Source organism: Paenibacillus chibensis (assembly GCF_004001045.1).
Classification (GTDB): Bacteria; Bacillota; Bacilli; order Paenibacillales; family Paenibacillaceae; genus Paenibacillus_AQ; species Paenibacillus_AQ chibensis.
Genome location: NZ_BIMK01000010.1, coordinates 1 through 57,671, shown reverse-complemented (window position 1 = coordinate 57,671; position 57,671 = coordinate 1). Strand labels below are relative to the sequence as shown.

Below are 57,671 nucleotides of genomic sequence, written 5' to 3'. Positions count from 1 at the left end.
TTCAAAAGGGTCTAAAAAGTGTATACTTGCGAAAATGATTTTCCCCTTTTACGTGCGAAAGCGATCTAAGGAGGGTAGGCGGCGAATGCTTTTGAATGAACAATATCTGATTCTTTACAACCGTTTTGCGGATGGCCGGGAGAGCGGTAAAGCAGTCGAAGTGACGTTGGAGGAATTGTCGGCAGCGCTCTTCTGCACCGTCCGGAATGCCAAGCTAATCCTGAAAAAGCTTGTGGAGGAGCAACTGGTCGAGTGGTTACCGGGAAGAGGGAGAGGAAATTACTCGCAAATGTTGTTCAAGGCAGATAAGGAGGACTTTCTGCTCCATCAGTCTGTAGGGCTTGCCCGAAACGGCGATTATAAGCAGGCTTTTGACATGCTGAGCAATTATGGCAGCGGCACGCTTGCCAAGGAAAGGTTCCTTGACTGGCTGAACGGGCACTTCGGCTATAAAAAAGAAGAAGGCAGCGAAGGCATGCCGAGCGATACCTTGATTTTCCCCGTTCTCCATCCCCCGAGGACGCTCGATCCCGCGGAAGCGAATTATGCGTTTGACTCGCATCTGCAGCGGCAGATTTTCGACCGGCTGTTATCCTTCGACGAACAGCTTGAACGGATCGTGCCGGGCATCGCCCATCATTGGAATTCGGATAAAGACGCGACGGAATGGACGTTTTACCTGCGAAAAGGCATCCGGTTTCATAACGGCCAGGAGCTGACGAGCCGGGATGTGGTGTACAGCTTTGAGCGGCTCCGCAGCGGTACCCTGAACGAATGGCTTCTGCGTGAAGTGGCGAGCCTAGAAGCAATTGGACCGCGGGTGGTACGGATAAGGCTCCGCAGACCGAACCGGATTTTCGACCGGTATATGTGCTCCGTCGGCGCCTCCATTCTTCCTTTTGAGCTGGCGGGTCTCGAAGAAAGTGAGTTCTGGAAGTTTCCGATCGGTACGGGGCCGTTCCGGATCGTGTCATTTTCGGAGCACCGGATAGAACTTGCGGCTCACAGCAGCTACCATGAAGGCAGACCTTATCTGGACGGCGTGGATATTGTGATCATGCCGGAGGATTGCGATCCGGAGAGCGTTGGATATCCCGGCGTTTTACATACCTGGGACCATATTAGGGACAAAGAACAGCTTGGAGGCGGGGAGGTTCAGGAAGCCTCAGGGAAACTGCGGCAGGCATGCACCATGCTGTTATGGAATTTGAACGTGCCGGGTGCCCAGCAGTCCGAAGCCTTCCGCAGAGCCGTGCGCATGATAATCCATCCCGGCGAGATGATTGAGGAGCTGGGAGGTGCTCGTATTCTGCCGGCGATTGGTTTCCGGCCCGATGTAAGCAGCAAGCGTGTTATTAATCCCCTTCGTCCGGAACGAGTCCGGACGGCCTTGAAGGAAGCGGCTTATGACGGCCAGGTGATTCGTATGGCAATTTACGATAAATACAGAGAAGACGCCGAGTGGATCGGCAATCGCCTCGCGGAATGGGGAATCCGGACAGAATTGCTGGATCAAAGTGCCTGGAAAGATGCTGATTTGACCTTCTCCAGCATTGTGCTGGCAGAGGATGAAGTATGCGAAATCGAGACCTATGAGCATAAGAGCAGCGTTCTAAAGAAATACCTGGACAAGGAACGGATGAGCTGGATCAAGGACCGAATCGATGAAGCGTTAAGCGCCGACCTCATCGAAACAAGACGGGTGAAATTGCGCGAAATTGAACAGTATCTCCGGGATGAAGCCTCCGTTATTTTCCTTTATCACCGCCTGTTAAATACGTTCTTGCATCCGTTTGTCCGGGGGATTAGCCTGAATGCTCTGGGCTGGATTGATTTTAAGGATGTTTGGCTCGAAAAACATGACTGAAGGAATAAAATCATCGCATGATAGAGAAACCGCCGCCGTGGCGGTTTTTTTGTGCGCAACGATTTGGAGCTGAAATCATATACATTACATCGGCATGCTTCCCTTCAATGAATCCTTTAGGGAAACGGAAACATGATAGACCAGACTGGAAAGGGGAAGCGTCGTGAAGATTTTCGTACTGGGAGCGGATCACGGAACCGGGGAACGGGAAACGTTGGAATCCATCGCGGTTGAAATGAAGGAGATCGAGACCATTCCGGTTCCCGCCGGACATATTCGAACGATCAATGAAATCATTGCGGTTACGGAAGATGTGTTTTGCATGACCATCCGCGCAGGAAGCATAATTTTACCTGGATTTATGGCGAGCTTGGATGGCTTAATAGGGGAAATAGAATCCGCTGGATTAGCCTGGATGCATCTTCGAACCGCTGAAGACAGCGGCAGCTTGCAAGCCAAGTTCCGTCCTGGTGAGCCGGGACCTGTCCTCTGGAATATAGGCTTGATACGGGAAGGGAAATTGACGTTTCCGGAAACGGGGGAGCTGCCTTTTGACTGGTTGGTTGAATGGGAGCTTATGCATAAGCTGTCGTTAATCGCTCGGGGAAGAACGGTTGCTGTACCGCACTGGAGCCCTTCGAACCGGAAATCGAAGGACTGGAAGCGAAAAGCGGAGGAGTGGGCCAAGCTTGCTCCCCTAGTTTGCCCTGCAGGCAACGTTCCAGCTTCCCTTACGGAAAAGGCAATTCCTGAGCTGACCATCGTGCTGGCGGCGTATAACGCCGCGGATTATATCCCATGGGCCGTGAAAAGCATACAAAGACAAACCGCCAGCGAATGGCAGCTGATCCTGGTAGACGACGGTTCAACGGACGAATCGCCGCGGATGATGAACAAATGGGCGGAAGAAGATCCTCTCCGCATTCAGGTTGTCCGAATCGAGTCCAATCGGGGCAAGGCAGCTGCGCTCAATGCGGCGTTACCGCTTGCGCGCGCGCCATGGCTGCTGGAGCTGGATGCAGACGACTGGCTGGACCCGGTTTGCGTGGAGGAAATGGCGCATAAGCTGCAATCCGTGGAGAAAGACACCGTGCTTGTCTATGCAAACCATACGGTGTGGAGACAGGATCAAGCAGCTCATGTATCCCTTAGAGAGAAGCATATCTACCCGGAGGAGATCAATATGAAGCAAATGCTGGTCTCCGGTGTTCCGCTGGCTCCGCGCCTCTTCCGTACAGAAAGGCTGCGGAGTTTAGGCGGATGGCGGACGGATGACCCCGCAGCAGGACGTCTCTATGAAGACATGCTGATGATCATCAGGATTCTCCAAACCGGCAAGCCATTTTTCGCAGACGGCTGCTATTATCATCGGCGTGTCCGGGCAAATAGTATTACCCGGATGCATCAAGATCAATATACACAGTGGTGTCAATGGGTGGAGGAAGCCTATCTGCAATGAAGCTCGTCACCTGATTCGGAGATACTTAAATGACATGATGTATAATACTTCACAAACTAGACGAATGGGTGTATACTTTCACTGTAATCAATTACAACGAACATGAACTATCGCATAGAGAGGAAGAGGAAGTATGGGACGTTTGACAGGTAAAGTAGCTATTATTACTGGTGCGGCGAACGGTATGGGGGCCGCAGAAGCTAAACTTTTCGCGAGCGAAGGAGCGAAAGTGGTTGCAACCGACCTTAAGGAAGAGGCTCTGAACGAGGTCGTTTCCGAGATTCAAGCAGCAGGCGGCGACGCCATTGGCATCAAGCATAACGTTGCGTCCGAGGAAGAGTGGAAGCAAATTGTGGAAGATACCGTGAAGCGTTATGGCAAGATTGACATTCTGGTAAATAACGCGGGCGTATCCACGACGATGACCATTGCCAACCTGGAAATGGAGCAGTGGAACAAAGTGCTGGATATCAACCTCAACGGCTGCATGCTGGGCATGAAATACGCTATTCCTGAAATGCAAAAGAACGGCTCCGGTTCCGTCATCAATATTTCTTCGATCGGCGGCATTGTGGGCATGGCGGGATCGAGCGCCTATACCGCAGCCAAAGGAGCGCTTCGCGCCATTACCAAAGGTGCGGCGGTTGAGTTCGCGAAGGATTGCGTCCGTGTGAATACCGTGCATCCAGGCATTATTGAAACGCCAATGACGGCTCCAAGCTTCAAGGATGCAACGCCTTATTATAAAACGTTCACGCAGCTTCCTTACTTTGGCAAGCCTGAAGACGTGGCTTACGGCGTGGTTTTCCTGGCTTCGGACGAGTCCCGCTTCATGACGGGAGCCGAGCTGGTCATTGACGGCGGATGGACCGCTCTGTAAAAACAAGCTGCTAGAGTTCTACTGCGAAATATGCAGAATCAAAAACCTCCCTAACGGATGCGGATCCGTTCAGGGAGGTTTTTGCTAAAATTCGTCTTTTCGTGAAAGTAAGTTGATCATTTCATGGTTATTGCGTCGCTTTCTCATAGGGCCGGACACGGTAAGGCCCCATGATGGAGAGATTCATCAGCATTTCGGCCATCTCTTCTTCGGGATACGGCATTTGATTTTCGACCCACCAGATGATGAGCTCCAGGAATGCCGATTCCACGTACTTGATGACCACATCCCGTTTGGCAGAAAGGTTGGCGTCATCGGGCTCCGTCATGTTGATGCCTTCCGAGATAAAGTTATGCAGGACCGTCAGAAGCCCGGCGGTGAAGGCTGGAATCCGGTTGTTGACCAGCAGGGCCTGGTACTGCAGGAAGCGCTCGCCGACATGCTTGAACATCCGGATGAAGATCGGATGCGCTTGGCCGCCGAGATAATCAAAATGCAGCGTGTCCTCCTGCTGATTTTGGATGGATTCTCTTAATTCATCCAGCAAATCCGCAATGCATTGATGGATGAGATCCTGTTTATCATTGTAATGCAGATAAAAGGTCGCGCGCTTGACGGTTGCCCGGTCTGCAATGTCCTGCACGGTCACCTGATCATATCCGCGTTCTTCCAATAAGGCGAAAAGGGCGTTCTTGAGCAGCCGCTGTGTCCGTACGACCCTCGGGTCCATACGTTGTTGATGGGAAGTCATTCTTCCATACCTCCAGAATCCTGTTGATATAAAATGAACGAAAGCTCCGGGGAACTTTCGTTCATCTATACTACATGTCTATCCATCATATAACGGATGCTGGAAGGGTTCAATACGACAAAGGACTGAAGATAGCGGATTCCATGTCAAAAGAGTTAGAACTTGAAGATTTGAATGGTCTTTTGCAGCTGGAATACCGCTTGCCGCATTGCCTCTGTTTCTTCGACGACAGCCTCGATGGAACGCATCTGCTCGTTCATGGACGCGGATACCTGCTCCGTACCTGCGGAGGATTCCTCGGTAATCGCCGAAATATTTTGAATGGCGCCGGATATTTTCTGGGCGCTCTCCAGCATCAGATCGCTTTCATTGGAGAAGGAGATAATCTGCTCGGTTATGTACTGGACGCTTTCCACAATATGCGAGAAGATTTGCTCCGCTTCGCGGATCATCTCGTTTTGAAGACGTACGACTTCCTCGTTGACCTTGATATTTTCGATGGCTTGATGAATGCCGAGCTCGATGCTCTTCACGAGTCCGAACACTTCCTGCGTAGAAGACGTGGATTCTTCAGCCAGCTTGCGGACTTCCTGAGCGACGACGGCAAAGCCCCGTCCATGTTCGCCGGCTCTCGCCGCCTCGATGGATGCGTTCAAAGACAGCAGGTTCGTTTGCTCGGCCAGCTCGGAAATGGTTTTTGTGATCTTGTTGATGCCGTAAGCATTTTTGGAAAGCGCGTCGATGGTCTTTGCGACATTTTCCGTCGCCTCGACGTTTTTCCGCATGCCTTCCGCCTGCTTTTCAACCGATTGGCGTCCTTTTTCCACAAAGCTCAGCGTCAGCTCCGATTGCTTCTTCATTTCCTTGGTGGAGTGGGCGTAATTGCCTACCTTAAGTTCGATATCCTGAATCGATTCGGTCATGCCGGCGACATCCTCGGAAATTTCGTTCGCTCCGATCGCGAGCTCGTTTGATGCGGAGGCAACGGAAGCCATTACCGTCTTGAGCTCATGATTCTTGTCGGCAATGCCGCGGCTCGCCTCGATAACCTTGCGCGTAATGCCGGACGCATCGGTCAAAATTTTCTTGAGCTTGTCCACCATGCTGTTAAACGAACGGCTGACATCGCCCATGGAGCCGGATTCATCCACACGATTGGTGAAATCGCCTTTGGCAATGCCTGCAGTTACGTTGGCGATACTCTCGAAAGAGGATGTAAGCGTTCTCTCAACAAAGCGGGCGAGAGGAAATGTCAGAGCAGCAAGCACAACCACAAACACCACCCCGATGATGATCTTGCCGATGACAATGAAAATAACCAGGGCAGGCAAAGCGAATAAGGCGGCAACCAGATAGCACCCCGCGATCACTCTTTGGGACAGCGGAAGATTTTTCAACCACGACATAGGAAAATAGGCCTCCTTAGTATGTACTAATTCTACCATATTATAACATCGACCTAGATAAATGGTCTATAAAGGTTTACAAAATAAGCTAAAACATCTCAATCTTTTGACATGATTCGATATTCACCTTAAAAAAGCTGCCGCACAAAGCGCCAGCCAGAGAATTAATCGGGTCAAGCGAGCAAATAGCGTCTCCGCCCGATCTGAGATGTAATGCCGCCGTCACCCGCAAAAGCTTGCTGCATGACCTCAGGGTTTACTTCGGAGCTGCCTGCTTCAAATTGGGATAAGTATAGAAAATCGGGATAGATCACCTGGTCAGTCAAGTAAGCGGAAACCATGCTTCCGGGTATGCGGTGCCTGTTCAGCTTCGAAATGATCTCCCGCGAGGATACGATGCCGATGCCGTGTCCGTAATACAAGTCCTCTTCAAGCTTGACGGTATTCTCCCCCTGCCACTCGATCTGCTCGGGGTTCACGTCCGGATTTTTGAAATAGAGCACGTCTCCCGGAAACGACTGGGGAGCCCCCTGTTTTTCGATGAGGCGCAAATCGCTGTCATAATGCCAGTCGTACAGCAGCAAATCCGCGAACATGCGGTTGAAATCCGTTTCCTGTATCGAATCGAGCACACCCTTGTATAAAACGATGACGATGGCCGTCGCACATTCGAAGCCGTACAGCGACCCGTTGGCGAAAATATCTCTGATCCCTTCCGCGGGTGTTACATCGCGCCTCAACTCAAAGCCGCCCTTGCTGTTCAGATTCCAGTACTGCCCGTTACAGTGCGAACGCTCGAAGGTTTCGAACTGCACACCGCTTCGTCGCAGGGCTTTGGCCGCTTCGACGATGGCGGTTCTGAGCTTCAGCTCGAATTTCAAATGTCCGAGAGAGACGTAACGGTAAAGCGCTGGACTGTTTTTTTTGGACAAATAGATTTTTTGCCAGAGAGCCGGCCAGCTGCCGACTTCCAATACGGCCTCCTGATCACCGATCCGAATCATTGTTTGCTTCACGCTCCTTTCTGCAGCCTAAGTAGAGCATATGATGCGTACAAGCGCGGAAATGTCTATCTGTGGCATATTTTTGCTGAGATTCCGCTTGATTCGGGTGAATAGGTTGCGGTACTCCGGTTTCTACTATAATATTTTCTAAGGATAGACTGATAAAACAGACTGGAGCAACCTCTATGAAAAGATTCAAAAAGTTTTACGTCGAGCTGACCAGCCGATGCAATCTGGCCTGCACGTTCTGCCCTCCGACTCACCGGGCGACCAATTATATTACGATTGAACAATTTACTCATACCCTCGATGAAATCAAGCCGTTTACGGACTTTATTTATTTTCATGTCAAAGGCGAGCCTTTGCTGCATCCGCATATCGATCAACTGCTGGATATCGCGCATGAGAAGGGGTTCAAGGTCAATATCACATCCAACGGAACGCTGCTGCATAAAGCGGGACCGAAGCTGATGAACAAGCCTGCGCTCCGGCAGATGAACTTTTCGCTGCACAGCTTTGACGGGCACGAAGGCTCCCAGGACAAGGATCTGTATATTGCCAAGGTGCTGAATTTCGTCCGGGAAGCAGTGGCTCAGTCGGATTTGATCGTCTCGCTGCGTTTGTGGAATCTGGATATGGACAATGCAACGAACCTGGAACGCAGCCGCAACCGCGAAATACTCGGATACATCGAAGAGGAATTCCAATTGGATTATCGGATCGACGAGAAGGTCGAGCCCGGAAAAGGCATCAAAATCGCCGAGCGGATCTTCATCAATATGGATCATGAATTCGAATGGCCCGCGTTGAACGCCGAAGAAGATTTCGGGCCGGGATTCTGCCATGGACTCCGCAATCAGGCGGGCGTGCTGGTGGACGGGACCGTCATCCCTTGCTGCCTGGACGGTGAGGGCGTCATCAATTTGGGTAATATCCACAAGGACTCTTTTCAAAATATTATTGAAGGCGAGCGCGCGACGAACATCGTCGACGGTTTTTCCCGCCGCGAAGTGGTGGAGGAGCTGTGCCGGAAATGCGGTTACCGGAAACGGTTCAATCATAAAGCCAACGGGTTTGCCGCCAAGGCGGAGGAATCCGTAACGGTCTGACATCAGAAGGAGGCGACTTCGTATGAATCATTCTTTTATATTGAAGGCAGAGTGGGATGGCGGCCGCAATAGCGAGGGAAGGATCGAAGCAGGCCAGCTGAAGACGGCCATATCGATTCCGAAGGAGATGGGGGGGCCCGGCATCGGGACCAATCCCGATGAAATGCTGCTTGGCGCAGCGGCGACCTGCTACCTGATCACACTGGCAGCGATGATGGAGCGGGGCGGCCTGCCGGTCGAGAAGCTGTCGCTGGAATCGGAAGGCATCGTGGATGTTACGAACAACATTTTCACGTATGTAAGCATTACTCATAAACCGCACATCATCCTGAAACCGGACGCTTCGGAGCAGGACATCAATCATGCGCGCCGCTTGGCGGAGAAGGCTGAAGGCTCCTGCATGATCTCCCGCGCCATTGCCGGGAACGTGTCCTTGTCCACGCAGCCGATCATCGAGAAAAGCCTGGCATAAAGTTTCTGAGGGGAACAGAAGAAAGGATTGACGGATAGTGCAGGAACACGAGTTAAGCTATACGATGGTTTTTGGTTGGGAAGGGGATCAAGGGTTAGGCGAGAAGCTCATCCAGCAGATCATTCGGGGCGAGAAGACAGCAACCTGTGCTCCCAAGGAGGAATATTCAGAATCGGAGCTGCAAGCAACCTATGAGCCGGTCGGCCAAATTCTAAAGGTACAGGATAAGCAAGGCAATGCCAGATGCAAGGTGCGGCTGCTGGAAGTTATCGAAACGACGTTTGGGAATCCGGATCCCCGGCTGGTCCGGGGCGAAGGCAACAGGGATGATGTTGGGCAGTTCCAGGAAGATCACCGGCTCGCATGGAAGGATCTCGATTTAGAATTAAGGGAAGATACCGTTTCGATTGCCGAGCTCTTTGAGCTGGTCAAGGATTGAAGGAATGACGGTATGATCATGAATGCAGAAGGTAAGCTTAACATTAGGGGCGTCCACAGGGTTCGGGCTTTCGGACCAGGGGCGTCCTTTTGCTTTGGTTCCATCCCGTACCACGACAGCCGGCAAAAAGCGCCGGGGTGGATCTTTCTTCCGCTGCGGGAATATGCAAAGATAGCTATGGAGGGATGGATATATGTTCACCGATTTTAAAATTATAGACGGCCGGCCGCTCACGGTGCAGGTGAAAGAATATTTGAAGCAGTGGATAACGAAAGGAAAGGGAAGGGTGGACCAGAAGCTTCCGTCCACGCGTGAACTGAGCACGATGCTGGGAATCAGCCGCAACACGCTGGTAACCGTGTATTCGGAGCTCGAAGAGGAGGGGTTCATCTATACGATCCATTCCAAAGGCAGCTTCGTTTCCAAGGTCGGCATCGCGTCGGTGCCTTCATGGTCGCTGGATTGGGAGCAGAAGCTGAACCGGAAGACGCAGCAGGCCGTGGAATATGACCTGATGAAGCGCGACCTGCGCGGCGAAAAGGGCATGATCAATTTTGCCAGCATTGCGCCCGACGAAAAGCTGTTCGACCTTGCGAACGTGAAACGGGCCTTCCTGGACCGCATGTCGCTGGAGGGGGAGATCCTGCTCAACTACGGCTACGCCAAAGGGTATAAGCCTCTGATCGAATACTTGACGGGATATATGGAAACCAAAGGCGTCGATATGGAAGGCAAGGACATCCTGATCACCAACGGCTTTACCGAGGCGTACGACATGCTCGTATCCTCGCTTGCGGTTCCGCAAAAGCGCATCATCTGTGAAAATCCCACGCATCATACCGCCATTAAAATTTCCCGTCTGCACGGCTTCGACATCACCGGAATTCCGATGGATCAGGACGGGGTAAGGCTGGAGCTGTTTGAAAAGGCGCTGCAGGAGCAGGAGTTCGGACTCGCCTATCTCACGCCTTCATATCATAACCCGACGGGCATCGTGATGTCCGCCGAGAAGAGGGTAGAGGTTCTGCGTCTTCTTGCCCGATACCGGATTCCGCTGATCGAGGACGGCTTTAATGAGGAGCTCCGCTATTCAGGCTCGCATATGGCGCCGCTGGCGGCTTTTGGCGGGGAAGGGAACAGCATCATTTACCTCGGCAGCTTCTCCAAAATTTTATTTCCGGGCATTCGCATCGGCTGGATCGCAGCCGACCGCGCGCTGATCGACGCTTTGGTCAGCGTGAAGCGCGCGCGCAATATCCACACGTCCACGCTGGATCAGGCCGTGCTGTACCAGTATTTCCATAACGGAAACTTCGAAAAGTATCTGAAGCGGGCCAAATCGGAGTACAAACGCAAGCATGAGCTGGCTGTCCAGTATTGCGGCGAGTACATTCCGTATAAACGCCTGACCGGATCGGGCGGCCTGCACTTGTTCATCGAGCTGGAAGATCAGTGCAACGCCAGAGAGATTCTGGCCGAATGTTACGCTCAAGGCGTCGTGTTCACGGCGGGAGACGTATTTTATACGGATGGCGGCGGCGCAAATACGCTTCGGCTCGGATTTTCCCGGGTGAGCGATGAGGAGCTGCGGCATGGCATCGAAATCATCGGCAGAGCCGTTCAAAAAAGAGTGGAGGCGTAACGAATGAAAGTTGGCGTTATCATGGGCGGCGTTTCTTCGGAAAGGGAGGTCTCGCTGGCAACGGGCAAAGAAATGATGGAGAACCTGGATCCAGCCAAGTATGAAGTGATCGCAATCGACGTTGTGCGCAAACAGGATCTGCTGGAGCAGGCCCGAGGGATCGATATGGCTTTGCTTGCCCTTCATGGCAGCTTCGGCGAGGATGGCACGATACAAGGCACGCTTGAAACGATGGGAATTCCGTATACAGGCTGCACGCTCCTATCCAGCTCGCTCTGTATGGATAAGGATTTAAGCAAACGGCTCCTTCGATACGAGGGTCTTCATACCCCGGATTGGGTCTTGCTTCGCAGCATGGAGGAGCTTCGCGACGGGCGGACAGCTGCCTTCGGTTATCCCCTTGTCGTTAAGCCGAATGCCGGCGGTTCGAGCATCGGGGTGACGCTTGCCAGAAATGAAGATGAGCTGGTGCAAGCAGCACGCACAGCCTTTTCCTACGGGGAGGAAGTATTGGTTGAGGCTTACGTCACCGGTGAGGAAATTACCTGCAGCATACTAAACGGAGCGCATCTACCCATTGTATCTATCAAACCGGGTGCTGAATTTTTCGATTATACCTCGAAATATGAACCGGGAGCCTCCACGGAGCAGGTGGTGACGTTTGAAAAAGAAATCGGGGATCGCATCCGGCTTGCAGCGGAGAAAAGCTACCAAGCTATGAAATGCAGCGTATACGCCCGGATCGACATGATACTGAAGAACGGCATTCCGTACATTCTTGAAGTCAACACACTGCCGGGCATGACTAAAACCAGCCTGCTTCCGCGAAGCGCGCTGGCGGCGGGCATCTCATTCTCCGGCCTGCTGGATGCGATTATCGAAGGGTCGCTAGCCTTGCGAAAGCAGGCGCAGGATGCATCTGTCTAATGCTTTCCGCGGACATTTCGCGATTTGCGGGCTTTCGGGATCGCTCCCGCCGGCTGTTTGCGAATCCAGCGGATAAAAGCCCACATCCCGGGATCTTGCCGGACACCTTCGAGGGTGGTCAGTCCATTCTCGACGATCTGCCTGTTCGTATAAAGATGGTGGATCTGTGTATGACAGGGGATGCAAAACTCTGCCGTCGGCAGCATCGCTCCTCCTTCTTCCCGGGGCGTTAAATGATGGACGGTCGTCACCACGCCCTCCCTTCCACAGCATTCGCAATTTCCTTCGCTGCTGTTCACGCATATTCCCTCCTTTTCTATACAATAACCCAAACCATCTTCTGATATTATAAATGGATCCGGCTGGTCATGCTTCGAAATGTATACGTTCCAATAAACTTAATAAAGCGGACCTCTTCCGGGAAGAGGTCCGCTTGCTGGTATGGCGCATGGTTGACGGCTGAGCTCATTTCCTCGGATAACCCAGCGCCTGGGCCATCATTTCCGCTAAAATTTTGCCGCCTTGGGGCTTCAAATGAACGCCGTCCGGTTCAAAATACGATTTGCCTTTGCTGGCGGCGTGCCAGTCGAGCAGGGCCGTATTGGGATATGCGGATGCCGCCTTTGAAATGGAAGCATTCACGGTGCTTTCCCAGCCACGCGGCACCCTGGCATTGACCAGTACAATCCTGCGTACATCCTGTAAAGAATCGAGAAGGGACATGAGCTGCTTGCTGCTGAAAGGACCGTTGGTTCCGAGCTCGATGACGAGCTGGTCGCCAAGCTTTCCTTCCGCACGCAAACGTTCAATGAGCTTCGGAGCCTCAGCCATTTGCCTGCCGATCCTGCCGTCGATAACGGCACCTGGAATCAGCTTCTGCAAATAAGGCTCCGCATCCAGCATCACGGAATCGCCGATTGCCGTCACCGGAACGGTTTTTTTATCCGGTTTGGCTGCGGTGGACGGCTTATTCTGCTTCTCCTGCGAGCGATCCTGGCCGGTTTGGCTGGCGTTTGCGGCGGCATCCTGCGGCTTTGCTTTACCGGTATCTGTGGGAGCAGAATCAACCGAGCCCGAAGCTTTATGAGGGCTTGCGGACACTTCCCCGGCTCCCTGATCAGAATGCGGCGAAGGTGTACCGGCCGCTTGTGCTTCATCATCATGGGCAGGGGCCGCAGGTGTGCCGATAGATGATTCTTTATCGGCAGGCGGCTTCATTGTCGGCGGCGGATCAACCGCTTCTCCGTTCGGATCAGGAGGTGTTACCATCGCGGTAACCGGAGCTGCTTCCTGCGGCAGAACGGACGCGCTCACCGGCGTACGCATAGCGAATCCGGCGCATGAAACGATCACCAGAGCAAGCACGGATGCAAACGTGATCCAGCCTTTGAGCGGTACGAGCGACAGGTTTACATGCCCCTTGCGGAATTTATTCCACATTCTGCCGATCAGTCCTCCCCGAATCGGTTCTTCAATATATTTGTAAGACAAAGCGGCTAGAATGATGCTGGCCGTAGATTGCAGGATCGCACGCCATACCGATGGATCCGAATCCGCCGGGGCGGTAAGTACAATAACAGGATAATGCCATATGTAGATGCTGTAGGAACGGACGCCGAGCCACCGCAGCGGCTTGATGCCAAGCAGCCTGCCGACCAGGCTGGCGGGATGGGCTGCTGACGCAATCACCATCGCAGCGAGAACGGACAGCAGGATAAAGCCTCCGGGATACAGAAACCCATCGTATTCATTCGTATTCCACACCATGTAAAAGACGGAGCCCAGTCCGGCAATACCGGTGCCCTCGAGCATGAGGCGCGATGTTAAACTTTTGGCGGCGAAGAGCTTACGGCTGGGCCACACAATGCTGAGCGCGGCTCCGATCAGAAGTGAAAACGCGCGCGTATCGGTCCCGTAATACACCCGGCTCGGGTCATGGTCAGGATCATACATCAGCAGCATGAGCAGCGCGGATACGGCCGCAGCCGCCAGGATGAACAGAAAAATCGGACCGCGCTTTCGCAGAAGCTTCATGGCCAGAAGCAGCAGCAGGGGCCAGAGCAGATAGAACTGCTCTTCCACGGCGAGCGACCACATATGCCCCAGAGGGGAGACGGGACCGAACTTTTCAAAATAGGAGACCTGGTGAAAGATCAGGTACCAGTTGTTGACATATAAAAGGGATGAAACCACATCCCCGCGCAGGACATGCATCAGCGAGGGATTAAAAATCGTCACCCAGGCAACGACCGACACCATCATGACCATCATGGCAGGCATCAGTCTCCTGCAGCGCCTGATCCAGAAAGACTTCAGGTCAAGGGTCCGGGTTCGGCCCCATTCCGCGGTTAACAAATCTGTAATCAGATAACCGGATAGTACAAAAAAGATGCTGACGCCGAGCAGGCCGCCCGGTGCCCAGTTGACATTTAAATGATATAAGACGACAAAAAACACGGCTAATGTCCGCAGGCCGTCGAGTCCCGGCATATAGCGTTTCGTTGGATAATGCTGACTAGACATATGGACAAACCCTGCTTTCATAGCGGGAAGTATTTATCACTATGCCCTTTATGTAAGTGAACGGAATGATGCGTATGATGTTCATGTCTTGATGCCTCCATGCAGATGATTTAATCAATGAAGCAGTTCACAGAAACTAACTTTATCACAACAATTTCCGGTTAAAGTTACAAAATGATTGCTTTCAATTCACATTTTGTTCATGATGAGGGTAATGCCATTTATTTCTTTTTCCGGGAGGAGAATCACTTATTATGCAGATCAAAAGATTCACCGAATTTACGGCTACAGAGCTTACGGAGCTGTGGAATGAAGGCTTTAAGGGTTACGCATCGGACCTAACGATGAGCATGGATGCTTTTATAAGAAGAATTCCGGAAAATCACTTGTCAATGGAATCATCCATCGTCCTTTGCGACTTGGATAAGCCGATCGGCTTCGTCATGAACGGCTTCCGCATGGTGGATGGGCGTCTGACGGCATGGAACGGAGGCACGGGCATTATTCCCGAATACCGCGGAAAAGGACACGGGAAGCAGCTGATTGGTGCGGCGCTGGATGTGTACCGGGAAAAGGGGGCAGAGATAGCTCTTCTGGAAGCGCTGAGCGAAAATGAACCGGCGATCAAGCTGTATACCAAAATGGGATACGAGCTCATCGACAAGCTGAGATTCTATGAGCAGAAGGAAGGCCTTGCACCAGAGGCGTTTGCAATGGATGCTGCTCCTGGATATACGTTCACATTCGGTTTGCCTCAAGATATACAGCATTTGCAGCTCCCGGTCGGAAACATGCCTTGGCAGACACATTGGGAGAACATCGTGAATGGCCAATCTGTTGTGGCGACGGATGACAGAGGGGAAATTGCGGGCTATGCCCTGTTCAAAAGAGTATTCGATGCGCAGGGTGAACACAGCTCGACAGCCCTTTTCCAATGCCGCGCCGTTCACGCTCCGGAAGCGGACGCCCCCGGGCTGTTAAAAGCGCTGTTGTCACAAGTGTATGCTCCACTGGATAAAAAAGTAGTGCGCCGCACCGTAAATCTGCCATTGTCCGAGCACGCGCTCGTACGTATTTTGGAAGAAGCCGGGTTCACGCCCGCGGTCAATCAGGTACATATGAAATATGTGTTAAATGGCTTGTGATTTATATGGAAAAGATTATGAAAATAATATATACTATTGTTAAATTGAACGGTTGTACGTGCATACGTTGATCGGTTCCCTACCCAAAATGCAAAGTTTGCATGAACATAAGCCATGGATGTATTATTTGTCCATGGCTTTCTTATTCCCGCACGATAAACAGAAGAAAAAATCGATGAAAGAAGGTGTCCAAGCTGGAACTGTATTTTAAAGATAACTTCTTCAACGCCGGTTACACGGAAATCGTGGACGTACATCAGGAGCCTGCCGGAAGCCTGGATCTAAAAAGCGCATTCGGTTCGTCACTGGATGTGCACGATGCTGAAGGCAGGCTGGTCTGCAGCGGTAAATTCCGGTTTTTTTCGAATAAATGGGAGATTTCGAATGCGGATGGCGTATTGCTGGGAGTTCTGAGGCATCGGATCAGCTTTTTGTCCAAGAAGTTCGAGTACGAGACGGAGGATCGGGGAATCTATGAAATTTTCTCTCCCGCGTTCTCCAAGGAGTACACGATTACGGATCAGCTCGGGACTCCGGTAGCCCAATTCGCCAAAATCAGTGGCTGGTTTGAATCCAGCGCTTTTTGTCTCCGGAATGAATCGGAACGCTTGGACAGCTATGAATTGATCGCTGTCGTTATGGGCGTACATGAAACGAACAAACGGGAAGCGAGTGCCCACCATGCGGGCACGCCGTAACGGGGATGACGGGATTTCAGGGACTTCTGCTTGGAAAGGATTAGACTTATGGCGCTTGTTTTGAAGTCCGTCGCCTGTTATGATAGGTGCGTGTTGAAATCGGTTACAAAGGAACTACACCATATTAGGGGGAAGCTTCATGGCTAACACAAGTATTATTTTGCGCGTTGAACTTAATCATGAAAAGGCCACCTTCGGGGATGTGGCTGCCGCAATCAGCGATTCGGGCGGCGATATCACTTCCATCGACGTCATTCGGCCGGGTAAGGATTATTCCGTAAGGGACATCACGGTAGAAGTGGCGGATACGGAAGAAAGCAAGGTCGTCGAATCCTTGAAGCAAAAGGAAGGCATCAAGCTCATCAACGTTTCGGACCGGACCTTCCTCGTCCATCTGGGCGGCAAAATAAAAATTCAACCGACACTTCCAATCAAAAACCGGGATGACCTGTCCCGGGTATATACACCGGGCGTGGCCAAGGTGTGCACCGCCATCCATGAGAATCCGGAAAAGGCGTATTCGCTTACGATCAAGCGGAATACCGTTGCCGTCGTCAGTGACGGAACGGCCGTACTGGGACTGGGTGACATCGGGCCGTATGCGGCTGCGCCGGTCATGGAGGGCAAAGCGATGCTGTTCAAGCAGCTTGCAGATGTGGATGCTTTCCCGATCTGTCTGGATACCCATGATACGGAAGAGCTGATCCGGACGATCAAAGCCATGAGCCCGATATTTGGCGGCATCAATTTGGAAGATATCAGCTCCCCTCGCTGCTTCGAAATCGAGCAGCGGCTGACAGAGGAGCTGGACATACCGGTTTTCCATGATGACCAGCACGGTACCGCCGTCGTTGTCATTGCCGGACTGCTGAACGCACTGAAAGTCGTCAACAAACGGATTGAAAACATACGCGTCGTCGTTAACGGCGTTGGCGCAGCTGGCGTATCCATCTGTAAAATGCTGCTTAGCGCAGGCGTGACCAAGCTCGTTCCTGTAGATCGCGAAGGGGCCATCGTAAGAGGCGGAAGCTACTCGCATCCGATGTGGCAGTGGCTGGCAGATCAGCATCAGGTCGAAGCAAACGAAGGAGCGTTGAAGGAAGTCATTCGTGGTGCCGATGTGTTCATTGGGGTATCCCGCGGCAATTTGCTGAACGGCGAGGATATCCGGGGCATGGGGCCGGATCCGATCGTGTTCGCGATGGCCAACCCGCATCCGGAGGTTTCGCCTGAGGAGGCCCTGCCTCATGCACGGGTATATGCGACAGGCCGAAGCGACTATCCGAACCAGATTAACAACGTCCTTGTGTTTCCGGGCTTGTTCCGGGGGGCGCTCGATTGCCGGGCCCGCTGCATCAATGAGCCGATGAAGCTGGCTGCTGCCCGCGCCATCGCATCGGTCGTTACAGGCGGGGAATTGAACGAGCTGTACATTATCCCGAGCATTTTTAATGAACAGGTCGTCGTCGAGGTCCGCAAAGCGGTTGTACAAGCTGCGATCCTGACAGGCGTTGCCCGGAGAATCCCAAAGGATTTCCGTTAATCATACCACGCCGAAAATGAACTCAAAGAGAACCCCCTTTTCGATGACTACGAAAAGGGGGTTGTTGTTTTCTTATGGAAGCATTAGCATTTGGGGATCAACCCTAGGGACAAGTCCTTCATCCGCGGCGCGGGTGAGCAGGGAGATGATCGCAGCGTACCCGTCTTCGCCTAAATTGGCTGTAAAGCTGTTGACGTAAAGATTAATGTGGGCATCAGCCACTTTAGGATCCATTTCCTGTGCATGCTCCAGAACATAGCCGCGGGAAGCATCCGGATGCGCCCACGCATATTCGACGGATGCCTGCGTCCATTCCGTAATAGCCTTGAGATCAAGCGTCCGTTTGGCGATGATGGCACCGAGCGGAATTGGGAGCCCCGTGTCCTGCTCCCACCAGCTGCCCAGATCGGCCATCAGCGTTAATCCGTATTCCGGATAGGTAAATCTGGCTTCGTGGATGACAAGGCCGGCATCGATTTTTCCGTCACGGACGGCAGGCATGATCTGATCGAATGGCATCACCACAATCTCTCCGACGCCGCCTGGAACGTTCTGTGCTGCCCACAGCCGGAACAAGAGATACGCTGTTGACCGTTCGCTTGGAACGGCTACGCGGCGTCCGGACAGGGCGGATGGGTCCTGCGGAGCCTGGTCGCCTCCGGCTGCCAGCACCAGCGGGCCGCAGCCCCGGCCGAGGGCGCCGCCGCACGGCAGGAGCGCATAGCGGTCCAGAACCCAGGGGAGGGCCGCATACGAAATTTTCAGAACATCGTAGCCGCTGTCTTCCTCGGCGGCGAGATGATTCGTAATATCGATATCGGCATACGTGACATCAAGCTCCGGCGCATCCGGAATCAGTCCATGCGTCCAGGCATGGAATACGAACGTGTCATTGGGACAGGGGGAAAATGCAATTTTCATTCTGTAAACAACCTCCTTATCATTGCCGCGGCGGCCTCAAGCGCCGCGAATGCCTCTTTCATCCTCCAGGCTGAGCGGTCTCGCGGACCGACGGCGTTGGAAATGGTGCGTATTTCTAGAACGGGAATATCCCACAGGCCCGCGGCTGTTGCGACGCCGAAGCCTTCCATGCCTTCCGCCGCCGCATCGCTGCAGCGAGCAGTCAATGCGGCCGTGGTCTCCGCAGAACCGGTACCCGTCGTAACGGTCAGGATGGAGCCGGAATGTACGGGGATATCCGAGGATTTCATCTTTTCGACCAGGGCTTGTACAATTCTCTCATCAGGAACGATAACAGAGCTGCCGAAACCGAGCTCGTCCACGCTGAGAAACCCGTCCGGGGTTTCGGCCCCTAGATCCGCCACGATCATCCGGCTTGCGACGACGATCGACCCGATCTCCGCCTTGCCGGGGAAGCCGCCGCCGATACCGGCACTGATGACCAGCGCATAATCGCCGGCGGACAGAGCGGCTGCCGTCCGGGCTGCGGCCGATGCCGGGCCGAACCCGGCCAGGCACACATCAAATATATCCGAGTCGCCGATTCCGCGCAGAACGGCCTGCTGCTCCGCTTCCACAGCGGTCATGATGAGCACGCGTCCAGAGGGGGAGATACTCCGATGAGACGACGTTCCGCCTGTGTCCATGTCAGACTTCACAAGACATCTTCTCCTTTCAAAAGCTGTTATTCTCTCTACCTTTTTGCCAATCAGGAATTGGCCTCAATATATAACCTTAGCGTGATTGAGGGCTTCTGTAAAGCGGCCACCGCTTCACTACAGCCTATTGAACGGGTTGTTTGACATGGGAAGGAGGAAGGGTAAATAATAAAATGGGTTCACAGTGTTCATTCTAAACAGGGATTCCATCGTGCAGAAGGAGGAAGCGATATGCTGACAGAACAAAACATCAAGACGGCAATGCAATCGTATTTGGACTGCTTTAACCAGGATGATCTGGAAGGAATTCTAGCTCTTTACGCAGAGCATGCTGTTTTGGAGGATCCCGCAGGTACCGCACCGATTCGGGGCAAAGCAGCCATCAGGGAGTTTTACGGCCGGGTGGTTAACGGCAAAACCCGAATAAGCCGTGAGGAACCGATCCGGGGATCGCACGGCAATTCGGGGGCTATGGCCATACACATCGAGACGCAGACGCCGGACTCGATTCTTGTATTTCATGTCATTGAAGTCATGGAATTTGACGAAAGCGGTCTGATCACCAGCATGAAGGCGTACTGGGGCCGCAGCGACATGGATAAGAAGTAGAAGGCAAGCCTTACATTTTATAGGTGTTGGAGTGGTCGATCATGACCTTCACCTTTACATCGCCGAGATGTACATTCTGAAGCAGCGGGCCGCCGCTGCTTTTTTGCTTCCATATCTCATAGTGATGACGGTACAACCATTCTTCAAAATGGTACAGGTCAATCCCTTTTCTCTGCGCCTTGTCGAAATCCTCGTAAATGTCGCGCATCAGCTTTTGCTCTGCTTTCGCTTTCATCTGCTTCACGTCAAGTCCCTTTTTCCAGCTGGACTCGGTAATATTCGCGTGTATCGTTGCACGAGCGTTGAAAATGATTTTACCGTTTTCCAGGTGCATCGAATACGATGAACTCGGATTGTAAAGATTTAGCGATGCGGGGGTGCCTTTGGAGGCGTCCAAATTGAGCGGAAAGCGGTTTATATGCGAGAAAGTGAGCAGCCGGGCTCCGTTCATGTCCGCTTCCGGAAGCCAGCCTTCGCTGGCACCTCTGTGAATGGCAAATACGCCTTTAAGCTGCATCATGGGATTGTTCTTTTGATTCGTGGACCAGTGCCTAGACGAAAGGGAAATTTCCGGAAGCAGGACCGTTGAGGCCGGCTCTCGAACCGCATTCATCAGCTTCTGCAATCGGATGGGCTCAATCCCGGAACGCTGCTTGTACACCTCTCTGGGCTCAAACATTTCCAGCATAAGCGGCGATTGGTTAAAGGTCGTATCGGCGTTGAAAATATCCTCGATCTTATCTTTGGTTCCATAAACCCAGGGGGTGTAGCGCAGATCCCTTGAACGCAGAAGCTCTTCGGTAATGTCGGTTAAATTCGCAAGCGCGGACTCGGACAGAACGATGGATTTGACATGGGTCCACAACGTTTGGTGCTGGGCGGAAGGATACAAATCGTAAAAGGCGAGATTGACGGTTTTCCCCATGCCCTTTCCGACCCAGGAGGTTTTGTTGCTTTTGTTCCCGCCATTCTCTGTCGTGGAAACTGCGCTGAAATCCGTCAGTTTGCCATACATGGTATACAGGCCGTCTTTATAATCGATGCCAATGGCCGTCACGATGTTCATATCCTGAACCGACTTCTGGTCCCAGCAGCCCGTCAGCAGAAACATGCGAAGGATCAGAACGTAAACTGCCTTCATGCCGCTTAGCCTCCTTTACGGGTAGAGTCCTTGGTGCGCAGTACTTTCGGGCGGCGGAACATGTCTTTGACCGGCTTACGGAATAAGCCCTGCGATACATCCCGGGCGATATAAGGAGAAATGGGGGCCAGATAAGGAACCCCATAGCTTTCGAGAGTGGCCAGATGTACCACGAGTGTGAACACGGCAATGAAAAAACCGAACATGCCGAGAAACGAGGATAATAGGAGTACATACAGCCTGACAAGGGCCGTCGTTCCAGCCAGCACCTGATTGACCAGCGTAAAGGTGGCGATAATCGTTACCGCGACCATGACGATCATGGTGGGAGAGGTGATGCCTGCCCGAATGGCCGCATCGCCGACGATGAGGCCGCCCACGACCGTGATCGTTTGTCCAACCGATTGGGGAGCCTGATCCCGGCCTCGTGGAATACCTCGAACAGGAACAGCATCACGAACGCCTCGAGCGGGATTGACATCGGCAGGCCTGTGCGGGAATTCATGATGGTAGCCAGTAAAGGCGTAGGAACCTGTTCGATATTATAGCTGGTCAAGGCGATATAAAAGCCAGGCAAAAAAAGAGCGATCACCAGCCCGGCCAAACGCATGATCCTTTGGACCGATACGATATGGAAGGGCATATTGGTATCTTCCGGCGATTTAATCTGGGACGTCAGCGTAATGGGAGCAATAATAGCCATGGGGGAACCGTCGAAAAGAATTGCGAATCTTCCGCTGAGGATGCTGTCCGCTACATAATCGGGTCTGCCGATGTAATCGGTCAGGGGGAAAATGCTTTTAAGCTTACCCTGAACCAAATTCTCGATTTGCGACGTACCGATGATGGCATCGCCCTCATAATTGCGCAGGCGGCCACGAATCTCGGTAACGATATCCGGATTGATGATGTCTTGAATATACAGCAGGGAAACCTTGGTTTGGCCCCGTTCGGACAGCACAAAATTTTCCACGCAAAAGGATTGCGAACGGAGCCGCTTCCGGACCAGGGCCACATTGGTGGTGAGCGACTCGGTAAAGCCGTCATGCGGGCCTTTAACGGAAGATTCGGTCGAGGACTCCTCCGGAGTCCGATTGGGCTGCTTGCTGACGTCCATGGTGAAAAAGGCGCGGAGTTCCTGAAAGAAAACGACCAGCATGCCACCGAAAATCTTTGAATCAAGCTCTTTCAGCAGTTTATCGGCATTCAGGCGGTTGAGGGGGATATACTGGCAATCTTCAACATCCTGAACATTGGAGAAACCCGTTTTCCCATACATTTTTTCAAGACGGGGAAGCACGAATTGATTGATCTGTTCCGCGTCGGACATGCCTTCGCAGTACAGCAGTACAATCGTTTGCTTATGCTCCCCCGATCCCACGAAGAACGGATGCAGAACCACATCCTGGCAGTTCGCATAATATTGTTCTAAGACCGCTTTATCTATGGTTTCGTTGTTATGAGCAAAAGGTTCCGGATGGTTATCAATTGCCATGGTCTGGATGTACCTTCTTTCTGGATGAGATGTAGGCGAGAATAAACAGGATGCAGACCAGCAAGGTCAAAAAGACGAAGGAGGCGGGAAAATAGTAATTTTTCAGCAGGTGGAGAAAGAGCATGTCGTTCGGACCCAGCAGGTTGATGCTATAAAGGATAACGACAAGCGCGGCGAGGGTCCATATTCTCGCTTTTTTCTTTTTAATATTCCACACGTCCACTATAAAATACAGGGCCAGCGCAATTCGGATGAACGCTCCTGAGAGCCACTGATAGATGGAAAAAAAGTCGGTTTGGGATATGTAGCGGCCCAGGGTGGCAATTCTCCATTCCTCATAGGCCGGATACCTCTGTCTCTCCGCTTCGATTGGATCAAAGATCGTGATGGCTCCGATCAAGGGTCCGAGCGTCAGGCCGATCAGGACGAGAGCGAGGAGCATCAGCTGCCAGCCCTTCGCGGGCTTGTCCAGCTTAGGCTGCAGCAGGAGATAGACGACAATTTCGAAAGAGCCTGAGCATGAATACATCACACCCTTCATGATGCTGCCCCATCCATTTTCGAATACGGGCAGGAGCTGGCTGTAATCTTTATATTGAATGTTGGCGAACATGATGAAGAAACCGAGCAGAACCACGATAGGCAGCAAAATGCCTGAAGCGGCAGCGATCGTCTTAAATCCGTTGATGCTGGTATACAAGCATAAAGCCATTAATATGAACGAAGTGACGGCTATTGGCGTAGACGACAAGAAAGTGATTTTCGCCCAGTTCGTCGTGTCCGTCAGCGAAAAGAAGCAGATCGTAAACATATACATGCTCAGAAATATTTTGATGATTACGGCAAGGGCCGTCCCGTAGTGCTCTTGAACCCACATTTCAATGCTTTGATCTTTCATTTGTTTGGCAATAAAATAAATCATGCCGGTCAGAAGGAGCAGCGGAACGGCGGAGATGATTACGGACAACCACGAATCTCTGCGGGTCGATTGCAGGAGCACAGGGATAATAAATACGTGATTGATAATGCCGATCGACAGCAGGATGGTCATAACGCCTTGCGAAAGCGTTGGTTTTCTTGGATTCAAAGCAGTCACCTCGGAAATATTTAACATTGGATACGAACCATTATTAACCCGCGACACCGGAAGGATACTTGTACCTGGAATGCTCTGCGCGATTTTTTTGGGAAACTGCATTTCCAGACTCTGCAAGCTTGCATGAAATGACACATGGCGTTATGTCCGGTGATATATTAGAATAGATAGGTCTACATTTCATCACAGCGCAGTTCTTGGATGCGTATGGCATGAATCTCAATAATGAAGTTGAAAGCGAGAAGGAACCCTAATGTTGAATAACCGGATGACTTTTGAAAATTTATGTTTGCGGAATGAGTCGCTTGCAAGCCATTCATCATATCAAATCGGCGGGAAAGCGAACTTTTTTGCCATGCCCGAATCCATAGAGGAGCTGTTAACGCTGCTTCAGGGCTGCAGGGCGCATGGGCTTGACTTTTTTTTCTGCGGGATGGGGTCCAATTTACTGTTTCCAGACAATCCGAGGGAGGATACCCTGTATATTTCCTTGAAAAAATTCGTCTATTGGGACATACAACCGACTCATTGGTTTATATCATCTGGAACACCGATGTCGATGCTGGCTTTGAGCGGTCTCATGTTCGGTATTTCCGGCTACGAGTTCACGTATCTGCTTCCCGGAGGCCTGGGAGCGGGTATTTATATGAATGCAAAGTATAATCATCATCAGATCAGCGACATTATCCAAACGGTCTATTACGTGGATCTGGCGGACCCGTCTCTATCCATGCAGTCGATCGACGTTTCCGATTGCAAATACGGCTACAAGCAATCCATATTCCAGATGAACCCTTGGTTGGTGCTTGGCGCGGACATGAAGGCGGTACCGGATTTGGAGAGGATTCCCGAGGGCAATGAGCTGCTGACCCGTTGGAAAGAAAAAGAAGGCATGTCCACGCTCCAAGCCTTCTATTCATATATGGGAGAAGAAGCCTCGGCTTTGATGAAGCAAGGGGTGGCGATCCCGACCGATATGAGCGATATCGCGAACTACCGCAACGGCAAACGCCATTTCGAATATCCGTCCTGCGGCTCGGTGTTCAAAAATAATTACGATTACGGCGTGCCTGTCGGAGCGCTTGTGGATCGCTTGAACCTGAAAGGCAAGGAGCATGGGGGCGCAATGATTTCTCCGTATCACGGCAACATGATCATCAACCACAACCATGCGACGGCGGAAGATATCAAGTATCTGATGAATACGATTATCGAAGGCGTCAACACGGCATTCGGATTTGAGCCGGAGCCGGAAGTCGTTTTGGTGAAGTAAACGCCGGGACGGGCTGTCGGTATGAACAGGCTGTCCAATTTTAAGAAACCTTTTCCTTCTGGAAAAGGTTTCTTTTTGTTAAGGAGCGGTTAAATATCATCAAACTTGAAAACAAAGTATTGCAACAGAATAGATGGGGATATATAATAAAAAAGTAAGTAAATTTAATTTTGGAGGTAACTATATAAATGTCCGACGAATTTTTCTCCGCACTTAAAGGCAGACGTTCGATATATGCAATCAGCAAGAACGTGTCCGTATCCGACGACAAAATTCAAGAAATCGTGAATGAGGCTGTTAAACATACGCCTTCCGCTTTTAACTCGCAAAGCGCGCGCGTCGTGGTGCTTTTGGGCGAGCAGCATGACAAGTTCTGGAACCTGACTGAGGGCACACTGAAAGCCGTCGTTCCAGCCGAGAATTTCCAGTCGACCGCAGATAAAATGGCTGGCTTCCGCAGCGGCTACGGCACGGTATTGTTCTTCGAGGATAACGCCGTGATCGAAGGGCTTCAATCCCAGTTCGAGCTGTATAAGGACAACTTCCCGATCTGGTCCCAGCAATCTTCCGGCATGCTGCAGCTGGTCATTTGGACGGCACTGGAAGCGGAAGGATTGGGCGCAAGCCTGCAGCATTACAACCCGCTGATCGACCAAAAGGTAGCCAATGAATGGAATCTGCCTGCCAGCTGGAGACTGATGGCTCAAATGCCTTTCGGCAACGTGGAAGCGCCTGCCGGCGAGAAGCAGTTCCAGCCGCTTGAAGACCGCATCAAAGTATTCAAATAAGGTATTCAAATAAGCGCCTAAGCCGGAATTTCGGCTTACATATGCTAAAGGACGGTATCCCGGGGGCGGGATACCGTCCTTTTTAACGTTTGGATCGCGGATCAAGATGAGGTTTTACCCCGTTCGGCGTGCAAGCTACGAATCTGCTGTTCCATGATGGCGCTTGCTTTGCCGATAAAGGCGGTGATCAGCTCTAACTCTTCCCCGGAGTAAGTGGAAGCGAGCTCAATCATGGCAGTATGGAGAGGGCGATAAGTACCGCTTACTTCTTCTTTATGTTCATATTGGGGGACAATGATGACCCTCCGCCGGTCATGGGGATCATTCTGCCTGCGGACATATCCCACTTTCTCCAGGCGGTCGACCAGAGCCGTAATGCTGCCGGTTGCGAGACCGGTGATTTTGGAGAGCTCTCCTGCGGTAATCGGGCCCGTTTCCCGCAGGATATCCACGGATTTCAGATCATTATCGTACAAGCCTAGAGAGGCAGCCACATTTTGCTGGTATAAAACCGTCCGGGTTCCAAGTCCCCGCATGAGGGAGACAAGCTGTTCAAGTTTTTCATTCTCTGTGTCGGATGGATGGCTTGACAAAAGACGGACCTCCTTTTAAAATTTCAATATCTTGATAATCGAGATATTTGATGAACGAGGTATATACTCAAGTTCATTCTATCGAAATCATTAATAATTTGTAAAGGGGTTCACAGATGGAAGCAGCAAAAAGCAACATAAAGCTGGTTGTGGCGGGCTTATTGCTTGCCATTTTCATGTCTGCCATAGACAATACCATTGTCGCAACGGCCATGGGAACGATTGTGTCCAAGCTCGGAGGCATGGACAAGTTTGTCTGGGTAACATCGGCTTATATGGTAACCACTATGGCAGGCATGCCGATATTCGGCAAGCTGTCGGATATGTACGGAAGAAAGAGATTTTTTATTTTCGGATTGACGGTGTTTCTGATCGGCTCGGCACTCTGCGGATTCGCGCAGTCCATTGAGCAGCTCAGTATATACCGGGCAATTCAAGGCATCGGCGGCGGCGCGCTTATGCCGATCGCTTTTACCATTATCTTCGACATTTTTCCGCCGGAAAAAAGAGGGAAAATGACCGGCCTGCTCGGGGCGGTGTTCGGCGCGGCCAGCGTCGTAGGCCCGCTGCTAGGCGCTTATATTACGGATTATTTCGGATGGGAATGGGTATTTTACATCAACGTTCCGATCGGTATCGTTTCATTTGCACTCATCATGAAGAACTACAAGGAATCACCGGCCCATACCAAGCAAAAAATCGACTGGTGGGGAGCCTCTACCCTCGTGATCGCCGTCATCAGCCTGATGTTCGCGCTGGAGCTGGGCGGCAAACAGTATGACTGGAGCTCGGCACCGATCATCTCCCTGTTTGCCAGCTTCGCGGTCTTTTTCATCGTGTTCTTTTTCGTGGAGCTGAAAGCGAAGGAACCGATTTTGCCGTTCTTCCTGTTTAAGCGCCGCCTGTTTGCGTCATCCCAAATTTTAGCGTTTCTGTACGGCGGCACTTTTATTATTTTAACGGTCTATATTCCGATTTTCGTTCAAGCGGTTTACGGGGGCTCGGCAACGAATGCCGGCCTGATTCTGACGCCAATGATGCTGGGCTCCGTCGCTGGCAGCTCCATCGGGGGGATTTTCTCGTCGAAAACGAGCTACCGCAACCTGATGATTATCTCGGTCATCTCGTACTTTGCGGGGATGTTCCTGCTGAGTACGCTGACACCGGATTCCGCCCGCATTCTGCTGACGCTGTTCATGATCGTTGTCGGCTTCGGCATGGGCTTCTCGTTCTCGCTGCTGCCAACGGCTTCCCAGCATAACCTGGAGCCGCGTTTCCGGGGGACGGCCAATTCGACCAACCAGTTCCTTCGTTCCCTGGGCATGACCATGGGCATCACGATCTTCGGTACGATTCAAAACAACGTGTTTACCAGCAAGCTGACCGAGAGCTTTAAAGGCATGGGCGGCGGCGCGAATTCCCCGATGTCCAATCTGGGCGATTCCAGACAGATTTTCGAGCCGAGCGTTCGTTCGAAAATTCCGGAAGCGATTCTCGGCAAAATCGTCGACGCGATGTCCAGCTCGATTACGCATGTCTTCTTGATTGCGCTCATTCCAATCGTGATTGCCGTGATTTTCGTCTTCATGATGGGGAACGCACGGGTTACGATTCATAAAAAGGAAAACCATCCCGAAGCTTAATACTTGAAAGAGCGCCCGATTCACGGGCGCTTTTTTTGATTTATAAGTTTTTTGGGATCACTGCAAAGTATTTGGGATAAGCATTGCAGCAAAGGCGCCAATTTTTGGGGTTATTTTGTTGAAATCTTTCACAACTGGCAGAAAAATGACATATTCCATCCGTCATAGTAAAATGGGAAAAGGCAATCGAATTCGAGTGAAATAGGATCTGAAAATTCATGTCGAGAGAGGTAATGACCATGTCGGATGAGAAGTCCAATCGGGAAACGCAAAGTGATCAGGTACATACCGGGGAATTGCTGAATGCCCTCATGGCATTTAAAAAGGGTGATTTTTCTTATCGAATGCCCTTTGATCAGACCGGAATTGCCGGCAAAGTTGCGGATACATTCAATGAAATCATGGAAATGCAAGAGAATCTGGTGAATGAAATCAATTCTGTAGCCAAGGTGGTAGGTAAGGAAGGCAAGCTGACACGCCGGTTCTCACATAAAAATACAGGGGGTTCCTGGCAGCAGTCTGTCGAGTCCCTCAACGGGCTGATCACCGATCTCATCCAGCCTACAAGCGAAATGGTGAGGGTGATCAACGCCGTCGCCCAAGGCGATCTGTCGCAAACCGTCGAGCTGGAGTTCGAAGGTCGGCCGTTAACGGGAGAATATAAAAAATCGGCAACCAACATCAATAAGATGGTGAACCAGCTCAGCAATTTCGCTTCGGAGGTCACGCGGGTCGCCAGAGAGGTCGGCACGGAAGGTATCCTGGGCGGCCAGGCCGATGTGAAGGGCGTCTCGGGTACATGGAAGGATCTGACTGAAAGCGTCAACAACATGGCTGTGAATCTGACCAATCAGGTCCGCAGCATTGCCCAGGTGACGACCGCCGTGGCGAAAGGCGATTTAACGAAGCAAATTACCGTGAACGCCAGCGGTGAAATTCTGGAGCTCAAGAACACGATCAACACGATGGTCGATCAGCTGTCCACGTTTGCCTCGGAGGTGACGCGGATGGCGCGGGAGGTCGGCACGGAGGGCAAGCTTGGCGGCCAGGCCAATGTAAGAGGCGTCTCGGGAACGTGGAAAGACCTGACCGACAGCGTGAACGATATGGCTTCGAACTTGACTGATCAGGTTCGGAACATCGCTGTCGTGACGACTGCCGTCGCTAACGGTGATTTATCCAAAAAAATTACCGCGGATGTTCAAGGAGAATTGCTGGAGCTGAAAAACACCATTAATACGATGGTGGATCAGCTCAGCAACTTCGCATCCGAGGTGACGCGTGTTGCGCAGGAGGTATCGGCGGAAGGCAAGCTGGGCGGACAGGCCGATGTTAAAGGCGTATCCGGAACCTGGAAGTTCCTGACGGACAGCGTCAATACGATGGCGGGTACCCTGACCGATCAAGTGCGCAACATTGCGGAAGTGACGACCGCAGTAGCGAAAGGCGATTTGTCCAAGCATATTACGGTGGACGCCAAAGGTGAGATTCTGGAAATGAAGAACACCATCAATACGATGGTGGATCAGCTTAGCACGTTTGCTTCCGAAGTGACGCGCGTCGCGCGCGAAGTGGGTACGCTGGGCATGCTTGGCGGACAGGCTCAGGTCAAGGGGGTTGCCGGAACGTGGCGCGACTTGACGGAAAGCGTAAACTACATGGCCTCCAATTTGACGAACCAGGTTCGAAACATTGCTGTGGTCACGACGGCGGTGGCGAACGGAGATTTATCCAAGAAAATTACGGCAGACGTTCAGGGCGAAATCCTGGAGCTTAAGATTACGATCAATACGATGGTGGATCAGCTCAGTACGTTTGCTTCCGAAGTCACCCGTGTGGCGCATGAGGTCGGGACCGAAGGTAAGCTTGGCGGCCAGGCTCAAGTGAAGGGCGTCGGCGGAACCTGGAAAGATTTGACCGAGGGCGTTAACAACATGGCCCGTAACCTCACGGACCAGGTCCGGAACATCGCCGACGTCACGACGGCGGTGGCCAAGGGGGATTTGTCCAAAAAGATTACCGTTGACGTGAAGGGCGAGCTGCTCGAGCTGAAAAACACGATGAATACGATGGTCGACCAGCTCAGCATGTTTGCTTCCGAGGTCACGCGCGTCGCTCGCGAGGTAGGCACGGAAGGAAAGCTTGGAGCGCAGGCCGACGTGAAGGATGTGTCCGGTACCTGGAAGGATCTGACCGACACCGTCAACAACATGACCCGAAATCTGACGATTCAAATGCGCAATATCGCCGGAGTTACGACAGCGGTCGCCAACGGCGACCTGTCCAAGAAGATTACCGTAGAGGTCCGGGGCGAGCTCCTGGAGCTGAAAAATACCGTCAATACGATGGTGGATCAGCTGAATTCGTTTGCATCCGAAGTCATCCGCGTGGCCCGCGAGGTCGGTACGGACGGCAAGCTGGGCGGACAGGCCCAGGTGCTCGGAGTTGCGGGAATCTGGAAAGATTTGACCGACAACGTGAACGTCATGGCGAACAACCTGACGGATCAGGTCCGGGGCATCGCTAAGGTGGTTACGGCGGTCGCGAACGGGAACCTGAAACAAAACCTGACGGTCGAAGCCAAGGGGGAAATTGCCGAGCTGGCGGATACGATGAATAATATGATCGAAACGCTGGCGACGTTCGCCGAACAGGTTACGACCGTATCCAGGGAGGTTGGCGCGGAAGGGAAGCTGGGCGGACAGGCAAGCGTGCCGGGCGCAGCGGGAACATGGCGTGACCTGACGGATAACGTCAATTACATGGCGAGTACGCTGACCACCCAGGTTCGCGCGATTACCAACGTGGCAACCGCGGTTACGAATGGCGATTTGTCGCGTACGATCGACGTGGCTGCAGCGGGCGAGGTCGCCGCTTTGAAGGATAACGTCAACGAAATGATCCGTAATCTCAAAGAAACGACGCGCATCAATACAGAGCAGGATTGGCTCAAAACAAACCTCGCGAAATTCTCGCGCCTGCTTCAGGGTCAAAGAGACCTGTACGCGATCAGCCGCATGATCTTAAGCGAGCTGGCTCCGCTCGTTTCCATGCAGCACGGGGTCTTCTACATAAACGAGCCTGAGAATGGCGAGCCTGTGCTGACTTTGTTTGCAAGCTACGCCTATCAGAACCGCAAGCATCTCTCCAACCGGTTCCGGGCAGGCGAGGGACTTGTTGGCCAGTGCCTGATTGAAAAGCAGCGGATCCTGATCACGAATGTGCCTAACGACTATGTGGTCATCTCTTCCGGTCTTGGCGAAGCCTCGCCGCTGAATATCGTGCTGCTGCCCCTCGTGTTCGAGGAGCAGGTGCTCGGGGTTCTGGAGCTTGCATCCTTCCGGGCATTCAGCGATATCGATCTGGCCTTCCTTGACCAGCTGACCGAATCGATCGGGATCGTGGTTAATACGATGCAAGCCAACCGTCGTACGGAAGAGCTACTGAAGCAGTCCCAGTCCTTGACTGAAGAGCTGCAAAAGCAGCAGATGGAGCTGCAGCATACCAACGAGGAGCTGGAGGACAAGGCCAAGCTGCTGGTCATTCAAAAGGCGGAAGTCGAGAGCAAGAATAACGAAGTCGAAATCGCCAAGAAGTTCCTCGAGGAAAAAGCGGAGCAGCTCGCCTTGACGTCCCGGTACAAATCCGAATTTTTGGCCAATATGTCGCATGAGCTGCGGACGCCGCTGAATTCATTGCTTCTGCTGGCCGAGCAGCTTGCAGACAATCCGGATGCCAATCTGACGGATCACCAGGTCAAGTTCGCGAAAACGATCCAGGATTCCGGGATTGAGCTGCTAAATCTGATCAATGACATTCTGGATCTGTCCAAAATCGAATCCGGCACGGTTACACCCGATTACAGCGAAATTTCTGTGCAGGGCATGCTGGATAGCCTGGATCGTTCCTTCCGCCACATGGTAGACGAGAGCAGGCTGGAATTCCAGATCAAGACCGATTCCAATGTCCCGGAGGTCATCGTAACGGATCAGAAGCGTCTGCAGCAAATATTGAAAAACCTGCTTTCGAACGCCTTTAAATTTACCGAGGAAGGCCAGATCCAGCTGCAAGTGCGAACCGCCTCGGAGGGCTGGAACAGCGAGAACGACAAGCTCAACCAAGCGGCCTCCGTGCTCTGCTTCTCGGTTAGCGATACCGGCATCGGCATTCCGGAAGAAAAGCAGCAGATTATATTCGAAGCCTTCCAGCAGGCGGACGGCAGCACGAACCGCGAGTATGGGGGGACCGGTCTTGGTCTGGCCATATCGCGCGAAATCGCGGCCATGATGGGCGGAGAGTTAACCTTGTACAGCGTCGTCGGCAAAGGCAGCATCTTCAATTTGTACCTGCCGCTCGATTCTGAGGTGCCGGAGAAGGTGGAGCCGGTAAAATACGTTCCCGAGGTCATTGACGTCTCGCCGCCGGAACAGAAAATGTCATTCACACGCAAGAGCGAACATATCGACGATGACCGTGACCGGATTGAGCCGGGAGATAAGGTGTTTTTGATCGTCGAGGACGATATCAAGTTTAATGAAATTTTATTGGAAATTCTTCATAAGAAAAATATAAAAGCGATCATCACGACGAAGGGGTCAAATGCACTCGAGCTTGCCCGTAAATACAGCCCGCAGGCGATTACGCTTGATCTGCGTCTGGGCGATATGGACGGCTGGATGGTCATCGAACATCTGAAAAACGATATCAATACGCGGCATATCCCGGTTTGCGTCATCACGGTGGAGGAGGACGAAGTCGAGCTGATGCAAAAAGGGGTATATGACTACATCTGCAAGCCTGTAACGAATGATGAGCTCGAAAAAACGCTGGATAAGCTGAGTCTCTTCGCAGATCAGAAGGTTCACCGCCTGTTGATCGCTATGAATGACGATAACCGCCGGCAAGAAACGATCGAGTTGATTGGAAATAGCGACGTGGAAATTACCGCGGCCCTTTCCGCTGAAGACGTGCTTGCGAATCTGAAGCAGGGAGATGTTCACTGCGTACTGGTGGATAATGATTTGAAGGATATGGATGTGCTGTCTCTGATTCGTGAGATCATACGAGTTCCCAAGAACAAGCATGTTCCGATTGTGCTGAACCGCAGCGTCAAATGGAGCCTGGCGGAAGAGGATGAGCTCGAAGAGCTCATGAAAACGGCCGTGCTGAAGGAAGTGAAGTCTGCTGTTCAGATGCTGGATGAAACAAGCATTTTCCTGCACCGCAAAGCGGAGGATCTGCCTGAGCATTCCCGGGCGACCATGTTGAAGCTGTACCAATCCGACGACATGATCAAATATAAAAAGGTACTGGTCGTAGACGATGACATCCGCAACGTGTTTGCCCTGACGACGATACTGGAGCGGCATAACATGATGGTTATTCCGGCTGAGAACGGCCATGAAGCGATCCGGCTGCTGGAGGAAACGCCCGACATCGAAATCGTCCTGATGGATATTATGATGCCGGTGATGGACGGCTATGAGACGACCCGCGCAATCCGCGAGAAACCGGAATTCAAAGATTTGCCGATTATCGCTTTGACCGCTAAGGCGATGAAAGGCGACCGGGAGGAGTGCCTGGAGGCTGGAGCTTCGGATTATATTACGAAGCCGGTCAACAGCGCGCAGCTGTTATCCATGATACGCAGCTGGCTGGGAGCCGACACGGGTCAAGAGAGCGCTCCGGACGGACAAGAAGCGGAATAGCATGCAGTATTAAGGTGCGTTTTGCATGGCGAGAGCCGGCGGACGCACCTTTTTGTTTGGGAAAAACGGCTTGGCTGTTCGCGAGGCGGACCCGGATTTCATGTTTTGCCGGCCGGCGTAATGGTTAGACTCATATTAGGCAAAATATAATATCACATGTCCAGAAAGAAGGTTTAGCATGAACGAGAAGCTGAATTCGGTAAAAACATGGCTTGAAGAGCATAGGAACCACACGGTATTGATCCGTAAAGAGGAGCAGGACGATTGGGATGAGACACGGGTACAGCTGGAAGACGTGGAATACATCGAGAACGTCGAGACCATTGACGATTATGCGGAAGGGAGCTCGCTGATCCTGCACGGCCCCGGGAGCGTAATCAACGAACAGGGCGATATTCCGCTGCCGCAGAGCACCTTTCAGATTTATGTCGACGGTTTATCCGAGTGCCGGGTGGAGGAAGGGACGCTGTCCATGAAAACGGAGCGTGCAAATTATTTAATTTCTGTAATACCATAATTTTTTCATATTAAAACTTTGTCATATCGGCAAGAACGTGGTAAAGTAGAAAATGACCTTATGACTGATTTTGATTTATGGTCATGCATACGGACTATGATGTCAGATGGGAGGGGAAAATCATAGGAACGGTCGATCGGAAAAAACAGGTGCTGGAAGCCGCTTCGAGATCATTCGCATTGTTCGGTTATAAAGCAACGACCATGGAGCAGGTCGCTAAAATCGCCAACGTGGGTAAAGGCACCATATATACGTTTTTTGATACCAAGGAACAGCTGTTTGACGAAATACTGCATGAGGTCATTTCCGAAATGAAAAACATTATTCAGCGGGAAGTCGACCATAACAAGCCGTTTTTCGATAATTTGTTCCGCGTATTGGATTCTCTCCTGGAATTCCGCAGCGAGCATGAGCTGCTCATGAAGCTGTCGCAGGAGGTCCGGGACGTAGGCACGCCTCAATCTCAGGAAGCGATGAATCAGGTGGAAAGCGTCATTTTGGCCTACATCGAAAAAGAAATACGGCATGCCATGATGCAGAAAGAGCTGCGCGATTGCGACCCGGGTATCGTTTCTTTCCTGATGTTCAAAATGTACGTGGCCTTGACCTCGGAGTGGAACAAAAATCACGAGCCGCTGACCAAAGAACAAATCAAAGAACATATCCGTCTCTTCTTGGAGGATGGACTCGCAGTACACGCTTCATAAATACGGACTATAAACGAATCCCAAATCATCGGAACACCAGGCCGGCACAACCTGGCGAATCAGCTTCGGGCTTGCACGATATTCGGAGCTGCTTTCGTTTGCGTATGTATGACCAATTGAGAAAATCAGTCAGAGATATTTAAGAGAACACACAACTTGGAAATGGGGGACGATCACTTACATGAATGCTTTTTCCGTGTTTTTCAAAGATTTAGGCGCGGCATTGAAAAACCCGAAAGTGCTGATCCCCGTTATCGCCGTTATGTTCATTCCTATTATGTACAGCGGTGTTTATCTGGCAGCCTTTTGGGATCCTTACGGTCATTTGGACCGTTTGCCTGTCGCCGTGGTGAATAAGGACAGCGGTGCCGAGTTTAAAGGCAAGGAGCTGCACATCGGTGCTGATCTGGTCGATGAGCTGAAGAAGAACAAAGACTTTGGGTGGGAGTTTGTCAGTGACCTGGATGCGGATAAGGGAATTAAGGATAACCGCTATTATATGAAAATAACGATTCCCGAGAATTTCTCCGCACAGGCGACAACGCTGATGGATGATCAGCCTCATCCGGCTACCATCGTGTATGAGCCCAATGGCGATTACAACTTTATCGCCTCGCAGATTGGCAATACAGCGATCAAGGACATTAAAGCGAAGGTATCCGCCAAGGTGACCGAATCCTATACGGAGAACCTTCTGGATAATTTCGAAGATGTGTCAAGCGGTCTTGCTGATGCGGGCGAAGGTGCCGGCAAAATTCACAATGGCAGCAGCGAGCTGAATGACGGCGCACTTAAACTGAAGGAAAACTTGAACAAACTGGCCCAAGGCACATTGGAGGCCAAGGATGGACTTCAGCCGCTGGCCCAAGGGGCGGGGGACCTGAACAAGGGAGCCGGTCAGTTGAGCCAGGGCTCGAGCAAGCTCGCGAGCGGCCTGGACCAGCTGAACGCGGCGGAAGGACAGCTTCTCGCCGGAGCCCAGCAAGCCCAACAGGGCGGGCAGCAGCTCCATACCGGACTTCAGAGTTCGCTTGATGGCGCTCAAAAGCTGAATGCCGGAATTCAAACCTCGGAGCAGGGGGCAGCGAAGCTTGAAGGAGGACTGAAATCCTCCGAGCAAGGCAGTGCGGACCTGGCTTCCGGACTTCAGTCCTCGCTCGACGGCACAACCAAGGTTTCGGAAGGAGCCAAGAGCGTCGCAGACGGACTGCAGCAGCTGGCCAAATCCAGTCCGGAGCTTGCCCAAAGCCCTGACTTCCAGAAGCTGCTTGCAGCCAGCCAGGCGGTAGCGGACGGAAGCGCCAAGGTGGCGGCCGGACAGCAGAAGCTTTCCGACGGAGCCCAGTCTCTGCATGGAGCACAGCAGCAGCTCTTGGAAGGTGCAACGCAGCTCCACAGCGGCCAGCAGCAGCTGCTTGAAGGCAGCGGGCAGCTTGTGCAAGGCCAGCGGCAGCTGCTTGACGGCGCAGCGAAATTGAATGACGGACAGTCCGCTTTGACAGCAGGTCTGACGACGTTCGGCGCGAAACTGAGTGAGGCAGCAGGCGGCAGCAAAGCGCTCGTTACGGGCTCGCAAAAGCTCGCTAGCGGAACCTCCCAGCTTGAAGGCGGCGTAGGCAAGCTCTCCAGCGGCCTGACGACACTTGCCGATGGCTCGCAGAAGCTGAACAACGGTGCGGGGGATCTGGAGAAAGGTATTTCGAAGCTGGATGACGGCTCGAAGGAGCTGGAGACCAAGCTGAACGATGCGGCTGACAAAACCTCAGAGCTGAAAAAATCAGACGCAATGGTGCAAATGTTCGCCAAGCCGGTGGATTCCAAAGAAAACGAATCCCGCAAGATTCCAAACTACGGAACCGGCCTGACGCCTTATTTCATGTCCCTCGGTTTGTTCGTCGGCGCACTGATTTCAACGCTGGTGATCAATTTGAGAGGAACGACGGTGGAGGGAGCAACCGGCCTGGGCCGTTTCGTCAGCCGTTCGCTTTCCTTCGCGGGCATGAGCTTGTTCCAATCCGTCGTTGCCGCAGCCATTATTTTGTACGGTCTTGGACTCAAGGTGCAAAGCGTTCCGCTGTTCTTCCTGTTTACGTTCATCACAAGCTTGGCGTTTATTTTCATCGTTCAGGCTGTCGTGACCTGGCTTGATATGCCGGGACGCTTCCTTATCATCATTTTGCTGATTCTGCAGTTGACCACCAGTGCGGGCACCTTCCCGCTGGAGCTCATTCCGAATTGGCTCAAGCCGCTGAATCCTTGGCTGCCGATGTCGCACAGCGTACTTGGCTACAAAGCCATCATTTCGAGCGGGGATTTCGATCTCATGTGGAAGCAGGCGGGCATTCTGGCCATCGATGCCGTGATCTTCCTTGGACTGACGCTGGCATATTTCTTATGGCGCGGAAGTCAAAAAAAAACAGCCGGCTTCCAATCCGGCCGAAGCGGTATAATCGGAAATTTAAGTCCTGATCCTTGACTGGATCAGGACTTTTTACGGAGATCAGGGTATAATAGAGAAGATCAGACAGGAATGAGGGATTAGATGATTACGATTAAATCAAAAGCTCAGATCGAGCACATGAAAGAAGCCGGGGCCATCCTCGCGGCTTGCCATCGGGAAATCAAAAAGATGATCGTACCCGGCATTACAACCATAGAAATCGACCGGTTTGCGGAACAATTTATCCGCAAGCATGGGGCAACGCCGGAACAAAAGGGTTATAACGGCTTCCCTTACGCGACGTGTACGTCGGTGAACGATGTGATCTGCCATGGCTTCCCCGGAAAAACGGTACTGAAGGACGGCGATATCATTACCGTGGACATGGTTGTGAATCTGAACGGATGGTTGGCCGATTCCGCTTGGTCCTATACGGTCGGTAACGTATCTGAACAGGCTCAGCACTTGCTGGATGTCACCAAGGAATCCTTGTATAAAGGCATCGAACAGGCTGTCATCGGCAACCGGATCGGCGATATTTCCCATGCGATTCAGGTCTATGCAGAGTCGGAGGGCTTCTCGGTCGTTCGCGAGTTTATCGGACACGGCATTGGCAAAGACATGCATGAAGAGCCGCAAGTTCCGCACTACGGTCCGCCGAACGTTGGCCCTCGCCTGAAAGAAGGCATGGTGATCACGATCGAGCCTATGCTGAATACAGGCACCTACCGCAGTAAAATGGACAGCGACGGCTGGACGGCCAGAACGATGGACGGCGGGCTTTCTGCACAGTATGAGCATACGCTGGCAATCACGGCGGATGGTCCGGAAATTTTAACCTTACAATAAAAGCCGAAAAAGAGAGGCGCTTGGCGCCTCTCTTTTTTTGTTCCCTGCGATAAATCCACCTCAACTTATTTGACTCTTTGTTTGTATTTTCCGGAGCTATCGATTTTCACTCTGACGTCGATGGACTTAATGGAATCCGCTTCTAATATGAATGGCTTGGAACGGTGAAAAGCACTCCATTTTTTCGGATATTTCCGGTAGAGCTTTTCGTCCAGCATAAACACGTCTGCTTTCCGCTCGATTCCCTTCGCATAGCTCATGAGAATTTCGTGTTTGACCGCGGTACTGGCCATGTTTTCCAAGGTTTGATTCGGCGTATCTTTGATCATTTCATCGATGTACGCATTGATCGAAACCCGGATTTTAAAACGGGCTTTATTATTTTCGATGACGGGCTTGACATACAGATGCGGCTTCACGAGGATCAAAGCTGCAACAGGCCGTCCTTCCTCAGGAATATTGATGGGAGAACGCTGCAATTGACGCTGAATCCAGCGGGTGCCTTTCAAGTTATCCTCGGTTAGATGTCCGCGGTACTCTTTGTTTTGAAAAAAGTACGCTCCATTTATTTTGAACATGGGACGCTTATCCGAATCTTCATACCAGCTTTCCTTTTCGATTTCGAGCGAAGGAATCATGGCCAGCCCGGTCGGTTCATTGAGCTCCCCGAGGATTTTAAATCCATATTCAGGCAAGATAAAGGACCTCTGCGAATAAATCTGCTGCGGCGAATCCATGATGGTTTCAAGCGGAGACAGATTCAGAATCGGTTTCTGCGTCAAGACATCCTTTAATGATTCTTTTGTGCCATATAATAAAATATTGTACCGAATCTCTCTGTAACGGTTCAGCATATCGTAGATTTCGTCCATTCCGTGCAGCATGACTCTCTCCGTTAAAATCACCGATTTCATGTGTCCCCAGAATACCCGAAGCTGGGATGTAGAATAGATGGTCGTCAATGATTCGGTAAGGGTGCGCCCCTCACCCGTCCCAACCCAAATCGGGATCGGTTTGCCTACTTCGGCATTTTCCGTTTTGGCGACATTCGAGAAGTTCAGAATCTGTACGTAGCTTTTGTATTTTCCGTCTTCGTAATCGATTCCCAGCCCCGTGACGTAAGCCATATTCTGAATATCCTTGGAATTCCAGCAGCCGGGGACAAGCAGCAGCAGCAAACAACACAGCAGGATCTTCACAAGCCTCATCAATACAGCGTATCCCCTTGATGATCCGAATCGCCGGTTTTGAGGATAGTTGGTTTTTTGCGCATCAAGCTCCAGGGTGCTCTTAGTATAGCTTTGAAAAAGTCTGCAGGCATCATGGGAGATAGAGGCGCAAGGAACGGAATACCAAAAGTCCGCAGCCTGGAGATATACGCCAACAGCAGAATGATTCCGAGAATGAGCCCGTACATCCCTAAGAAAGAGGAGACGAAGAACAAGCCGAACCGAATGACGCTTACGACGGCGCTTAAGGTTTGATTCACCAGTGTAGCCCCCGCGACAGCGGTGATCGCACCCACGACGACGGAGGAGGGGGAGACCAAACCGGCCCGGATGGCCGCATCACCGATAATTAAACCTCCGATAACCGTTAAGGTTTGTCCGATGGAGCTCGGAAGCCTGACTCCGGCCTCCCGGAATATTTCGAGCAGGACCAGCAAAAGAAACAGCTCCATCTGCGCGGATAGCGGCAGACCCAGCCTTGCCGTTGAAATGGTAGCCATCAGACGGAAAGGGATCTGGTCTTGATGAAACGCCGCCAAAGCGACCCAAAAGGAAGGCAGCATCATGGAAATGATCAAGCTGATCCCGCGGATCAGTCTCACGAATGAGACATAAATATAATTGAAATGGACATCCTCCGGCGATTTCATGAGCAGCGACAGCGAACCCGGTGCGATCAGAACCATGGGGTTGCCGTCGATGACGATGGCAAAACGTCCGTTTAACAAACATGTAACAACGTAATCGGGCCGGCCGGTAAAATCGACGAGCGGGAAGAGGGAGTACTTCGAATCGGACAGCATCTCCTCCAGTTGATTGATGGTATAGAGCCCGTCAATGTCTATTTTGGACAAGCGTTCCCGTGCTTCAGCGAGAATTTCCGGCGAGGCGATATCCTCAAAATACAACAAGCCTACCTTGGTCCGGGTCCGCCGGCCCAAAATGGATTCTTCGATGCAAAGCGAGTTGCTTCTTATTCTTTTGCGGATCAGGGCAATATTCGTGACGTAGTCTTCGTTAAACCCGTCCTTGGGTCCTTTAATGGATATTTCAACCGTTGATTCTTCCGGAGAGCGCTTCGGGACGCTGCTGATATCCATGGAAAAGATTGCGTTCGTGTGAGGGAATAACAGGACAAGCCCGCCTTGGAAGACGGTATCCTCCAATGATTGATGCGATACCGGTTCCTTTAACAAAACGAGCGGCAGCCTTCCCAGCTGCTCATCCTGTTGCTTATTAAATCCGGTTTCCTTATACATTTTTTCCAGCTCGGGAAGAACGACCAGGCTGATTTGACCGGAATCCGCAAGTCCGGAAGCATAGACAAGAACGACCTCGGATTCGGCTGAATCAGTTTGCACACGATAGTTTCGAACGATGACATCCGAGCTTTTAGAGAACAGATTTTTTATCTTTTGCAGCGTCCACGGATCTGTTTTGGGTGTGGATTCAGACGGGTTCATGCAGACCCCTCCTTTTTCTTCTTGGGCAAAAACGTAATGCCGAACCAGATGAACGACATGATTACGCTGGAGAACAACGTGTATGGGAAATAAAAATTGTACATCGTCTGGTAATAATCATTCTGGCTGATCGGCAGCATGGCGATCAGGACGTAGCTGAAGGTGACCGCAAGGATGAAGCGAGTGGTCATAACCCTGTTCTTGAATGGCAGCATTTCAGCGAGCAGAAAAAGGGCCAGGCTGGTTCGGACGGTCGCTCCGGCAAGCCATTGATACACGGAGAGAAAGTCGACATGCTCCACATATTCTCCGATTTTCACGAGCCGCCACTGTTCATAGGGAGACTCCATTTGCTTGGCCGCTTCAGTGGGGCCGAATTCGGTAATGCCGCCCACGACGGGGCCGATCGTAATAAAGGAAATAATCAAGCCGTAAACGACCAGCTGCCAAGGCTTCACCTTCCCCTGAATCCGATGCTGCATGGTCAGCAGGACGAGGATCTCGACAAAACCGCCCCCGACGTACAGCATGCCGTGAACAGGCGGGGATATGCCATGCTCAAGAATCGGCATCAGATAACTGAAGTTTTTTTCAGAGGAGTTGGCTACAGCTACAAAAATCCCCAACAGGACGACGATCGGAAGCAGGATACCTGAACCGATGGCGATGGATTTAATACCGAGCTTTGCCATGTAGAAGCTCACAATAGCGAGTGTTCCGATCAGCACCAGCTTCGGTGTCGCCGGCAGGTAATTGCTGATACTCCAGCTGGATGTATGATAGATGGTAATGCCACCAATAAGGTAGAGATGAATCAGCATCGGTGTTACTAAAATCCACGAAATCACAGGATTCGTACGTTCGGCAAGCCAAGGCTGAAGCTTTTTGTGATCCGATCTTTTCATGAAAAATGCGAGCATGATGGTCCAGGGAATAAGCAGAATGGTAGTGAAAATTACTGATATCCAGGCATCCCTTCCAGATGTGTCGAGCACCATCGGGTTGATGACAACATGACTGGTCAGGCCGTTCATCAGCATGAGCAGAACGCAAACCTGGGGGATGGTGATCTTGGTTATATTTTGCATGGAAAGGTCATCACCTGATCTATGGTTGTTTTTCAATATTGTGCTTCATTCCATCCAAAATTATGTAACAAATGCAGATCATAACGGGGGTTCCAACCGGAACAACAAAGGCACACACTATAAAATATCATCATATGAAAAATTCACAATAATAAAAAAGACGTTGTTTAGTTCATTTGATGTTGTTTCCACTTCGTGCCGTACTTAGCTTGTTGAAAAGAGTAGTGCCCTATTTCGAAACGGATTTCAAGCAGGAAAAAACAAAAAGGCTGCACCGTTTGGGACGGTGCAGCCGATATTGTAAAAGTCATTATTCCTTGTTCAGCAGCTCTGCTCCGGCAATGCCCGGATTCGTCATTTGATAAGGATCCAGAATAATATTGAGCTCTTCTTCCGTCAAGACATTGTACAGCAAGCACAGCTCGCGTACGGGCTTGCCGGTCGTGATGGCTTCGCGGGCAATCCGCGATACGACTTCATAGCCCAAATGCGGATTGAGGGCTGTAATGATGCCGACGCTGTTCTCAACATATTCGCGGCAGCGTTCCACATTGGCTTGAATGCCTTCAACGCAATGCTCGCGGAATACGCGGAATCCGTTGTTCATGATCTCAAGGGATTGCAGCAGGTTGTATACGAGCACAGGCTCCATGACGTTCAGTTCAAGCTGGCCTGCTTCGGAAGCAAGGCAGATGGTATGATCGTTGCCGATAACCTGGAAGGCGATCTGATTGATGACTTCGCACATGACCGGGTTGACCTTGCCCGGCATGATGGAAGATCCCGGTTGTCTGGATGGAAGCGAGAGCTCGCCCAGGCCGGCTCGAGGTCCCGAGGCCATCAAACGGATATCGTTGGCAACCTTGGACATGTTCATCATGCAAATTTTGAGCGCCGCAGAGACTTCGGTGTAAGCGTCCGTATTTTGGGTGGCGTCGACCAGATGGTCGGCAGGCTTGATCGGGAATCCGCTGAGCTCAGCCAGCACTTCCGCCACATGCTCGATATAGCGGATGTCTGCGTTAAGTCCGGTTCCGACCGCGGTAGCGCCCATATTGATATGCAGCAGGTTGTTTTTGGTCGCGCGAAGACGCTGGATATCGCGATCCAGCACGCGGGCGTAGGCTTGGAATTCCTGACCCAGACGGATAGGAACCGCATCTTGAAGATGGGTACGACCCATTTTGATTACGGAATCGAATTCTTTGGATTTGCTCTCAAAAGCTTGACGAAGGTCCGCCATCGTCGCAAGCAGCTTCTCGATCATCGTCAAGGTGGCCAGATGGACCGCCGTCGGGAACGAATCGTTGGTAGACTGTGCCATGTTGACATGGTTGTTCGGGCTGATGTCCGCATAGCTGCCTTTTTCCTTGCCGATCAGCTCGAGCGCGCGGTTCGCGATGACCTCGTTCGTGTTCATATTAATAGACGTTCCTGCTCCGCCCTGGATCGGGTCGACGATAAATTGATCGAGCCATTTGCCGCCTATGATTTCATCTGCGGCCTGTACGATCGCATCACCCTTGGAAGGGAGCAGTCGTTTAATCTCCATGTTAGCGATGGCGGCTCCCTTTTTGACCATGGCCATGGCCCGGATCAGCTCCGGATGGATTCTTTGGCCGGTAATCGGGAAATTTTCCGCTGCCCGCATCGTTTGTATGCCATAGTATGCTTCTTCAGGTACTTCCTTGGTGCCGAGAAAGTCTTTTTCTAATCTCATGAATACATTCCTCCGAGTTTTGTGAACTGGAAATTAGAGTCAGATGAGAACGCTTTAATGATATCGGACCCGCTATCATTATACGGTTTAAAAACAGGAACTGCTAGTCCTATGTCATTAGAGAATGAAAAAAAGGCGGATTTGTCCGCCATGGAAACACAAATGTACAACGGCAAGCGAATTGAAAGCAGGAAGCGGCTAAAATGAAGCAAAGAGGCACACAAAAAAGACCCGCCGCAATGGCGGCGAGCCCTTTTGAAAGGAAATTAGATCGAATGAAGCACTTTGACATCCGGGTCCACTTCGGCTTCGTAATCCACGCCTTCGGTCTCAAACCCGAAGAGCTGGAAAAATTCGCGCCGATATCCTTCGAGATCCGTCAGCTCGTAGATGTTGTCCGAAGTCACGCTGTCCCAGAGCTTGACAACCTCGGCCTGCACGTCTTCCCGCAGCTCCCAGTCATCAATACGGATACGTCCGGATTTGTCGACTGGCGTGTCACCTTCCACATACAGGCGGTCTGCAAACAAACGGTAAGATTGCTCGATGGTGCCTTCATGAATCCCTTTTTCTTTCATGATTTTGTACAGGGAAGAAATATAGAGAGGCACTACGGGAATGGCCGAGCTGGACTGCGTTACCAAGCCTTTGCTGACGACAACGTATGCCCGGCCGCCCGTGGACTTCAGCTCATCGTTCATTTTCAGAGCTGTGGCTTCCAGATGATCTTTAGCCCGTCCGATGGAACCGTCGCGGTAAATATCCTGAGTAATTTCGGAACCTATGTACGAGTAGGAGATCGTCGTAACGTCTTCCGTGAGCACTTCGGCTCCGCGCAGCGCCCGGATCCAGTCTTCCCAGTCGTCACCGCCCATAACGGCCACCGTGTCCTGGATTTCTTTTTCCGTCGCTGGCTCCAATGTTACTTCCGTGACTTCACCCGTGTGGAAATTGACCGTCTTGTTGGTGAAAGTCTTTCCGATTGGCTTCAACACGGAGTTGTACACTTCACCGGTTTGCGAATCGGTTTTGCGGGCAGATGCCACGCTGTAGACCACGAGATCGACTTTGCCGAGCTCTTTTTTGATCACTTCGATGACTTTTTCCTTCGTTTCCTTCGCAAAGGCGTCGCCTGTTACGCTAAAGGATTTCAGCCCGGCTTCCTGCGCCGCTTGCTCAAAAGCAGCAGAGTTGTACCATCCGGCTGAAGCCGTGCGTTTCTCGGAACCGCTGCTTGGACGATATACGCCAATCGTATTGGCACGAGCACCAAAAGCGGCCGTAATTCTAGCAGCAAGTCCATATCCTGTGGAGGCGCCGATGACCAGCACATTTTTGGGCCCCTGGATCTGCGGCTTGGACTGCACATAATCGATTTGTTCCTGAACCTGTGCTGCACAGCCTGCAGGATGCGAGGTGGTACAGATGAATCCGCGAGTTCTCGGTTTAATAATCATATTTTACATTTCCTCTCTTCCAATAAAAGAATACATCATTTGATTTTCATAAATACTCTATCCTATTGTATCAATTTTTTTGAAAACGACAAACCAGAAGCTATCGTTTGAGACAATATGAAAGGGAAGCGTTTAAAATAACACATTGACATTGATAATCATTATCAAATAGAATATTACATGTAGATTATGTGTTTACAGCTTATACATATAGGGAGGCAGCATAATGTTCATTCAAACACGCAGGATGGTCGTGACAGCGGGGAACGCTGAGCAAGTGGTAGAGAGATTCAAAAAACCGGGTCCCTTGGACGAAATGGAGGGGCTGGTCGATAAGACGGTCATGAGCTCCAAGATCAGCAAGGAGGAAGAAGAAGTGCTCGTGATGATTCGCTGGGAATCCAGGGAAGCGTGGAAGAATTGGGAGAAGAGCGACGCGCATTTGCAGGGGCACCGCGATAAAAAAGGACAACAGCCGCCGGAATACATCATCAGCACGAAGGTCATCATGTATGACGTTCACAATGTAACGAAAGGCAAGGCCTTTTCAAATCAATAACAAGCATTAAATAAACTCAGGTGCGCATCAGCCTATGAACGGCTTAGCACATCTGAGTTTTTTTGTAAGGATTCGAGTTCCAAGCCCGTTATTATTGAGTATATGGCTGACATACATAAAAAGGCTGGAAGAGCAGCTGGCATACCCGTTACAATGGGATCAGAACTTACAAACCCTATTCATTCAAGAAATGTTGGTGATGTATCATGGAAAGCCAGACAAAAGCTAAACTGACCGAGGAGCAGCTCGATCGGCTGATCGGGAAGCATTTTGGCGAGAGTACGAGCGTCGTTCACCGGACGGAGCTGACGAATGGATGGTTTAATACCGCATACGATCTTGCGCTGAGCAGCGGCGAGAACGTTATTCTTAAGGTTGCTCCGGGTGCAGAGGTCGAGACGCTTACTTGCGAGAAGAACATCATGAAGAATGAAGTGGAAGTGCTGAAGCTTGTACGGAAAGAGGGAGCGATTCCCGTTCCGAACGTGTACGCTTACGATAACAGCCAGGATCTGATTCCGCATGCATATTTTTTAATGGAGAAGGTTCCCGGTCAGCCCTACAATCTAATCAAGGAATCGATGTCCGCTGACGAAAGAGAACGGATCGAGGTAGACTTGGGACGGTATAACCGGAAAATTAACGAGATTAGAGGGGATAGCTTCGGGCATTTCGTAGCGTCACCGGAAAAATTGTTTGCTTCATGGGGTCAAGTATTTGCTGCTTTGATGGCTGATCTGCTCACGGATGGGCGCAGACTTGGTGTGCAGCTTCCGGCTTCCTACGAGGAAATCGAAGAAGCGGTCGCCGCAAAGCTGCCTTTTCTGGATGAAGTCACAGAGCCGCGGCTGGTTCATTGGGATCTATGGAATGGGAACGTGTTCGTGCACGAAGGCCGGATTCATGCGATCATCGATTGGGAGCGCGCGCTCTGGGGAGATCCGCTGTTTGAATATTATTTCGGTAAAATGGAGCCATCGGAGGCGTTTTACCGGGGGTACGGGAACCGGTTTGATTCGCAGCATGAACGGGAACGCCGGAAGCTATACGATTTATATTTCGATTTGATCCTCGTCATCGAATGCTACTCGCGAAAATACGAGAACCCGGATCACGTGCGCTGGGTCCGCAAAAATCTGGCTGCAGGCTGGGTGCAATTCCAAGATTGAAATCTAAAAACGGCGCTAATCCGGTGATGAACCGGAAAGCGCCGTTTTTGTTATTCATGGCCACGAATCTCTCGGATGCTTTGACCGCCCGCGAACGCATGCACGCTCTTCAGGCTGTCTACCGTTTGGAACCCGTATTTTTGATACACCTTTTCAATGATTTCATTGATGGGGAACACCCACAATTGGCGTACCTTGCGCAGATCAGCTTCATGCTGAATATAGCGGATCAATTCTCCGACAAGCCCTTTTCCTCTAAATTTCTCAAGGGTCGCTACGCTCTCCAGACGAGCCTGGCGATTCTGCTCGAACAGGCAGGCGGTAGACACAGGGATGCCTTCATGCCGCAGCAAATAGTGGGAGTAGGAGGGGTGGGCCCACTGCTCCATGAACACTTTTTCGACCGTCTCCTTGCCCCCGAATTCTTGGATGCTGCATTCGATCTGGAGCGCTTCCTGGACATTGCGGTCATCGACGCGTTCCACGGTGTTCCCTGAGCGCAAAGGTTTCATATCAAGACGCCCGTCCCATAGCTGAACGGGACTGATCATTTCCTCGCTGCGGAATTGATTGGCTTCCAGTGCGTTCAGGAGATTCGCTTGCAGCTCCAGGTTATAAATATAAAATCTGGGCGTGATGTTCCTCGATTCATAGAAACGAATGACTTCATCGATCACGGCCTGGGGATCACGAACCTCTTCCGTGATGTGAGCGTGGTTCGCATCATAGTAATCGGCCTGCATTTCATTGCAAAACAAAGCCCCCCAGGCGGTGTCGATTCGTTCTGTAAACGTCTCGTAATATGCATAGTCCAGTTCTAAAAAGTCCTGGAACCGGTTCATGGGATTCCCTCCTCGATCACAAGCTCTAGGAAACCTGTGAAGATTTATGGCGACCATATATTCGGTACAAAACAATGCCGAAGATCATGCCGATGAATGACATGACAGAAATGGTCAGATACATCGCTTTACCTCCAAAAGCCTGATACAACGCGCCCCCGGCAAAGGATGCCAGAATCCCCGATACCCCGAAGAAAAGCAATGCAAGCACGGTTTGTCCCGTTGCTCTCCATTCCACGGGCACAATGCTGTACAAATACTGGATTGCCGCGGTGTAAAATACCGGGAACGTAAAAATCTGCAGCAGCTGGATATAGGCCAGCCAGTTCGGATCCGTAATCCATGCCGAAATGAAGAAGCGGATAAAGTAAAAGGCTCCGGCGATGGATATGATGGCAAGCTCTTTGTTCTTGCGCAGCCACCAGAAGCTGAGGGAGAAGACAATAATTTCGCTTCCCGCGGCCAGAAACCAGGCCAGTCCCAGCAGATTGGGCTTGCCCCCGAGATCCTTGATGTAGAGTCCAAGGAACGTATCGTTCATTCGGGCAGGAATGGAGCTGATAAACACCAGAACAAGAAACAGCAGCGTTTCCTTATTGCTCAAAAAATTTTTCAGGCTCTGGATTGTCACCGGTTTGCCCGATACGGGCGCGTCCGGCATGAAGAATGTCACCAGAAGGCTGATAATGCCAAGCCCCGCAAAGGTGTAACCAAGGCTGCCGGCACCATATTTCGTCATTAAATATCCGGCGAGCAGCGACATGACCGCATAGCCCAGGGCGCCAAAGGTCCGAAGCGAACCGTAGCTGATGCCCGCGGATTCAGCGACTCTGAAGTTTAGGCTTTCCGTCAACGGATCGATGGGCATCAGAAAGAAATAGGTTAGCATCACGAACAGAACGATCAAGGCATAGCTGCTTGTGCTATAGAGCAGGTATCCTGTAACCGAAGACATCAGCACCAAAATAAGAAGTACCTTGCGGATCGTCCGCGTCCGGTCGCTGATCATCCCCCACAGAGGCTGGGCAATCAGCGTAATGAAGCCGCCGATGCCGACGATCGTACCGATTTGGGTCTCGTTCAGGCCTTGCTCGCTGAAATACAGCGGCAGGAACGGAATGAACATGGATAATAGAGCAAAGAAAAGAAAATTAAATGATTTGACGGTGAGGGAAGATCTCATTGATTTTTCATAGCCTTCTTTCCAAGATGAATATTAAACAGCGGTTCTGCTATTTTACCATAGCCATCGGGATTATGGCGTGAAGAAGTTTCGCGTTCACCGCCTGCCCATGAATGGCAACTGCCATGACGGCAAGAGTATGATACACTATGAAAAGAAATTCACAGAAATGAATCATGACGATGCAAGGAGAGGAACGGCCGATGAAACTGGTATCATGGAATGTCAATGGCTTGAGGGCCTGCGTGAATAAAGGGTTTAATGAGTATTTCAAGGAAATGAACGCGGATATTTTCAGCGTACAGGAAACGAAGCTCCAGGAAGGCCAGATTTGTTTGGATTACGGTGAAGCGTACTCGCAGTATTGGAACTATGCAGAGAAGAAGGGGTATTCGGGCACAGCGGTGTTCACGAAAATGAAGCCTCTTTCCGAATATTACGGCATCGAGGAGGACGGGGAGGTGGAAGGCCGCCTGGTTACGCTGGAATTCGAGCATTTTTATCTGGTGAATGTCTATACGCCAAACGCAAGAAGGGACCTGTCCCGGCTGGATTTGCGCATGGAATGGGAGGAACGGTTCCGCCGGTACGTCCAAGGGCTGGATGCTCGAAAACCCGTGATCGTTTGCGGTGACCTGAATGTAGCTCATCAGGAACTGGATTTGAAGAACTGGAAATCCAATATAGGCAACTCGGGTTTCACGCATGAAGAGCGCGGCAAGATGACCGAACTGCTCGGTGCGGGTTTGGTGGATTCATTCCGGCATTTTCATCCGGAACGCAATGATGCATTCACCTGGTGGTCCTTTATGCCGAAGGTCAGGGAACGGAATATCGGATGGAGAATCGATTATTTTCTGGTTTCCGAACGGCTCGTCCCGGCGCTTACTGATGCGCGGATTGATGCGGATGTCCTGGGAAGCGATCACTGTCCGATCATTTTGGAGCTGGATGAGAGCAAGCTGGCGCGGATTGGCTCCGCAAGCTGATCGGATCGGGGTTAGGGAGGAATACCATGAATACAGGCAGCGAAGTCCGCATGATGCGGCTTGGCTGCCTTTTTTGTATGCACGGAACGCATTCGTGTCTATAGCATAAAGTGCTTGTTTTTCGCAATAATCGCAAGCGACACACGCTGCAAGGGCCGCTATAATGATTGAAAAAAAAGGATGTGGAGAAATGTCAGAACAAAGCTTAAGCAAGGCGGCGCCGAATCCGGCCCTCGCCGTATTGCTGGGGGTCAGCGCTGCACATCTGCTGAACGATGCGATGCAGTCGGTCGTGCCTTCGGTGTTTCCTCTCTTTCAGCAGCAGATGCAGCTGAGCTATGTTGAGATTGGCTGGGTCGCTTTTACGCTGAATATCACGGCTTCCATTCTACAGCCCGCCATCGGATATTATACGGATCGGCGGCCTGTGCCGCTGCTGCTACCGCTTGGCATGCTGTTCACCCTGCTCGGTATGGTCGGGCTTGCCTTCTCGCCCTCGCTCGGATGGCTGCTTCTGTCGGCGGCATGGATCGGAATCGGTTCATCCGTTCTCCATCCGGAGTCTTCGCGGGTTGCCCATTTGGCGATGAACAAACGCAAAGGTCTTGCCCAATCCGTATTTCAGGTCGGCGGCAATGCGGGTCAGGCATTTGCCCCATTGATGGCAGCGTTCATTATCAGCCCTCAGGGTCAGCTGGGCTTTCTTTGGTTCATCGTGCTTGCGGGAATCGGCTTCGTTCTTCAATTCGGAATCAGCCGCTGGTATCGTGTCCAGACACGGCCCGCTGCAAGAGCGGCGAACAACAAGGCGAGCGTAAGGGAAAGACGTTTTAGCAGAGGCTTCATTGCATATGTTCTTGGAATTTTAATTCTCATGCTGTTTTCCAAGTTCGTATATTTGGCCAGCATGACGGGCTATTATTCCTTTTATTTTATGGACAAATATCACTTGTCCTTTAAACATGCCCAGATCAGCATCTTTGCCCTGCAATTCGCCGGCATGGTCGGAACGTTTATCGGGGGACCGCTGGCCGACCGGTTCGGCCGTCAGAAAATGATCTGGTTTTCGATTCTTGGCACGGCGCCGTTTTCCCTGCTGCTGCCATATGCCGGACCGTCCGTTTCCATCGTTTTATGCGTATGCATCGGGTTGATTCTGATGTCAGGCTTTTCCGTCATTATTGTGTACGCCCAAGAGATGCTTCCGGGTCATGTCGGGACGGTGGCCGGACTGTTTTTTGGATTATCGTTCGGAATGGCCGGTCTTGGATCCGTCGCCATGGGATGGCTGATGGATACGCAAGGGGTTGAGTTCATGACGAAAGTATGCGCCTTTTTGCCGCTCCTCGGGCTGCTGGCGCTCCTCTTGCCGAAGGACTCCGTCATGATGGGGACAACCCCGCACAGATCCGGGACGCCTGCTTCCGAGGCGGCCAGAGGATAAGTTTAATGCTTGTAAAATGAAAAAGGATTGTTCTTACGGCAGGCAATGCCATAAGAACAATCCTTACTTCGTTGCTTTATCCGATCATTCGGCCCAGACGCCGTTCCTAAAGACCGGCTCCATGGTGCCATCCGGCAGCTCGCCGTCGATCTCAAGCTCCGCGGAGCCCACCATGAAGTCGACATGCGTGAGGCTGACATTGGCCCCGCGCGCCAGCAGCTCTTCCTTGCTCAGCTTGGTGCCGCCCTCGATGTTCACCGGATAGGAGCTCCCGAGCGCAAAGTGACAGGAGGCGTTCTCGTCGATACCGGTGTTGAAGAACACCCGCTTCATCTTGGAGATCGGAGAGTCCGCAGGCACGAGCGCCATTTCGCCCAAGTAAGAAGCGCCTTCATCCGTTTCAAGCAGCGAAGTCAGATGCTCGCGGCCGGATTCGGCAGCATATTCGACGACTTTGCCGTCTTTGAATGTCAGCTTGATGCCTTCGACCAGGCGTCCGTTCAAGTTCAGCGGCAGCGTGCTTGATACCGCACCGTTCACGCCCAGACGATGAGGCATCGTGTAAATTTCCTCGGTTGGCATATTGGCGACGAAATAGTTACCGTCTTCGTTGTAATCCCCGCCGCCCAGCCACAGATAACCATCCGGCATTTCGACGTGCAGATCGGTTCCAGGCGCACGGTAATGCAGCGCTTTATAGCGTTTATGGTTCATGAATTCCTGTTTTTGCTTCAGGGTTTGGATATGCTCCTTCCAGGCCGCTACCGGATCATTGTCGGACGTGACACGGTTCATTTGGAATACGGCCTCCCACATCGCTTCGATCCGCTGTTCCTCCGGCAGGTCGGCGAATACCTTGTCAGCCCAGGCTTTCGTAGGAGCTTTGATGAGTGACCAGGTTACCTTGTTGCTGCGAACATAGGATTGATAGGTTTCACGGGCTACGGCAGCAGCTTTAACAGCTGTCGATACTTTGGCGGAGTCAATGCCGCGGAAAAGCTCAGGATCGGGCACTTTAATATGTAAAACCGCTCCGCCGCCTTCGGCGAGCTGTTCCATCGTGTCGGCCTGCCATTTCGGATAGTAGCCGAAGGAATCGTCAGGGGCTTTTTCATAGCGGATTCTCGTTATCTTTTCATCATCCCAGTCGACCTGAACGAATTTGGCTCCGGCTTCATAGGCTTTCGAAACGACATGGCGCGTGAAATCCACGGCTTCCAGAGGAGACTGCACGAGCAGCACCTGTCCGGGTTGAATGTTGACGCCCACTTGAATGACGAGTTCAGCGTATTTTTCCAGCATACGGTCGAAATCTTTCATTTGCGATAAGTCCTCCAGTATATGTGATCTCCCTCCTAGTATACCCTGATTCGCCGGACGGTGCTTTCGGTTTTTTACGTAGCGGCGTTCATCAGCTCTTGATCGCGCCGGCGGCAATATCCGATACAAACTGCTTGCTGACGAACAGGAACATGACAATGAGCGGAATGACGGCAAGCAGCGTACCGGCGATGACAAGCGCATAATCGGTCGTATAAATGCCGTTCAGGGAAGCAAGCGCGACCTGAATCGTAAATTTCCGTTCATCGTTCAGAATGATCAGCGGCCACAAATAATCGTTCCAGGCTCCGATGAAGGTAAATGCGCCGAGAAAGGAAAGAGCCGGTCTTAGAATAGGAAGCGAGATATTCCAATACAATCGGAAAAAGCCGCAGCCGTCGATCTTTCCCGCATCGAGCAGCTCCGAGGGAACCGACTCCTCCGCATACTGCCGTATCCAAAAGATGCCGAAAGCATTCGCCATCCCGGGAATAATCAACGCTTTGAACGAGCCCACCCAGCCGAACTTGGCCATGATCACGAATGAAGGGACGAGAGACAGCTGTGCAGGCGCCATCATGGTCGCAAGCAGCAGCACGAACAGCCACTTTTTGCCGGGAAAACTGAATTTGGCGAAGGTGTAGCCGGCGAGCGAATCGAAGAACAGCACCAGAACGGTGCTGGCTGCAGCGACGAAGAGCGTGTTGAGCAGCGTCCGGAAAAAATCGATGCTATCGAAAACGCGGGATATATTATCGAATAAATGCGATCCAAACCACAGCTTTGGCGGGAAACTGTAGATTTCAGGCGTGGTACGCGTCGCCATGACGGCCAGCCAGTAGAAAGGAAACACCGAGACGATGAGTCCCAAGATCAGACCCAAATATAATAAAAGGTTTTTGCTCCGTATCATACGTATCCCTCCCGGTAGGTATTGACCATCATTTGGCGCCGCTTCCCTGGACCATTTTCCAGTTGAATATCGAGAAAAGCGCGATCAGCACGAACATTCCCCAGCCGACAGCCGAGCCGTAACCGAAATAGTTATTGATGAAAACCTCCCGGTATAAATAAAGAACGATCGTCAGACCGCCCCCGTTGGCGCCGCCGTCGTTGCCGACCAGAACCTGAGGTTCCGTGAAAATCTGCATGCCGCCGATCGTTGACGTAATGACGGTAAACAGGATGATCGGCCGGAGATTGGGTAGTGTGATGCGGAAAAAGGACTGGACGCCGGATGCGCCGTCGATTTTGGCAGCTTCATACAGCACGGACGGGATGCTCTGCAGGCCCGCAAGGTAAATGACGGCATTGTAGCCCACCCAGCGCCAGATGACCATAAAGGACACCGCCAGCTGAATGCCCCATGTATGGTTAAGCCATTCCACGGGATTCAGGCCAAACAGCGAGAAGATATAATTTAGAAGTCCGTAATTGTTGGAAAAGATCGTGCTGAACACGATGGATACCGCGACCAAAGAAGTGACATTCGGCAGGAAATACCCGATGCGGAAAAAGGTCCGGAATTTCACGAACGACGCGTTGAGCAGAAATGCGACGACGAGCGCCGAAAACAGCATCGGAATCGTCGAGTAGATCCAGATCAGCAGCGTGTTGCGGACAGCTTTCCAAAACTCCGGATCGGTCAGCATGAACCGGTAATTGTTGATGCCATTGAAGGTCATCTCGCTGATGCCGTCCCACTTTTGGAAGGAGAGGTACATCGAGAAGAGGATCGGGAATAATCCGAACACGGCGAACAGGATATAGAAAGGCGATATCGCCAAATATTCTTTACGGTGCTTCCAGATTGCCGATGACCATTTACGCTTGGCGGACACGGCATGCACCTGCCGCGGCTCCAGCGGTTGACGAAGCGGTTCACCCATAGTTGTAACCTCCCTGATAAAATTTTTGCCATAAAATCCTTAGCGGAGGAGCTCTTTCTTCACGCGTTTCAGGGCGGCATTCCAGGCGGTTTCCGGATTTTTCCCCAAGGCGACGGCTTGCAGCTCACGGCTGACAATCCCGTTCAGATTCGCATATTTGGTGCCGAAATAAGCCGGTTTGACGCCGCGGGCGGATTCGGTGAATATGTCGCCGGTGCTCTGGCCGCCGAAGAAATCCTCTTTCTCCTTCATGATAGGTGCGTCCAAAGCCTTGGTGGCGGAAGGGAAGAGGTTCACGTCTTTGAAGGCCGTCACCTGGTTATCCGGATTCAGCAGCCATTTCATGACTTCGAAGGCTTCCTTCGGATGCTTGCTCGTTTTCATGATCGCGAGGAAAGAGCCTCCGTTATTGCCGTCACCACCCGGAGCGCGCGCCACGCGCCACTTGCCGGCCGTATCGGGCGCAGCATCCATCAGAATCTGCTTGCACCATACGGCGCCGACGAAGGAGGCGATTTTGCCGTTGTTCATGGCGGCGTTCCATTCGGAGGTGAACGAATTGGTATTGGCGAGCAGGCCTTTTTGGGAAGCTTGAACCGCCAAGTCCCAGGCTTTTTTCATGGAAGATGCCGGGGTTTCTCCAATAAACTCCTCATTTTTATCAAAATAGACGGAATCGGATTGAGCGTTTACCTGCGTGTAGATGCCGCCGATGTTGTCGGTCAGCTTCACTTTGCCGCCGAATGCCTGATTCAGCTTTTCACCAGCCTTGAAATAATCCTCCCAGGTGCCCATCTGTTTGTGAACTTCTTCGGGATCCGTGGGAAGACCAGCCTGCTTAAAGAGATCCTCGCGGTAAAAAAGAGCAGTCGGTCCGGTATCGATCGGCATGGCGATCATTTTACCTTCGGGCGTTACCCCAAGCTGCCATTTCCAATCCAGGTAATCCGGCTCGAGTTCCTTTGCGCCGAGGTCGTAAAGATTGTAGAAACGGTCGGCGCTCGGGAACAGTTCCGTGACCCAGTCGTTGAACGCGACGATGTCCGGGCCGCTGCTGCCTGCCGCCAAGGTGGTTTTGAGCTTGGATTTGAAGTCGCCGCCAATCTTTTGGGCATTGATGCGCACGTCGGGGAACTGCTTCTGCACGGCCTGAATGAGCTTGTCATCCAAACCCCGGTTCCAGTACCACAATGTAAGCGTTTTCTGATTTGGGGTCGACGAATTGACGGAGCATCCGCTAAGCATGAACATGACAATCAGAAGACATAAGATGCAATTGCGGGTTTTTGTCATTCCTTTTGCCTCCAATCCTGTTTCAGCAGGTCATCTAAACTCCTATCCATACTTCCTAAATTATGTAATAATGATCATTATTAATCATTCTTTTTTGAGTTGAAACGCTTGTGGTTATGATCTCATGGCTTTATACCAAACAAAGGAGTGAAAACGTATGCAGAACACGCATGTACCACTTCCACGAAAAAACCCGAAGGAATTAGGCATTTCCGCCAGTAGCGTGATCGGCTTCCTGGAAAGCCTGAAAGCGCGGCAGATCGAAACCCACAGCTTCATGCTGCTTCGCCATGGACAAGTTGCCGCAGAAGGCTGGTGGAATCCTTATGCGCCCGAGCTGCCTCACATGCTGTTTTCCCTAAGCAAAAGCTTCACCTCGACCGCGATCGGCATGGCCGTGCATGAAGGCATTCTGACATTGGATGATCCGGTGATTTCCTTTTTTCCGGAAGAACTGCCGGAGGAAATATCCGACCATCTCGCGGCGATGCAAATCCGTCATTTGCTCATGATGGGAACCGGTCATGACCAAGACACGATGGATGCGCTTCACTCGGCGGAGGACGGCAATTGGGTCAAAGCTTTTTTGAATGAGCCGGTCGTTCATGAACCGGGAACGCATTTCTTGTACAACACGGGCGCAACTTACATGCTTTCGGCGATTTTGCAGAAGGCGACGGGACAGAATCTGCTCGAATTTCTGGGTCCCCGTCTGTTCGAGCCGCTCGGCACCCAGCATCCGACGTGGGAAACCTGTCCACGGGGCATACATACAGGCGGATTCGGACTGAATGTAACCACCGAGGATATCGCCAAATTCGGTCAGCTGTATCTGCAAAAAGGGATGTGGCAGGATAAGCGGCTTATCGAGGAGAGCTGGATCATCGAAGCGACAAGCAAGCAAATCTCGAACGGCGATGGAGGCGACAGCGACTGGGCGCAGGGATACGGCTACCAGTTCTGGCAATGCCGCCATCACGCCTACCGCGGCGATGGAGCCTTCGGACAATTCTGTATCGTGCTGCCGGAGCAGGATGCCGTCATCGCCATGACATCCGGCACGAACGATCTGCAAGGCGTACTGAACTGTGTGTGGGATCATCTGCTGGACGCATTTCTGCCGGACTCCTGGGCTGGGGATGAGCAAATTGAGCAAGAGAAACGGCTGAGCGACTACTTGAAGAGTCTTCGCCTGGACCCGCCGCAGCATAACGGGGAGTCTGTTCGTGAGGATGAAATCAGCGGAGTAACATACATGCTGGATACCAATGAATTCGGTATTGAAAGCCTCCGTCTTGATTTCCAGGCGGATGAAGCCCTCCTGACGATACGAAACTCGAAGAAGGAAGAGAAGCTGCGTCTTGGGCGGCAGCGTTGGCTGCCCGGGCAATCGGATGCATTCAACCGCGAGGATGGCCGTGCCGCATCCAGCTTTACCTGGATTTCCGCAGACGAAGTTCTGATCACGATCCAGGGCATTGAAACGCCGTTTCGACTGAATGAACATATCGTTCTGAAGGATGGGGCGATCGAACTGAAGCAAAACATCAACGTGTCTTTCGGGCCAACCGAAAGCGAGCCTATCGTTGGAAAAGCACTGTAAATACAACTTTGTTCATGCATAGAGTGAAGCCTGACCGCATTATAGCGGTCAGGCTTTTTGAAGATTATAGAATTTATAAA

General features: G+C 51.7%; 46 protein-coding genes and 1 pseudogene. 25 read left to right on the top strand and 22 right to left on the bottom strand.

Features of this window, described 5'->3' with window-relative positions:
- Positions 1-85 precede the first annotated feature (85 nt).
- The 3 genes from PCH05_RS10120 (at position 86) to PCH05_RS10110 (ending at position 4,206) form a co-directional block, all read left to right on the top strand.
- Positions 86-1,867, top strand: a complete 1,782-nt coding sequence (locus PCH05_RS10120) for an SgrR family transcriptional regulator (RefSeq protein ID WP_164766608.1) — start codon at positions 86-88, stop codon at positions 1,865-1,867.
- A 163-nt stretch (positions 1,868-2,030) separates the two neighbouring features.
- Entirely contained in the window at positions 2,031-3,326 is a 1,296-nt protein-coding gene (locus tag PCH05_RS10115; RefSeq protein ID WP_127602264.1) for a glycosyltransferase family 2 protein, read from the top strand.
- A 133-nt stretch (positions 3,327-3,459) separates the two neighbouring features.
- Positions 3,460-4,206, top strand: coding sequence for an SDR family NAD(P)-dependent oxidoreductase (locus PCH05_RS10110; RefSeq protein ID WP_127602263.1), 747 nt, complete (start codon positions 3,460-3,462; stop codon positions 4,204-4,206).
- Between the two features lie 127 nt (positions 4,207-4,333).
- Here the strand turns inward: PCH05_RS10110 and PCH05_RS10105 are convergent, their stop codons facing one another.
- The 3 genes from PCH05_RS10105 to PCH05_RS10095 form a co-directional block, all read right to left on the bottom strand.
- The gene (locus tag PCH05_RS10105) at positions 4,334-4,957 is read right to left on the bottom strand and encodes a TetR/AcrR family transcriptional regulator (protein ID WP_127602262.1); all 624 of its coding nucleotides are present in this window, start codon (positions 4,955-4,957) and stop codon (positions 4,334-4,336) included.
- A gap of 155 nt (positions 4,958-5,112) precedes the next feature.
- Entirely contained in the window at positions 5,113-6,363 is a 1,251-nt protein-coding gene (locus tag PCH05_RS10100; protein WP_127602261.1) for a methyl-accepting chemotaxis protein, read from the bottom strand.
- A 173-nt stretch (positions 6,364-6,536) separates the two neighbouring features.
- Complete coding sequence (locus PCH05_RS10095) at positions 6,537-7,367, bottom strand: protein-glutamine gamma-glutamyltransferase (protein WP_127602260.1); 831 nt, start codon at positions 7,365-7,367, stop codon at positions 6,537-6,539.
- A 185-nt stretch (positions 7,368-7,552) separates the two neighbouring features.
- On the opposite strand from PCH05_RS10095, the gene PCH05_RS10090 reads away from it, so the two are divergent.
- The 5 genes from PCH05_RS10090 to PCH05_RS10070 all read left to right on the top strand — a co-directional run bounded on the left by PCH05_RS10090 (position 7,553) and on the right by PCH05_RS10070 (position 11,956).
- A complete protein-coding gene (locus PCH05_RS10090; protein WP_127602259.1) occupies positions 7,553-8,476 on the top strand; it encodes a radical SAM/SPASM domain-containing protein in 924 nt (307 codons plus the stop codon).
- A 22-nt stretch (positions 8,477-8,498) separates the two neighbouring features.
- Positions 8,499-8,948 carry an OsmC family protein gene (locus tag PCH05_RS10085; protein WP_127602258.1) on the top strand — a complete coding sequence of 150 codons (450 nt, stop codon included), beginning with the start codon at positions 8,499-8,501 and terminating at the stop codon, positions 8,946-8,948.
- Between the two features lie 64 nt (positions 8,949-9,012).
- Complete coding sequence (locus tag PCH05_RS10080) at positions 9,013-9,387, top strand: ASCH domain-containing protein (protein ID WP_127602395.1); 375 nt, start codon at positions 9,013-9,015, stop codon at positions 9,385-9,387.
- Between the two features lie 193 nt (positions 9,388-9,580).
- Positions 9,581-11,029, top strand: coding sequence for a MocR-like pyridoxine biosynthesis transcription factor PdxR (pdxR, locus tag PCH05_RS10075; RefSeq protein ID WP_127602257.1), 1,449 nt, complete (start codon positions 9,581-9,583; stop codon positions 11,027-11,029).
- Between the two features lie 3 nt (positions 11,030-11,032).
- Positions 11,033-11,956: a D-alanine--D-alanine ligase gene (locus PCH05_RS10070; protein ID WP_127602256.1), complete on the top strand. Its 924-nt coding sequence runs from the start codon at positions 11,033-11,035 to the stop codon at positions 11,954-11,956.
- On the opposite strand, the gene PCH05_RS10065 is transcribed toward PCH05_RS10070, so the two are convergent.
- Entirely contained in the window at positions 11,953-12,255 is a 303-nt protein-coding gene (locus tag PCH05_RS10065) for an HNH endonuclease (RefSeq protein WP_127602255.1), read from the bottom strand. The genes PCH05_RS10070 and PCH05_RS10065 overlap by 4 nt on opposite strands.
- A gap of 166 nt (positions 12,256-12,421) precedes the next feature.
- The gene (locus PCH05_RS10060) at positions 12,422-14,479 is read right to left on the bottom strand and encodes an acyltransferase family protein (RefSeq protein WP_127602254.1); all 2,058 of its coding nucleotides are present in this window, start codon (positions 14,477-14,479) and stop codon (positions 12,422-12,424) included.
- Positions 14,480-14,733: 254 nt separating this feature from the next.
- On the opposite strand from PCH05_RS10060, the gene PCH05_RS10055 reads away from it, so the two are divergent.
- From PCH05_RS10055 to PCH05_RS10045, 3 genes are all read left to right on the top strand, one after another.
- A complete protein-coding gene (locus PCH05_RS10055; RefSeq protein WP_127602253.1) occupies positions 14,734-15,624 on the top strand; it encodes a GNAT family N-acetyltransferase in 891 nt (296 codons plus the stop codon).
- Positions 15,625-15,809: 185 nt separating this feature from the next.
- Positions 15,810-16,322 (top strand): LURP-one-related/scramblase family protein, encoded by a 513-nt coding sequence (locus PCH05_RS10050; protein WP_307719524.1) that lies wholly within the window; start codon positions 15,810-15,812, stop codon positions 16,320-16,322.
- A 139-nt stretch (positions 16,323-16,461) separates the two neighbouring features.
- Positions 16,462-17,865, top strand: coding sequence for an NAD-dependent malic enzyme (locus tag PCH05_RS10045; protein WP_127602252.1), 1,404 nt, complete (start codon positions 16,462-16,464; stop codon positions 17,863-17,865).
- Positions 17,866-17,937: 72 nt separating this feature from the next.
- Here PCH05_RS10045 and PCH05_RS10040 read toward each other — a convergent pair whose 3' ends face one another.
- Both PCH05_RS10040 and PCH05_RS10035 read right to left on the bottom strand, forming a co-directional pair.
- Entirely contained in the window at positions 17,938-18,786 is an 849-nt protein-coding gene (locus PCH05_RS10040; protein WP_127602251.1) for a 1,4-dihydroxy-6-naphtoate synthase, read from the bottom strand.
- Positions 18,783-19,472 carry a futalosine hydrolase gene (locus PCH05_RS10035; RefSeq protein ID WP_127602393.1) on the bottom strand — a complete coding sequence of 230 codons (690 nt, stop codon included), beginning with the start codon at positions 19,470-19,472 and terminating at the stop codon, positions 18,783-18,785. Before PCH05_RS10035 ends, PCH05_RS10040 begins: the two co-directional genes overlap by 4 nt.
- A gap of 243 nt (positions 19,473-19,715) precedes the next feature.
- Here PCH05_RS10035 and PCH05_RS10030 point away from each other — a divergent pair, with 243 nt between their 5' ends.
- Positions 19,716-20,093, top strand: a complete 378-nt coding sequence (locus PCH05_RS10030) for a nuclear transport factor 2 family protein (RefSeq protein ID WP_127602250.1) — start codon at positions 19,716-19,718, stop codon at positions 20,091-20,093.
- A 10-nt stretch (positions 20,094-20,103) separates the two neighbouring features.
- Here the strand turns inward: PCH05_RS10030 and PCH05_RS10025 are convergent, their stop codons facing one another.
- The 3 genes and pseudogenes from PCH05_RS10025 to PCH05_RS10015 all read right to left on the bottom strand — a co-directional run bounded on the left by PCH05_RS10025 (position 20,104) and on the right by PCH05_RS10015 (position 23,816).
- Positions 20,104-21,234: a Ger(x)C family spore germination protein gene (locus PCH05_RS10025; protein WP_127602249.1), complete on the bottom strand. Its 1,131-nt coding sequence runs from the start codon at positions 21,232-21,234 to the stop codon at positions 20,104-20,106.
- A 5-nt stretch (positions 21,235-21,239) separates the two neighbouring features.
- A pseudogene (locus tag PCH05_RS10020) lies at positions 21,240-22,729 on the bottom strand (spore germination protein).
- Positions 22,719-23,816 carry a GerAB/ArcD/ProY family transporter gene (locus tag PCH05_RS10015; protein ID WP_164766606.1) on the bottom strand — a complete coding sequence of 366 codons (1,098 nt, stop codon included), beginning with the start codon at positions 23,814-23,816 and terminating at the stop codon, positions 22,719-22,721. The pseudogene PCH05_RS10020 and the gene PCH05_RS10015 overlap by 11 nt, the downstream one beginning before the upstream one ends.
- A gap of 364 nt (positions 23,817-24,180) precedes the next feature.
- On the opposite strand from PCH05_RS10015, the gene PCH05_RS10010 reads away from it, so the two are divergent.
- Positions 24,181-25,098, top strand: coding sequence for a UDP-N-acetylmuramate dehydrogenase (locus PCH05_RS10010; protein WP_246049446.1), 918 nt, complete (start codon positions 24,181-24,183; stop codon positions 25,096-25,098).
- Positions 25,099-25,286: 188 nt separating this feature from the next.
- Positions 25,287-25,886, top strand: a complete 600-nt coding sequence (locus PCH05_RS10005) for a nitroreductase family protein (protein ID WP_127602246.1) — start codon at positions 25,287-25,289, stop codon at positions 25,884-25,886.
- 101 nt (positions 25,887-25,987) lie between these two features.
- On the opposite strand, the gene PCH05_RS10000 is transcribed toward PCH05_RS10005, so the two are convergent.
- A complete protein-coding gene (locus PCH05_RS10000) occupies positions 25,988-26,479 on the bottom strand; it encodes a MarR family winged helix-turn-helix transcriptional regulator (RefSeq protein WP_246049445.1) in 492 nt (163 codons plus the stop codon).
- 116 nt (positions 26,480-26,595) lie between these two features.
- Here PCH05_RS10000 and PCH05_RS09995 point away from each other — a divergent pair, with 116 nt between their 5' ends.
- The 6 genes from PCH05_RS09995 to map all read left to right on the top strand — a co-directional run bounded on the left by PCH05_RS09995 (position 26,596) and on the right by map (position 38,343).
- Positions 26,596-28,122 carry an MDR family MFS transporter gene (locus PCH05_RS09995; RefSeq protein ID WP_127602245.1) on the top strand — a complete coding sequence of 509 codons (1,527 nt, stop codon included), beginning with the start codon at positions 26,596-26,598 and terminating at the stop codon, positions 28,120-28,122.
- Positions 28,123-28,340: 218 nt separating this feature from the next.
- Complete coding sequence (locus PCH05_RS09990) at positions 28,341-33,830, top strand: HAMP domain-containing protein (protein ID WP_246049444.1); 5,490 nt, start codon at positions 28,341-28,343, stop codon at positions 33,828-33,830.
- Between the two features lie 178 nt (positions 33,831-34,008).
- Positions 34,009-34,347: a protein YmzB gene (gene ymzB / locus PCH05_RS09985; protein WP_127602244.1), complete on the top strand. Its 339-nt coding sequence runs from the start codon at positions 34,009-34,011 to the stop codon at positions 34,345-34,347.
- Positions 34,348-34,430: 83 nt separating this feature from the next.
- The gene (locus PCH05_RS09980) at positions 34,431-35,054 is read left to right on the top strand and encodes a TetR/AcrR family transcriptional regulator (RefSeq protein ID WP_127602243.1); all 624 of its coding nucleotides are present in this window, start codon (positions 34,431-34,433) and stop codon (positions 35,052-35,054) included.
- A 181-nt stretch (positions 35,055-35,235) separates the two neighbouring features.
- A complete protein-coding gene (locus PCH05_RS09975) occupies positions 35,236-37,530 on the top strand; it encodes a YhgE/Pip family protein (RefSeq protein ID WP_127602242.1) in 2,295 nt (764 codons plus the stop codon).
- Between the two features lie 66 nt (positions 37,531-37,596).
- Complete coding sequence (gene map, locus PCH05_RS09970) at positions 37,597-38,343, top strand: type I methionyl aminopeptidase (protein ID WP_127602241.1); 747 nt, start codon at positions 37,597-37,599, stop codon at positions 38,341-38,343.
- Positions 38,344-38,408: 65 nt separating this feature from the next.
- Here the strand turns inward: map and PCH05_RS09965 are convergent, their stop codons facing one another.
- From PCH05_RS09965 to fabV, 5 genes are all read right to left on the bottom strand, one after another.
- The gene (locus PCH05_RS09965) at positions 38,409-39,551 is read right to left on the bottom strand and encodes a Ger(x)C family spore germination protein (protein WP_127602240.1); all 1,143 of its coding nucleotides are present in this window, start codon (positions 39,549-39,551) and stop codon (positions 38,409-38,411) included.
- Positions 39,551-41,035, bottom strand: a complete 1,485-nt coding sequence (locus PCH05_RS09960) for a spore germination protein (protein WP_127602239.1) — start codon at positions 41,033-41,035, stop codon at positions 39,551-39,553. Before PCH05_RS09960 ends, PCH05_RS09965 begins: the two co-directional genes overlap by 1 nt.
- Positions 41,032-42,123: a GerAB/ArcD/ProY family transporter gene (locus tag PCH05_RS09955; protein ID WP_127602238.1), complete on the bottom strand. Its 1,092-nt coding sequence runs from the start codon at positions 42,121-42,123 to the stop codon at positions 41,032-41,034. Before PCH05_RS09955 ends, PCH05_RS09960 begins: the two co-directional genes overlap by 4 nt.
- Positions 42,124-42,433: 310 nt before the next feature.
- The gene (gene aspA, locus PCH05_RS09950; protein WP_127602237.1) at positions 42,434-43,843 is read right to left on the bottom strand and encodes an aspartate ammonia-lyase; all 1,410 of its coding nucleotides are present in this window, start codon (positions 43,841-43,843) and stop codon (positions 42,434-42,436) included.
- 266 nt (positions 43,844-44,109) lie between these two features.
- Positions 44,110-45,300, bottom strand: a complete 1,191-nt coding sequence (gene fabV / locus PCH05_RS09945; RefSeq protein ID WP_127602236.1) for an enoyl-ACP reductase FabV — start codon at positions 45,298-45,300, stop codon at positions 44,110-44,112.
- Between the two features lie 226 nt (positions 45,301-45,526).
- Between fabV and PCH05_RS09940 the strand changes: the two genes are divergently transcribed.
- Both PCH05_RS09940 and PCH05_RS09935 read left to right on the top strand, forming a co-directional pair.
- Positions 45,527-45,859 carry an antibiotic biosynthesis monooxygenase gene (locus tag PCH05_RS09940; RefSeq protein ID WP_127602235.1) on the top strand — a complete coding sequence of 111 codons (333 nt, stop codon included), beginning with the start codon at positions 45,527-45,529 and terminating at the stop codon, positions 45,857-45,859.
- Positions 45,860-46,065: 206 nt separating this feature from the next.
- A complete protein-coding gene (locus PCH05_RS09935) occupies positions 46,066-47,028 on the top strand; it encodes a phosphotransferase family protein (protein WP_127602234.1) in 963 nt (320 codons plus the stop codon).
- Between the two features lie 50 nt (positions 47,029-47,078).
- Here PCH05_RS09935 and PCH05_RS09930 read toward each other — a convergent pair whose 3' ends face one another.
- Together PCH05_RS09930 and PCH05_RS09925 are read right to left on the bottom strand one after the other, a co-directional pair.
- Complete coding sequence (locus tag PCH05_RS09930; protein ID WP_127602233.1) at positions 47,079-47,870, bottom strand: GNAT family N-acetyltransferase; 792 nt, start codon at positions 47,868-47,870, stop codon at positions 47,079-47,081.
- 25 nt (positions 47,871-47,895) lie between these two features.
- The gene (locus PCH05_RS09925) at positions 47,896-49,053 is read right to left on the bottom strand and encodes an MFS transporter (protein ID WP_127602232.1); all 1,158 of its coding nucleotides are present in this window, start codon (positions 49,051-49,053) and stop codon (positions 47,896-47,898) included.
- 203 nt (positions 49,054-49,256) lie between these two features.
- On the opposite strand from PCH05_RS09925, the gene PCH05_RS09920 reads away from it, so the two are divergent.
- Together PCH05_RS09920 and PCH05_RS09915 are read left to right on the top strand one after the other, a co-directional pair.
- Positions 49,257-50,042, top strand: a complete 786-nt coding sequence (locus PCH05_RS09920) for an exodeoxyribonuclease III (protein ID WP_127602231.1) — start codon at positions 49,257-49,259, stop codon at positions 50,040-50,042.
- Positions 50,043-50,232: 190 nt separating this feature from the next.
- A complete protein-coding gene (locus PCH05_RS09915; RefSeq protein WP_127602230.1) occupies positions 50,233-51,486 on the top strand; it encodes an MFS transporter in 1,254 nt (417 codons plus the stop codon).
- Between the two features lie 84 nt (positions 51,487-51,570).
- Here the strand turns inward: PCH05_RS09915 and PCH05_RS09910 are convergent, their stop codons facing one another.
- From PCH05_RS09910 to PCH05_RS09895, 4 genes are all read right to left on the bottom strand, one after another.
- Positions 51,571-52,806, bottom strand: a complete 1,236-nt coding sequence (locus tag PCH05_RS09910) for an aminopeptidase (protein ID WP_127602229.1) — start codon at positions 52,804-52,806, stop codon at positions 51,571-51,573.
- Between the two features lie 91 nt (positions 52,807-52,897).
- The gene (locus tag PCH05_RS09905; RefSeq protein ID WP_127602228.1) at positions 52,898-53,719 is read right to left on the bottom strand and encodes a carbohydrate ABC transporter permease; all 822 of its coding nucleotides are present in this window, start codon (positions 53,717-53,719) and stop codon (positions 52,898-52,900) included.
- Positions 53,720-53,747: 28 nt separating this feature from the next.
- Complete coding sequence (locus PCH05_RS09900; protein ID WP_127602227.1) at positions 53,748-54,695, bottom strand: carbohydrate ABC transporter permease; 948 nt, start codon at positions 54,693-54,695, stop codon at positions 53,748-53,750.
- A 39-nt stretch (positions 54,696-54,734) separates the two neighbouring features.
- Positions 54,735-55,988 (bottom strand): ABC transporter substrate-binding protein, encoded by a 1,254-nt coding sequence (locus tag PCH05_RS09895; RefSeq protein WP_127602226.1) that lies wholly within the window; start codon positions 55,986-55,988, stop codon positions 54,735-54,737.
- Positions 55,989-56,145: 157 nt separating this feature from the next.
- On the opposite strand from PCH05_RS09895, the gene PCH05_RS09890 reads away from it, so the two are divergent.
- Positions 56,146-57,591 carry a serine hydrolase domain-containing protein gene (locus PCH05_RS09890; protein ID WP_127602225.1) on the top strand — a complete coding sequence of 482 codons (1,446 nt, stop codon included), beginning with the start codon at positions 56,146-56,148 and terminating at the stop codon, positions 57,589-57,591.
- Positions 57,592-57,671: the final 80 nt, after the last annotated feature.

Coding starts and splice junctions, on each gene's coding strand:
- PCH05_RS10040 (WP_127602251.1), bottom strand. CDS start 18,786: ATGAAAATTGCATTTTCCCCCTGTCCCAATGACACGTTCGTATTCCAT.
- PCH05_RS10005 (WP_127602246.1), top strand. CDS start 25,287: ATGTCCGACGAATTTTTCTCCGCACTTAAAGGCAGACGTTCGATATAT.
- PCH05_RS10010 (WP_246049446.1), top strand. CDS start 24,181: ATGCCCGAATCCATAGAGGAGCTGTTAACGCTGCTTCAGGGCTGCAGG.
- PCH05_RS09925 (WP_127602232.1), bottom strand. CDS start 49,053: ATGAGATCTTCCCTCACCGTCAAATCATTTAATTTTCTTTTCTTTGCT.
- PCH05_RS09890 (WP_127602225.1), top strand. CDS start 56,146: ATGCAGAACACGCATGTACCACTTCCACGAAAAAACCCGAAGGAATTA.
- map (WP_127602241.1), top strand. CDS start 37,597: ATGATTACGATTAAATCAAAAGCTCAGATCGAGCACATGAAAGAAGCC.
- PCH05_RS09980 (WP_127602243.1), top strand. CDS start 34,431: ATGCATACGGACTATGATGTCAGATGGGAGGGGAAAATCATAGGAACG.
- PCH05_RS09995 (WP_127602245.1), top strand. CDS start 26,596: ATGGAAGCAGCAAAAAGCAACATAAAGCTGGTTGTGGCGGGCTTATTG.
- PCH05_RS10120 (WP_164766608.1), top strand. CDS start 86: ATGCTTTTGAATGAACAATATCTGATTCTTTACAACCGTTTTGCGGAT.
- PCH05_RS10095 (WP_127602260.1), bottom strand. CDS start 7,367: ATGATTCGGATCGGTGATCAGGAGGCCGTATTGGAAGTCGGCAGCTGG.
- pdxR (WP_127602257.1), top strand. CDS start 9,581: ATGTTCACCGATTTTAAAATTATAGACGGCCGGCCGCTCACGGTGCAG.
- PCH05_RS09990 (WP_246049444.1), top strand. CDS start 28,341: ATGTCGAGAGAGGTAATGACCATGTCGGATGAGAAGTCCAATCGGGAA.
- PCH05_RS09935 (WP_127602234.1), top strand. CDS start 46,066: ATGGAAAGCCAGACAAAAGCTAAACTGACCGAGGAGCAGCTCGATCGG.
- PCH05_RS09940 (WP_127602235.1), top strand. CDS start 45,527: ATGTTCATTCAAACACGCAGGATGGTCGTGACAGCGGGGAACGCTGAG.
- PCH05_RS10100 (WP_127602261.1), bottom strand. CDS start 6,363: ATGTCGTGGTTGAAAAATCTTCCGCTGTCCCAAAGAGTGATCGCGGGG.
- PCH05_RS09905 (WP_127602228.1), bottom strand. CDS start 53,719: ATGATACGGAGCAAAAACCTTTTATTATATTTGGGTCTGATCTTGGGA.
- PCH05_RS09960 (WP_127602239.1), bottom strand. CDS start 41,035: ATGAACCCGTCTGAATCCACACCCAAAACAGATCCGTGGACGCTGCAA.
- PCH05_RS10030 (WP_127602250.1), top strand. CDS start 19,716: ATGCTGACAGAACAAAACATCAAGACGGCAATGCAATCGTATTTGGAC.
- PCH05_RS10090 (WP_127602259.1), top strand. CDS start 7,553: ATGAAAAGATTCAAAAAGTTTTACGTCGAGCTGACCAGCCGATGCAAT.
- PCH05_RS10055 (WP_127602253.1), top strand. CDS start 14,734: ATGCAGATCAAAAGATTCACCGAATTTACGGCTACAGAGCTTACGGAG.
- PCH05_RS10070 (WP_127602256.1), top strand. CDS start 11,033: ATGAAAGTTGGCGTTATCATGGGCGGCGTTTCTTCGGAAAGGGAGGTC.
- PCH05_RS09930 (WP_127602233.1), bottom strand. CDS start 47,870: ATGAACCGGTTCCAGGACTTTTTAGAACTGGACTATGCATATTACGAG.
- PCH05_RS10105 (WP_127602262.1), bottom strand. CDS start 4,957: ATGACTTCCCATCAACAACGTATGGACCCGAGGGTCGTACGGACACAG.
- PCH05_RS09975 (WP_127602242.1), top strand. CDS start 35,236: ATGAATGCTTTTTCCGTGTTTTTCAAAGATTTAGGCGCGGCATTGAAA.
- fabV (WP_127602236.1), bottom strand. CDS start 45,300: ATGATTATTAAACCGAGAACTCGCGGATTCATCTGTACCACCTCGCAT.
- PCH05_RS09895 (WP_127602226.1), bottom strand. CDS start 55,988: ATGACAAAAACCCGCAATTGCATCTTATGTCTTCTGATTGTCATGTTC.
- PCH05_RS10045 (WP_127602252.1), top strand. CDS start 16,462: ATGGCTAACACAAGTATTATTTTGCGCGTTGAACTTAATCATGAAAAG.
- PCH05_RS10085 (WP_127602258.1), top strand. CDS start 8,499: ATGAATCATTCTTTTATATTGAAGGCAGAGTGGGATGGCGGCCGCAAT.
- PCH05_RS09955 (WP_127602238.1), bottom strand. CDS start 42,123: ATGCAAAATATAACCAAGATCACCATCCCCCAGGTTTGCGTTCTGCTC.
- PCH05_RS10025 (WP_127602249.1), bottom strand. CDS start 21,234: ATGAAGGCAGTTTACGTTCTGATCCTTCGCATGTTTCTGCTGACGGGC.
- PCH05_RS10110 (WP_127602263.1), top strand. CDS start 3,460: ATGGGACGTTTGACAGGTAAAGTAGCTATTATTACTGGTGCGGCGAAC.
- aspA (WP_127602237.1), bottom strand. CDS start 43,843: ATGAGATTAGAAAAAGACTTTCTCGGCACCAAGGAAGTACCTGAAGAA.
- PCH05_RS10035 (WP_127602393.1), bottom strand. CDS start 19,472: ATGGACACAGGCGGAACGTCGTCTCATCGGAGTATCTCCCCCTCTGGA.
- PCH05_RS10060 (WP_127602254.1), bottom strand. CDS start 14,479: ATGTCTAGTCAGCATTATCCAACGAAACGCTATATGCCGGGACTCGAC.
- PCH05_RS09915 (WP_127602230.1), top strand. CDS start 50,233: ATGTCAGAACAAAGCTTAAGCAAGGCGGCGCCGAATCCGGCCCTCGCC.
- PCH05_RS09900 (WP_127602227.1), bottom strand. CDS start 54,695: ATGGGTGAACCGCTTCGTCAACCGCTGGAGCCGCGGCAGGTGCATGCC.
- PCH05_RS10080 (WP_127602395.1), top strand. CDS start 9,013: ATGGTTTTTGGTTGGGAAGGGGATCAAGGGTTAGGCGAGAAGCTCATC.
- ymzB (WP_127602244.1), top strand. CDS start 34,009: ATGAACGAGAAGCTGAATTCGGTAAAAACATGGCTTGAAGAGCATAGG.
- PCH05_RS09910 (WP_127602229.1), bottom strand. CDS start 52,806: ATGAAAGATTTCGACCGTATGCTGGAAAAATACGCTGAACTCGTCATT.
- PCH05_RS09920 (WP_127602231.1), top strand. CDS start 49,257: ATGAAACTGGTATCATGGAATGTCAATGGCTTGAGGGCCTGCGTGAAT.
- PCH05_RS09965 (WP_127602240.1), bottom strand. CDS start 39,551: ATGAGGCTTGTGAAGATCCTGCTGTGTTGTTTGCTGCTGCTGCTTGTC.